Here is a 55,070-nt window from a genome sequence, read left to right on the forward strand (position 1 = left end):
GGCCGGCACCCCCCAAGCGGCCCACGGAACCCACGCCGCGGGCCGCTCACCACTGCCCTTGACACCCGAACCTACATATCAGTTGGGTCAGCGGCGGCCGATCCCCAGCACGCTCCCGACGGCGTCGCGCACCGCCGCGGCGGCCTGCCCGAGTTCCGCTTCGGTCACCGCGGAGGTGAAGCTGAAGCGCACGGCCGTCTGGGCGACTTCCGCCTCCAGGCCAAGAGCCAGCAGCACCGGCGACGGCGCGTCCGAGCCGGCGGCACACGCCGAACCGCTGGAGCAGACCACGCCGCGGCGCTCGAGTTCCAGCAGCACGGATTCACCACTGGTCCCGGGGAAGCAGAACGACGCCACCGATGGCAGCCGCCGTTCGGGATGGCCGGTCAGCATGGCCCCGGGCACGGCTTCGAGGACTGCCCGGATGAACGCGTCGCGCATAGCCGCCACCCGTGCGGCAAGGTCCTGCTGCTCTTCCGCCGCGAGTGTCAGCGCGGTTGCCAGCGCCACGGCACCGGCCACGTTTTCCGTGCCGGAACGGCGCCCGCGTTCCTGGCCGCCGCCATGGATCAGCGGCTCCATCCGCAGCCGGCCCTTGGCGAAGAGCACACCCGAGCCCTTCGGCGCACCGAGCTTGTGCCCGGACATGCTGAGCGCGTCCACGCCAAGTTCCTTCACGCCCAAGGGCAGCCAGCCCGCGGCCTGTACGGCGTCAGTGTGGAACGGGATGCCCCGTGCGGCGGCGAGCGCGGCGAGTTCCCTGACCGGCTCGACCGTGCCGACCTCGTTGTTGGCGTACATAATGCTGGCGAGCGCGGTTTCCGGGCGCAAGGCGGCGGCGAACGCCTCCGGAGTGACCAGGCCGTGCCGGTCCACCGGGACCACATCGACCGTGAAGCCGTGCACCCGCCGCAGGTAGCCTGCGGACTCCTCGACGGCGGGATGCTCGATGGCGCTGATCGCCACCCGGTCCAGGGAGGGATCGGCGGCCCTGCGGGCCAGCGCGATTCCCTTGAGGGCCAGGTTGTCCGCCTCGGTCCCGCCCGAGGTGAAGGTCACCTCTCCGGGCCGGCAGCCCAGGACCTTCGCGACGGCGGCCCGCGCCCCGGCGAGCGCTTCCGCCGCGGCCTCGCCCAGGCTGTGGTGGCTGGAGGGGTTGCCGAACTCGCCGCTCAGGTACGGCCACATGGCTTCGAGCACCTCCCGGCGCACGGGGGTGGTGGCGGCGGCGTCCAGGAAGATCATGGCTGTCCTAGCGGGCGTCCGCCGGGACATCGAGAGTGACATCCAGGCCCAGGTCCAGGGCGGCGACGCTGTGGGTCAGCCCGCCGATGGAAATGACGTCCACGCCGGCGGCGGCGATGTCCGCCACGGTGGACAGGTTCACGTTGCCGCTGGCTTCCACCACGGCCCGCCCTGCCACCTGCTGCACCCCGGCACGGAGTTCGTCGATGCTGAAGTTGTCCAGCATGATGGTGTCCACGCCGGCGGCCAGTACGGGTTCGATCTGTTCGGCGCTGTCCACTTCGACCTCGAAATGGGTGGTGTGGCCCAGCTGCTTCTTCGCCGTGGCCAGCAGGGCGGTGAGCTTGCCGGCGTCGCCTCCGGTCATGACGGCCAGGTGGTTGTCCTTGGCCAGTACGGCGTCGGACAGGCTGTAGCGGTGGTTCGCTCCCCCGCCGCAGCGCACCGCGTAGCGTTCCAGGACGCGGAGCCCCGGGGTGGTCTTGCGGGTGTCGGTGATCCGGGCCGCGGTGCCTTCGACCAAGCGGACGAACTCCGCGGTCTTCGTGGCGATGGCGCTCATCCGCTGCACCAGGTTCAGGCCCACGCGTTCGGCGAGCAGCACCGAACGGGCGCGGCCGCTGACCCGGGCGAGGTGCGTCCCGGCGTCGAACGCTGCTCCGTCTTCCAGCAGCAGCTCGACCTCGGTCTCCGGGTCGATGAGCAGCATGGCGTCGCGGAATACGGTGCCGCCACTGAAGATGCCGGGCACCCGGGCGTTCAGGACGGCGGTTGCGCGGGCCTCGGCCGGGATGAGCAGCTGCGAGGTGATGTCCCCGTTGGGCGCGTCCTCGGCGAAGGCCCGCTCGAGGATCTCGCGCACGGCGGCTGCGGGGAGGGACAGGCTAGTCAAGGATCAGGCTCGCTTTCCGGCTCATGGTGTAACGGTTGTCAGAGTTCTCGACGGCGGGAGTTTCCTCCCGCGAATCGTTGCGGTAGTGGGCGCCCAGGGAGGTCCGCCGCTCGCGTGCGGAACGCACCAGCAGCTGCGCGGCCAGCAGCAGGTTCGCATCCTCGTGCTCCCGCGGGTCCAGCGAATCGGGAACCGTCTCGGGGTCAACCACGTCAGCCCAGAAGTGAAGGACAGCCGATGCCTCGTTCAGATCCGTTCCGCTACGCAGTACCCCGGCATTGGCGGTCATCAGCCGTCGCAGGGTCTGGCGGGCGAAAGGCGCCGGTAGATCGCCGTCGAGCGGGATCCCGGAAGCGTGCGTCAAGGTGAGGCCGCTTGCGGCCGAGGCAGCACGCGGAGGGATGCCGTTTGACGGCTCCCACGCTGAGGCAGTCGAATCCCCCAGGAACCCCTCCACTGCCCGCCGCCCGAAGACGAGTCCTTCGAGCAGCGAGTTGCTGGCGAGCCGGTTGGCGCCCTGCACTCCGGTGCACGCCAGTTCGCCGGCGGCCAGCAGCCCGGGCACCGAGGTGCGTCCGCGCAGGTCGGTGACCACGCCGCCCATCCAGTAGTGGGCGGCCGGGGCGACGGGAACCAATTCGCGGGTCCAGTCGACGCCGGCCTCCCGGGTGCGGGCGGTGATGGTCGGAAAGCGCCGGGCGAGGAAGCCGGGCCCGTGCCGTTCCTCGATGACGCGGGCGTCGAGGAAAACGTGGCCATTCGGGGTGCCGAGGGCGGCCAGGTGGATCGCGATGCTGCGGGAGACGACGTCTCGCGGGGCCAGTTCGGCGTCGGGGTGGTAGGCGGGCATGAAGCGGTCGCTGTGGGCGTCCACGAGGATGGCACCCTCACCGCGGACGGCTTCGGAGATGAGCAGCGGGTCGCTGCCCGCACTTTCCCGGGCGTCCTCCGGCAGCACCATGCACGTGGGGTGGAACTGGAAGAATTCGAGGTCTGCCACCGCGGCACCGACCCGCCAGGCCAGGGCCAGGCCGTCGGCCGTAGCGACGGCGGGGTTGGTGGTCTTGGCGAACAACCGGCCCGCTCCCCCGGTGGCCAGCAGCACGGCGTCAGCCTGGCAGCCGGACTCACGGCCGTCGCGGAGGTAGCTCACTCCGGTGACGCGGCCGAGCGACTCGGTCAGGGAGGTGACGTGCGCGTGGCCGATCACCTGGATCCGGCCCGCGGCCTGGGCGTCGAGCACCGCGCGGATCAGGGCACGGGCCACCCCGGCGCCGGTGGCATCCCCGCCGGCGTGCAGGATGCGCGGCGCGGAATGGGCGGCCTCGATCCCCAAGGCGGGATCGCCGTCGTCGTCCAGGTCGAAACGGACGCCGAAACGCTCCAGTCCGGCGATGTCCAGGCGGGCTTCGGTGCACAGCACCCGCACGGCTTCCTCATCGCAGTGGCCGTTGCCTGCCTTCAGGGTGTCGGCGATGTGCGCGGCCACCGTGTCCCCGGGGGCAGGCTCGTCCAGCACTGCGGAGATGCCGCCCTGGGCGAAGTAGGTGTTGCTGTCGGCGAGCGCGCCCTTGCTCAGCAGCACCACGTCGGCACCGCCTTCCGCGGCGAGCAGCGCCGAGTACAGCCCGGCGATGCCGCTTCCGACGACGATCAGCCGCTTGCGCCGATGCCCTGCGGCAGCGCGCCCTCCTGCAAGGCCATGTGTAGTCATGTGAGCCTCATTCCGTTTGCTTCATTGCGGCAGGTTCAGGGGCGGGCCGCCAGCATGCGCTCCAGCGCAATCTTGGCGTTGGCCTGCACGGTGTCATCCACGGTGATGCGGTTGACGATGCGTCCTTCGACGAGTTCCTCCAGCACCCAGGCGAGGTAGCCGGGGTGGATGCGGTACATCGTGGAGCACGGGCAGATGACCGGGTCCAGGCAGAAGATGGTGTGCTGCGGGTTTTCCGCGGCGAGCCGGTTCACCATGTTGATTTCGGTGCCGATGGCGAAGGTGGTGGGCTCGGTGGCCGCCGCGATCGCCTTCTTGATGAAGTCGGTGGAGCCTGCGCCGTCCGCGGCGTCCACGACCTCCATGGGGCATTCCGGGTGCACGATGACGTTGACGCCCGGGAAGTCGGCGCGGGCCTTCTCGATCTGCGCCACGTTGAAGCGCTTGTGGACCGAGCAGAAGCCGTGCCACAGGATCACGCGGGAGTCGAGCAGGGTCTGTTCGTCGTTGCCGCCCAGCTCCTTGCGCGGGTTCCACATGGGCATCTGCTCCAGCGGGACGCCCAGGGCCTTGGCGGTGTTCCGGCCGAGGTGCTGGTCCGGGAAGAACAGCACGCGCTGGCCGCGTTCGAAGGCCCACTCGAGCACGGTCTTCGCGTTCGAGGAGGTGCAGACGATGCCGCCGTTGCGGCCGCAGAAGGCCTTGAGGGCGGCTGAGGAGTTCATGTAAGTGACAGGGATGACCGGGACGCGGCCGGCGTCGTCGGGCTCGGTGCCGAAGATTTCCTCGAGCTGCTCCCAGCACTCCTCCACGGAGTCCTCGCCTGCCATGTCCGCCATGGAGCAGCCGGCTGCGAGGTTCGGCAGGATCACGGCCTGTTCCGGGGCAGAGAGGATGTCAGCGGTTTCGGCCATGAAGTGCACGCCGCAGAAGATGATCGCTTCGGCGTCCGGCCGGGTGAGGGCTGCGTTGGCCAGCTGGAAGGAATCGCCCACGAAGTCCGCGTACTGCACCACTTCGTCGCGCTGGTAGAAGTGGCCCAGGATCACGGCCCTGCTGCCGAGCTTCTTCTTGGCGGCGCGGATGCGGGCGTCGAGTTCGGCGTCGCCGGCCAGCTTGTACTCCTCGGGCAGCTGGCCCTGGCGCGGGGTGCTGCGCGGTGCGTCATCGCCGCTGGAGGCGCCGGGACCATAGGCCGGAACTCCGGCCAGGGACTCGGCGAGGTCGTACTCCCACGGGCCCTTGGCGAGGGCGGGGCTGCAGGTTGAGCCGGCCACGGAGCGGCCCTTTTCCGCTTCCTCGCGGGTGATCAGCTGGATGGCTGTGTTGACGCTGCTCATGGTGTGCTCCTGTTGTCTGGCCCGAGGCCGGGTGTTCCGGTAAAGCGGTAGAGGCGTGGAGGGCGGTGTTTCCCGCCCTGGAGGTATTCGCCGGTTTCTTCGATCTCCGGCGCGGTCTTGAGTTGGCGGCGGAAATTCGCCGGATCCAGCGGGCGGTCCAGCACGGCCTCGTAGACCTCCCTGACCTGGGCGAGCGTGAAGTATTCGCCCAGGAAGTGGTAGGCGATGGATCCGTAGGCCATCTTGTTGCGCAGCCGCCACAGGGCATAGTCCACGATCGCGTTGTGGTCGAAGGCGAGCTGCTCGAGCCGGTCGGCGCGGAACCAGCGCACGTTCTCGGACTCGTCGGCGAGCGCGGCCTCGGTGGGCTGGACGAGGGCCCAGTAGACGATCGACACCACGCGCTGGCTGGGAGAACGGTGCAGGCCGCCGAAGGCGTACAGCTGCTCGAGGTATTCCGGGGCCAGGCCGGTGGTCTCCAGCAGGTTCCGGGAGGCGGCGTCCTGCAGCGATTCGTCGTGGGTGAGCGGCCCGCCGGGCAGCGCCCACATTTCCTTAAACGGCTCGCGGATCCGGCGCACCAGCGGTAGCCAGAGGGTGGGCCGGCCGGAGCTTTCGCTCGGCCGCAGGGCGAAGATCACCGTGGAGATGGCCAGCGACGGCGGTGCGAGCCGGCGTTCGGAGACGTTGGCAGAGTTCGTGAACACCGTTTCACCTGCTTCCTTGCCTGGTGCCATCGGAGGGCGGATTAGTTATGGTCAAAGTGACTTTAACTAATGGTAGGGCCCGGCCTTCCGCTTGCCAAATGTGAGCTACGCTGCATAACGCTGTAAAATTCGACGGGTCCCACGCGGGCCAGCACACGATCCGAGGAAACTAAGGCCACCACGAATGACAACGAAGTCCACCGGCGTTATCCCATCCACCCATTCGACAGGCCTCGGCCACGCGATGAAACCGCGCCAGCTCACCATGATGGGCTTGGGCAGCGCAATCGGCGCCGGGCTGTTCCTGGGCTCGGGTGCGGGGATCCAGGCGGCAGGACCTGCTGTCCTCATCTCCTACCTTGTGGCCGGCACCCTGATCATCCTGGTGATGTGGGCGCTCGGCGAGATGGCCGCGGCGAACCCCAACAGCGGCGCCTTCTCCGTCTACGCCGAAAAGGCCATGGGCAAGACGGCCGGTTCGACCGTCGGCTGGCTGTGGTGGCTGCAGCTGGTGGTGGTGATCGCCGCGGAGGCGCTCGGCGCGGCCGGGCTCCTGTTCTCCGTGTGGCCAGTGGTCCCGGTCTGGGTGCTGGCACTGGTCTTCATGACGGTCTTCACCGCGATCAACCTGGTGGGGGTCCGCAGCTTCGGCGAGTTCGAGTTCTGGTTCGCCATCCTGAAGGTCGCCGCCATCGTCGTCTTCCTCTTCGTGGGCGCGGCCCTGCTCTTTGGCTGGCTCCCCGGCACCGCCTCCCCGGGCCTTGGAAACATCACCGGGAACTTCGCGCCCGCCGGCTGGAGCGGCATCGCCGCCGCGCTGTTCGTGGTCATCTTCGCCTTCGGCGGCACCGAGATCGTCAGCGTCGCCGCCGCTGAAACCGAAGACCCCGTCCGCAGTGTCGGCCAGGCCATCCGCACCGTGCTCTGGCGCATCCTGGTGTTCTACATCGGTTCCGTCTTCGTCATCGCCGCCGTCCTTCCCCCCGGTTCCGAGGGCCTCAAATCGCCGTTCGCCGGCGTCCTGGACCTGGCCGGCATCCCCGGTGCCGGGACCGCGATCACCCTGGTCGCCGTCGTCGCCCTGCTGTCGGCACTGAACGCCAACCTCTACGGGGCCTCCCGCATGGTGTTCTCGCTGTCCGAGCGCGGGGAGGCTCCGGCCTTCCTGTCGCGGCTGCGCGGCAAGCAGGTTCCCATGGCCGCCGTCGGGGTGTCCGTTGCCTTCGGCTTCATCGCCACCGTGCTCGAACTGCTCTTCCCTGACAAGGTGCTGCCCGCGCTGCTCAACCTGGTGGGCTCCACCTGCCTGGTCGTCTGGGGCGGCGCCTTGGTCTCCCAGCTCATCCTGCGCCGCCGGGCAGACCGCGAGGGCACCGAACTGCCGCTGCGCATGAAGGGCTTCCCCGCCCTCACGGTCTTCGGCCTGGTGCTGCTGGCCATCGTCTTCATTGTCGGTTTCTCCAACCCGGTGAGCGCCGGGCAGCTCGTGGCCACCTTCCTGCTGATCGCCGGAATCGCGGCCGCCTGCTGGGTGGGCGAACGGGTCAAATCCGGCCGGGCAACAAGCCACGCAAACTGACGCGGCTTCCCCTCGTTCGGGGGTATCGTGGGCACTGTTCCAGCAGAAGACGCACCGAAGCGCCGGGCACGCCTGGTCGCCCTATTTATTGAGGACTGAGGCCATGATGGGCAGGCACACAGGAGAACTCCACCACACCGTGGAAGGCACCGATCCCGGCTTGTTCGTGGAGATCCATGAGCCCGCCGAAGGCAAGGACGCGGGCCTGCGCCCCATCCTGCTGATCCATGGCTTCTCCTCCTCGGGCAAGCTCAATTGGTCCGACACCGGCTGGGTCACGGCCCTGCAGGAAGCCGGGCGCCGGGTGATCGTGGTGGACCTTCCCGGGCACGGGCGCAGCGGCTCGCCCGAGGACCTGGATTCGTACTCGCCGAGCAGGATCCGTGCGGACCTGCTGCAGATCGTGTCCGACGCCGGCGCCCGCCCGCTGCGCGACGGCGATCCTTCCAGCGGACTGGACGTGGTGGGCTACTCGCTGGGTTCCCGGCTCGCCTGGGAATTCGGCGCCACCCAGCCCGAACTCGTCCACCGCCTGGTGCTGGGTGGGCCGAACAAGGAAGATCCACTGGCGGCCTTCGACCTCTCCGCGGCGCAGCGGCACCTCGCCGACGGCACGCCGATCGCGGACGAGTCCACGGCGGCCCTGCTCAAGATGGCCCAGTTGCTGCCCAGCAACGACCTCTTCGCCCTGCTGTCCCTCGTCGAAGCCATCAAGGGCGAGCCGTTCGACCCCGCCGAAGCCGCACCGCACATGCCGGTCCTGCTGGTCGCCGGCGAGAAGGATGAGCGGGCCGCCACCATGCCGGAACTGGCGGCGATTGCGGCCCGCTCCGGCAGCATGGCCGAGCAACTGGTCATCCCGGGGCGCAACCATGCCAACGCGGTCACCAGCCGGGTGTTCAAGGACGCCGCCATCGGCTTCCTCGGCGTCTGAGCGGACTTCAGGGCACAGGCCGCCCTAAAGGACACGGCGCTTTACGGGACAAGGCGCTCGGCGTTGGCGCACATCCGTTCGAGCACGCCCAGCGCGATTGCGTATTCGTCGTGGCCAATCCCGGCGGTCAGGTCCTTCCGCGCCTCCTCCACGAGCCTGAGCGCCTCGAGCCGCTTCCGGTGGCCATCCTCGCTGAGGATGATGTTTCCGTCCAGCATGCCCACGTAGCCGTGGCCGATCAGCGCCGCAAGCTCGCTTTCGCGCAGCCGGCTGTCACCGGACCAGAACGGCTTCAGCCGCTCATCCAGGTCTCCGGGCCGGATGGGTCCTTCGGCCAGCGTGTTGAGCGTTTGCCACTGGCGGCGGCTGAGCCGGACCCTTGAGAGGGTCCTGTCGAGGTGGTCTTCCAGGGCAGCATCCAGGCGTTTGAGCCAGTATCCGATGGGCTTGTTCACGCTGCCATGCTTGCAGCGCCACCGGCTCCGGACAAGGGTTGAAGGGTAGGCTTGCTGCAGCGCCGGATTACGTGGAAGTGGGACTGATGGGCATGCGCTTCAAGGATCGTACGGACGCCGGGCACCGCCTGGCCGCCGCGCTTCCGCAGCTCCGGGAGCGCCCGGACACCATCCTCCTGGGACTCGCCCGGGGCGGGATTCCCGTGGCCGCGTCCGCCGCCGCCAGCCTGTACCAGCCCTACGGCGCGGTGCTCGTGCGCAAGCTCGGCATCCCGGGCCGCGAGGAGACCGCTTTCGGCGCCCTGGCCTGGTCCAACGGCAGGATCGTCCGCATCCTCAACCGCCCCCTGCTGGAGCGCATGTTCCGGCACGGCATCAGCCGTGAGTCGCTGGACGCCGTCGAGAACCGCGAGCGCACTGAGCTGCTCCGCCGGGTTGACAGTTATCCGCGGGTGGGCTTCGACGTCGCCGGCAAGACCGTGGTGCTGGTCGACGACGGGCTGGCCACCGGAGCCACCATGCGCGCCGCGATCGAGGCCGTCCGGGCCGGCGGCCCGGCCACCGTGATCACCGCGGTTCCGGTCGCCTCGCTCGAGGCGCAGGCCTCGATCGCCAGGGCCTGCGAGCTCGCCTTTTCCCTGTACACGCCCGGGAAGTTCCGCGCCGTGGGTTCCTTCTATGAGCACTTCGAGCAGCTGAGCGACGACGACGCCGTGAAGCTCCTCCAGGAGGCCGGCTAGCGTCTGCGCCGAACGGCAGAGCGGCGCACGGCAAAGGGGTGCGGACCGTCCGGTCCGCACCCCTTTGTGCTGTTGCCTGCCGTCAGTGCGTCGCGCTGAAGCCCAGGGGGCGGCCCCTGGTTTCCTTGGCGAGCACGACGCCGACCCCGGAGATCACGCACAGCACCATGATGTAGATGCCGACGGAGCCGGACCACTTGGTGGTGTCCAGGAGGGCCTGGGCGATCATGGGCGCGAAGGCTCCGCCCAGGACCGAGCCCAGGGCGTAGCCGATCGAGATGCCTGAGTAGCGGACCTGGGCCGGGAACATCTCGGCGTACATTGCGGACATGGGGCCGTAGGACAGGCCGAGGCCGATGGTCAGGACGAACAACGCGGTGCCGTAGAGCACGATGTCCTTGGCGTCGATCAGGGCGAACATCGGGATCATCCAGGCGAACACGATCGCGTACCCGGCCAGGAAGGTCTTCACGCGGCCGATCTTGTCGGACAGCCAGCCGCCCACCATGGTGAAGATGAGCCAGCCGAAGGAGGCCAGGGTGGTGGCCAGCAGCACCTGCGCGGACGGCATCTTGAGGGCCCTGTTGGCGTAGGAGATGAAGAAGGCGATCAGCAGGTAACCGGCGGCGTTGTTGGCGATGAAGATGAGGGCGGCTAGCACTACTTCCTTGGTGTGCTTGCGGAACAGCTCGCCCAGCGGCGCGCGGCTTTCGGCTTTGCGCTGCGCAATCTCCTTGAACACGGGGCTTTCGCCGACGGCACGGCGGATCATGTAACCCACCACGATCAGGACCACGGACAGCAGGAACGGAACGCGCCAGCCCCAGCCGGTGAACTCCGCGTCGGACATGCCGGACTTGAGCATGGTCAGCAGGCCCGTTGCGAGGATCATGCCGATGGGCACGCCGATCTGCGGGTAGGCGCCGAAGAGTCCGCGCTTGGAGATCGGCGCGTGCTCCACGGCCATCAGGGCCGCGCCGCCCCATTCACCGCCGGCGGAGAACCCCTGCATGACGCGCAGGAGGATGAGCAGCACCGGCGCCCACGCGCCGATGGCGCTGTAGCTGGGCAGCAGGCCGATGAGCGCGGTGGCGGCTCCCATCAGGACGAGGGTCATCACCAACACTGCCTTGCGGCCGAGCCTGTCCCCCAGGTGGCCGGCCACGAACGCGCCGAGGGGACGGAACAGGAAGCTGATGCCGATGGTGGCGAAGGAGAGGATCTGCGCCAGGCCGGGGTTGGACTCGTTCAGTGGCGTGAGGAACAGCGGGCCAAGGAGGGTGGCCGTCAACTGGGCGAAGATGAAGAAGTCGTACCACTCGATGGTGGTGCCTACCAGGGTTCCGGCAAGCACCCTGCGTTCTTCACGCTTGCTGCTGGGACCCGAGGGGGCATCGACAGAGGAAGTTGCAGTCATTGGAACTCCGATGATGGGGGTGCGGGGAGGCCTGTTCGCTCGGTCCGAATTACCGACAGAACGGTCAGTTGGAATAGCTTACTACACGGACTGTGAGTTGCAACACACCCCTGCGTGTCCGGTCTGCGGGTCCGGGAAGCCTGCGATGCTCCGGTGGCGGTTCGCGGACGGCCGTTGCCCGCCCGGCGGCCATAGGATGGAGCCCATGACGTCTCCCAACGCCGCGAGCAGCCGGAGCGACGCCGCCGGCACGGTGTCGCCGTCGCAGACCCTGTCCCGCGGCATCCAGGCACTCGAGATCCTGGCCGCCGCCGAGCGGTCCCTCACGATCGCCGAACTGGCCGCGGCCCTCGGCGTGCACCGCTCGGTGGCCTACCGCATCCTGCGCACCCTGGAGGACCACTCGTTGCTGGTCCGCGACGACGCCGGCCGGGTGCAGCCGGGGCCGGGCCTGGCCGTCCTTGCCCGCGGCGTGTCCCGCACCCTGCAGACGGCGGCCCTTCCTGAACTCACACAGCTCGCCAACAGCTACAACATGACCGCCTTCGTCGCCGTCTGGGACCATCAGGACTGCGTCACCCTGGTGACCGTGGAGCCGCGGCACTCGGCGGCCACCCTGGTCCAGCACCCCGGCACGCGGCATCCCGCGAACGTCGGGGCCCCGGGAATCGCGATCCAGTCGACCATGAGCCCGGAGCAGTGGAACGCCCTGGCTCCCGGGCTGCCCTACCGCGCCGAGGCCCCCGAGGCCCGGCGGCTTGGCTACGCGGCAAGCCACGACGAAGTCATCGAAGGCCTCTCCTCGCTGGCCGCCCCCATCCACGTTCCGGGCGGCCGCCCGGCCGCGATCGCCGTCGTCTACATCCGGCGCGACCAGGACGAGGCCGCCATCGGGCAGGCACTCGCGGCAAGCGCGGCACGGATCGAAAGCCAGCTTTCCTGAAGTGTAGAATTGCGGGCAAGCTCACACCCGCCGGATCCCGCTCCCAGGGGTCCGCCGGCGCACATCGGGGCCGTTAGAAGGAGTTCCATGACTGCCGTGGCCGAAACCGGCGCCTCCGCAGTGCACACCGTCGTGGCAGATAGTTTCCAGGACTGGAGCCGGGCGATTTCGAAGTCCTTCGTGCCGCTGATGGTCCGGGACAACGGGGCAACTGAATTCCACGGAACCATGCGCTCCCGGGTCCTCGGCAACATCTCCGTGGTGGAGGTGACGGCGGGACGGCACGCCGTGGTGCGCACCCCGGCGCTGATCGCCAAATCCAGCACCCGCTATTTCAAGCTCAGCATCCAGCTCACCGGCACGGGAACCCTGATCCAGGACGAACGCGAAGCGGTCCTGGCCGCCGGTGACCTGGCCATCTATGACACCTCGCGTCCATACGAGCTGCGTTTCGATGGCGACTTCCGCAGCTTGGTGCTGATGTTCCCGCACGAGCAGCTGGACCTCCCGGCAGGGGCGATGGAGCACGTGACGGCGCTGCGGATGCCCGGCGACGAGGGCCTGGGCGAACTCATCAGCCCGTTCCTGGTCCGGCTGGCGGACAACCTCGAGGCGCTCTCCGGAACCAACGGCCTGAGGCTGGTCCACAACGCCCTGGACCTGGTCACCACCCTGTTCAACGGTGAGCTGGACCAGTTGGTGGATGCAGGCCGTGATCCCCACCTGCTGCTGCTCGCCCGGATCCATGACTACATCGAGGCCAACCTGGGGGACCCCACCCTCGGTCCTGGATCCATCGCCGCCGCCCACTACATTTCCACCCGGCACCTGCACGACCTGTTCCAGGAAATCGGCACCACGGTGGCGGCCTCGATCCGGCAGCGGCGCCTGGAGCGCTGCCGGCGCGACCTACGCGATCCTGTGCTCGCGAACCGTCCGGTCACCGCCATCGCGGCCCGCTGGGGGTTCACCGACGCGGCGCACTTCAGCCGGATCTTCCGCGCCGCGTTCGGCAACTCCCCCACCGGATACCGCAACGAGGGTTAGGCTCACGGCTTCCCGCCGCCGTCGGCCTTTGCCTTGCCGCGGCGCAGCAACACTCCGGCCAGTCCACCCAGCACGGCCAAGGCCGCGGCCGATGCCAGGGACACCACGAAGGCCGCCGTGAAGCCCTGGCTCTGGGCCACCTGCCCGGCGAGGAAGGCGCCCAGCGCCGTGCCGGCGACGATGCCGCTGGCCAGCGCTGTCATGACCGTGGCCATCCGGCCTGCCGGGGCCACCAGGCCGCCGATGCTGAACACCGTGACCATCACCGGACCCACCGGGATGCCGAGCACCAGCAGGACCGCCACCATCGGCCAGATTCCGGCGGGCAGGAACAACAGAAACGAAAGGGCCGCCATCAGCACCGCGGCCCAGACCCAGCGGGCCGTGGGTCCGAAGCGCCGGGGCCAATAGGCCACCGACAATGCGGCGACGGCCGAACTCAGCCCCATGACGGCGTACATCAGGCCGGCGATTTCCGCCGTCGCAAACTGCGCGGAAAAGGCGCTGAGCGCATTCTGCAGGGAACCGAAGAACGTTCCCATGCAGACCATCGCGAGCACGGCCACCAACACCTTGAGCCAAGCCAGCGCCCCGGCCCGCGGAGCGTGCTTCGCATCCGCGTGATGCCCGACGCCGGCCTCCCCCTTGCGCCGTGCGGGCACCACCGCCAGGTGTGAGGGGTGCACGGCAAAGGCGGGAACGAGGGTCGCCGTCAGGACGGCGGCAAGGGCCAGCGGCAGCCACGGGACGAAAATGCTCGCCAGCAGGCCCACGAGCGCGGGTCCGAGGACGAAGGTGAATTCATCCGCCGTGCCCTCATAGGACAACGCGGTGTCCAGTTCGGCACGGCGCGTGGCGAGGCTGGCCGGGGCGCGGCCCGCCTCCGGTTCCCGGGTGGTGAGCGCCATCCAGCGCACGCGGGCCATCGGACCGACCTGGGGGCAGCTGGCCCCGGAGAGGAACGCCGTGATGACCACTGCGGCGGCATCGGCTGGGGTGCCGGAAGCTTGCGTGAGGTACGCGGCGAGGATCAGGGCGACGACGGCCAGGGTGTTGACGGCCGCGGCCACGAGCAGGACCGTGCGCTGCCCGGCGCGGTCCGCGAGGGCGCCGAGCACGGGGGCGCCGACGGCGGAACCGATACCGACGGCTCCGGCCGCGAGGCCGCCGATTGCGTAGGAATCGCTCACCGCGGTGGCCAGGGTGAGGGCACCGACAGTCAGCATCGCCAGGGGCAGCCGGGCGAAAAGCGCGATGGGCAGGAATCCGGGGCCGGCGAGTTCGGGGAGCCTCGCGAAGCGTCCGGGCGGCCGGGACCGGCGGGGCTGGTGAGGGCGCCGGGCCTGGTCAGGGCCGCGGAGCGGGGCGGCGCTGTCGGGGGCCGCCGTGTTGTGGGACGCCAAAGGGTGCTGGGAAGGCAGGGTGTTCATGTTTCCGCGTTCGCTAAGAGGTGCGCATCGTCCCTCCTCCCGATGCGCGCGACCCGGTGTAACCCGGTCATTCTACCGGACATCCGCCTCCAGCACCCGCACGGTGGACCCGTTCCGGCCCTTCTCAACCTGCAGCTGGCTGGCGATGCGTAGCTTCATTTCCGCCACGTGGCTCACCAGCCCGACCACCCGGCCGCCGTCGCGCAGTCCTTCCAGGGCGTCCATGACCTGTTCCAGGGTCTGTTCGTCCAGGCTGCCGAACCCCTCGTCGACGAATAGCGTCTCGATGTCGACGCCGCCGGACTCCTGCTGGACGACGTCCGCGAGCCCCAACGCGAGGGACAGCGAGGCCATGAAGGACTCGCCGCCGGAGAGGGTGGCGGTGTCCCGGTGTTGGCCGGTCCACTCGTCCACGACTTCCAGTCCCAGGCCCGACTTCTGCCCGCGGGCGGCCCGGGCGTCGGTATGCCGGAGGGTGTAGCGGCCGTCGCTCATGGCCACGAGGCGTTCGGACGCGGCGTCGGCCACCTGCTCAAGCCGGGCGGCCAGCACATAGCTGTTGAGGCTCATCTTGTAACTGTTGTCCCCGGCCCCGCGTGCGGTGTCCGCCAGGTTGGTGAGGAGCCTGGCCCGCTCACGTGGCACCCGGATCGCGTCGGCCGCCGCCAGGTAGCGGGACCGTAGCGAGGCGAGGGACTCGACAGTGCGGGAGGCCAGGCCTGCGGCAAGGTCCAGGTTGCGGGCGGACTCCGCGCCGCGCCGCGCTTCCTGTGCCAGCTCGGAGATTCCTTCGGCGCCCAGCGGGACTTCACCCACCTGTGCTTCCTTGGCCGCCAGCACGAGGTCCTCCGATTCGAAAAGCTCGGCCACCCGGGCGCTTTCCTCATCAGCTTCCCGGACCTGCCGTTCGAGCCGCGCTGATTCGCCCGCATCCAGGAGTTCGCGGCGGGCTGCCTCCGCTGACGCGAAGCCGGCCGCCGGCAGTGCTTGTCCGAGGGCCCGGCCGGCACCTTCGCACGACTCCTCGGCCCGCTCCACTTGCTGCACAGCTGATACCACCGCCTGCAGGAGCGCGCGTTCGCCGGAGAGGGCCGCGATGCGGGACGCCAGGGTGTCGAATCCGCCGCGCAAGGCGACAAGCATGGTTTCCAGTTCCGCCTGCCGTTCGTGCAGGGCGGCCGCGGTGGATTCCTCCTGGGCGGCCTCGTGTGCTGCGCGGGCCAGGTCCTGTTCGGCGGCGTCGATCGCGGTGCCGAGCCGTTCGAGCGTTGCCTGGACGCCGGAGAGTTCCGATGCCGCAGCACGCGCCCCGGCCAGGGACTCCCGGGCCGAGGCGAGCCGGGCGCGGACCTCCCCGGGATCGCCGTCGCCGCCCTGGCCGGCGAGGACGGCAGCTTCCTGTTCGGCCGCGGCAAGTTCAGCCGTGAGGAGTTGAAGCTCGAGTTCGCTGGCTTCGAAGCGTTCGTGTGCCGCCTGTTCCTCGTCCGCCATGTCCAGGCCGGACAGGGCTGCTTCCGCTGGCTGCGGGTGCTCACGGCTGCCGCAGACCGGGCAGGACTCTCCGCGTTCCAGTTTGTCTGCCAGTTCGGCGGCCGCGTTCTGCAGGCGCAGTTCGCGCAGGTCGAGCCAGTCCTGGCGCAGCCCCAAGGAGTTTTCCCGGGCGGCGCTGTGCCGGCCGGCCACGGATGCCACGTTCCGGCGGGCATTTGCATAGCGGTCCACGGTCTCCACCAGGCCAGCCGCGGCGGCTGCGTCCTGTTCGCGCTGATCGAGCTTCGCGCTCTCGCTTTCCAAAGGCGCGAGTTGGGCGGCCAGGTCAGTTGCTTCCTCCCGGAGGGACGCCAGCTCAGCGGTCCGGAGTCCGACGCCGGCCTCCCGCCGCAGCTTTCCGGAGTCGAGCGCGTCGAGGCGCGCCGCAATATCGCTCAGTTTCTGCTCGTCCGGAACCCGGGCATCCAGGACGGCCAACTGTTCCTGGACGCCCGCCAGCGCCGCGGCAGGATCGTCGCAGTCCATGGAGGCCGCACGAAGCCGCGCCCGGGCGGCTTCCAGCGCTGCATCCGCGGCAGAACGGGCGGCGCTTGCCCTGTCCATCGCGTCGAGGTGCCCGCTGAGCACGGTGGCCTTCGCATGCCGGCCGAGGCGTTCCCGGGACTCGCGGACGGTCTCGGCTGCGTCGGCCAAGGCGTCACGGCGCAGGGCGGCCGAGTGGAGCCTGGCATGACGCTGGCTGTGTTCCTGCGCCGCGCGCAGCCGGTCCGCGAGCTGCAGGCCCAGTGCCTCCGCCGCTTCCGCTGCCTGGCGGCGTCCTGCCAGTTCGGCGCGAGCCGCGTCCTCCATTGCCTCGAGCCTGATCTCCGGCGACGGCTCGGATGCCTCGTCCTGCCCGGCCGGTTCCGCCAGCCCGGTCCCGAGCTCGGCAAACTCCGCGTCGGCGCGCTGCATGAGCAGGAGCAGGCCGCCCTCTTCCTTTTCGACCACGGCCCGGGCGTACTGCGCCTGCCGTGCGAGCTGCTGCTCGAGCGCTTCGAAGCGGGCGGTACCGAACAGTTTCTGCAGCAGGGCCAGGCGGTCGCTTGCCTTGGACCGCAGGAAGGCCGCGAAATCGCCTTGGGGAAGCATGACGACCCTGGTGAACTGTTCACGGTCCATGCCCAGCAGCTCCGTGATTTCCGCGCCGGCTTCATCGTTGCGGGAAGACTTCTCTTCCCAGGAGCCGTCCACGAGTTCGCGGAGCAGGGTCTTTGCCTGCTGGGTGGTGAAGCCGTTGCGCCCCCGGGTGCTGGGGCGGTCCCAGGCCGGGGACCGGGTGACCTCGAATCGGCGTCCGCGGGCCGAGAACTCGCAGACCACGCGCGGCTCCGCAGCCGGATCCGCATGGTCGCTGCGCAGGCGTTTGCCTTCCTGCCGGGCGCCGGGCACCGAGCCGTACAGCGCGAAGCAGACGGCATCCAGGACACTGGTCTTGCCGGCCCCGGTGGCACCGTTCAGGAGAAACAGTCCCTGGGCGCCGAGCTGGTCGAAGTCGATGGACTGAACCTCCGCAAAGGGACCGAAGGCTTCAATCTCCAGGTGGTGGATCCTCACAGCTCGGCTCCTTCCAGGCGGACTGCTTCCAGCGCTTCCTGCAGGGCTGAAGTTTCCAAACCGTCGGCGGAGCGCCCGCGCACATGGTCCAGGAAGCCACAGCAGACGCCGAGGTCGTCCTGGGCTTCCGCCAAGCGGCTGCTGTAGCTCGCTTTGCCCTTTTCCGTGCCGCCCTCGGGATCAAAGCCGAGGACGAGGGTGTCCGGGAACCGTGCACGCAGCTGTTCCATGGCCTGGGGCGGACGCACGGGATCGGTCAGGGTGACCTGGCAGTAGGCGGTCTCGGCCCAGGAATGCTCCGGCGATTCCAGGAGGTCGGCCAGCCGGCCGCGGAGGACGGCGAGCTCACGCGGGGCCCGCCAGAGGACCTCCGAAACCTCCGTTGTGCCGTCCGGGCCGACATCGAGGAGCCAGGCGCCCTTCCGATGCTTGGCTTCGGAGAACGAGTACGCCAGGGGCGAGCCGGAGTAGCGGACGTTCGGCGCGAGCTCCTGGCGGCCGTGGAGGTGGCCGAGGGCGGTGTAGGCGAATCCTTCGAAGAGGTCCAGCGGGACGGCCCCGAGCCCGCCGATGCTCAGTTCGCGTTCGCTGTCCGAGGTGATGCCGCCGCTTGCGAAGGTGTGTGCCAGGACGACGGCGTGCACAGGCGCGGAGGCGTTCCGAGCCTGAAGGTCCTGCCGGATCCGCTGCACGGCAGCCTGGGTCACCTCGAAATGGTTGGCCCCGGCGTCGAGCTTTCCGGCGACGAGCCGCGGCTCAAGGTAGGGGATTCCGTAGACCGCCAGCAGCGGCCCTGCCTCCTCCGCGCCGGCGGCAGAGGCCGTGACGACCCGCGCACCGTCCCCCGCCAGGGAAAACAGGACCGGAGAATGGAGGTCCTCGACCCGGGTGCGCAGGTGGACTCCCCCGCGCTCCAGCAGGCGTGAGGCGAAGCCGAGCCGGATGGCGGAATCGTGGTTTCCGCTGGTGAGCACCACCTTGGCACCGGCGTCGGTGATCGCGACCAGCGCATCGTCCAGCAGCTTGACGACGTCCAGTCCGGGCAGGGCACGGTCATAGACATCGCCGGCGATCAGCACCACGTCCACTGACTGCTCGCGGACGAAGTCCACGAGCTGGGCGATGAACCCGCGCTGGGCGTCAAGCATTCCAACCCCGTGGAACGAGCGGCCCAGGTGCCAGTCCGATGTGTGAAGAAGCCTCATGTTTCCAAGCTAGGGGGCGGCACCGACATTATTGGCCAGCGCGGCCCGCCGACACGGCTCAACCCGGGCGATCCCCCTGCTGTACCGCCTCCCGGAAGTGCCGTCCCCCGAAATCCCGTTCAGTCCCGTTTGCCGTCGAAGAAGTCGCGGGCTTCGTCCCGTTCCGCGGGAGCGGCGGGAGCGGCCGCCGCGGTACCCGGGACCGCTCCGCCGTCGGACGCAGATTTGTCGGACGCAGATTTGTCGGACGCAGCAGTGTCGGACGCGGCACCCGCGTCGGAGTCCATGCCCTCGGCAGCGGCGGCTGCATCCACATCAGGCGCGCCGGCGGCCCCGGCGGGCGCGGAAAACAAGGCGAAGCCGCGGAACACCAAGCCGGCGATGGCGGCACCGAACAGCGGGGCCACCCAGAACAACCAAAGGCCGCCGGCAGCCCAGCCGGAGGAGAAGAGCGCGGCGGCGGTGGCGCGGGCCGGGTTGAACGCGAGATTGCCCACGGCCTGTCCGAGCTGGAGGAGCACCGCAACGGTCAGGCCGACGGCGAGCGGAGCGGCCAGCGCGGGGCCCTTGCGCTCCCCTGCCTCATCCTTGGACCCTGTCTCATCCTTTGACATGGCGCCCAGGTAGACGGCCATCAGCACGGCGGCTCCGACAACCTCGAGCAGCAGGGCGGAAGCCATGTGCGCCTGGATGACCGAATGCTCGCCGAAGCCCGACGCCACCGTGTCGAACGCGGCCCGGCTGTCGGAGATGCTCGGAATGGTCCGGATCACGGCGAGGAGGAGGAAGGCGCCCAGGATGCCGCCGATCACTTGGGCGGCCAGGTACGCCAGGCCTTCGGCGAAGCGGGTGCGGCCGGCGACCATGTTGCCCAGGGTGATGGCCGGGTTGAACTGTCCGCCGGAGAAAGCACCGAAGGCGAGCATCGCCGCGGTGACGGCCAGGCCGCCGGCCAGCGGTGCCGGAAGCGGGTTCGACTGCGGCAGGGCGAAGAGCGGAGCGCCGAGCGCAATCAGCACGACGAGCAGGGTTCCCAGTGCCTCTGCGGCGGCCCGGGTCAGCAAACGGCTGTTGCCGGGGCGGAATGCGGACACAGTTGAGGTCATCTCGGGAAAATCCTTCGCGTCGGAGAGTGGTCCTGCCCGGGACGGTCCGCGCGCGGCGGGCAGTACACAAGGGAAGCACGTGGTCGTGGAATCACGGCAGGAGGAGGCGTTTGCCTACAGCATCCTGCCAGCAGATTCTGGGCAGTTCCTGAAGAATGCTAACAGAGGACCCGGGGGCACGAACTGAGCCGGCGAAGCCTGGGAGGTACCGAACGTCAGTGCCCCAGCGCCACTGCCGCGACCGCGGCGGCGCCCAGCACCAGGACGGCCACGGTGCACAGCCGCATCGTCAGAACGGGCGGTGACGCGGGATCGGGTTCCCTGGCAACCTGGTGCAGGGAGCCCGACAACTGGCGGGTCCGGGCCCACACGACGCACCCCAGTACGATGGTCGCCGCGGCTGCGGCGGCCGCGCAGAGGCCCTCGTAGAACGCCCTGGAGGCTCCGCCGTCGCCGGCTGCTGCCGCGAGCCAGCCGCGCCAGACGAACAGGTCCACCACCAGCAGGGTCAGCAGGGTACGGCGCCAGGACAGTGTGGTCCGCTCGGCCTGCAGCCCCGGGTCGCGTCCGGCCAGGCTCACCTCGCCACCAGGATCAGCACGGCAAAGACGAACGCCGCCACTGCCACCACGATGGTCATGAACAGCAGCACCCGGGAGAAGGGCAGCGCCTGGTCCTGGCGCATCGCCGCTTCCATGAGGCCCCAGCGGCGGTAGGCCATGAAGGCCAGCCCGGCTCCCACCAGGGCAAGAACCACGCACAGCACGATGCGCACGGTCTGCGGGGCGATGTCCGGTGCTAGCTGGTCGATCGCCACGGCTCCTGCGAGCAGCGCAAGGGAGGTCCTGATCCAGGCGAGGAACGTCCGTTCGTTGGCCAGCGAAAACCGGTAGTCCGGTGTCTTGCCGGTCTTGCGCCACTCGGGTTCACGCATCTCTCGTCCTCCTCTTCCCGTGTGCCACCGTACCAGCGCGGCCACGGTAGATTTACAGGCATGAGCGTTCCCCCTGTGCCTTCCTCCGCACCCACCCCGCAGTCCCGCATCCTGGGCTGCCTCTTGGGCGGCGCCCTGGGCGACTCCCTCGGCTACGCGGTCGAGTTCGATTCCATCGACAGCATCCGGGCCCGGTTCGGCGCCGGGGGTCTCACCTCGTTCGGACAGCTCGACGGCGGCAGCCACTTTTCGGACGACACCCAGATGACGCTGTACACGGTCGACGGGCTGCTGGAGGCGCTCGAATGGGCGAACGGCGGCGTCGCTGCGGACGAGGCCGCCTGCCTCTGGCTGGCCTACCTCCGCTGGCTCGCCACCCAGGGAGTGGAGACGCCGTCGTCGGCACCTCTCCCCCAGCCCCGCTGGATCGACGGCCACGAGGTCCTGCGGCACCGGCGCGCCCCCGGCAACGCCTGCCTGAGCGGCCTCGCCGGTGGCGAAATGGGAACCGCTGCGCGCCCCGTGAACCCGGATTCCAAGGGCTGCGGCACAGTGATGCGCTCGGCGCCGTTCGGGCTCATTCCGCACATCAGCGAAGCCGCCGTCTACAAGCTCAGCAACGATGCCGCCCTATTGACGCACGGCCACCCGTCCGCACGGCAGAGTTCGGGGGCCTTCAGCGTGCTGATCCACCGGATCATGGCCGGGGCCGGGGTCCGGGACGCGGCGGAACATGCCCTGGCACTGGTGGAAGCTCTGCCCGACGCCGATCCCGACCTCGTGAAGCGCCTGCGCCGTGCACTGGAACAAGGAGGTGCGGTCCTCAGCCCTGAGGAACTGGTGGGGCAGTTGGGTGAGGGCTGGGTCGCCGAGGAGGCACTTGCCGTCGGGCTCTATGCGGTGCTGGCAACGGAGCAGGGCATCGGGCAGGACCCCGCCGGACACTTCCGCAAGGCGGTGGCGCTGGCCCTGAACCACAGCGGGGACAGCGATTCCACCGCCTCGATCGCAGGCAACATCCTGGGCGCCCGCTACGGGGAGGACGCCCTTCCCGGCGACTGGCTCGCCGTCCTGGAAGCGCCGGAACTGATCCGCGGCATGGGCGAGCGGCTGATCGCCGTCACCCTCGGCTGAGCGCCGCTGACCGGCACGAGGAATCCGGCCGGAAATTAATAAGCGTGCTTACTAAACGGGCGGTTCAAGGCCTAGACTCATTTCATGGAATCCCTTGAAGCGATCGGGCTGGTGCTGTCCGTCGCGGCGGCCTGGCTCGGGGTTACGCTCCTCACGCTGACGAGGATCCACCGCCCGGCCACGGCACGCCCTCGACGCAGAGTCGCTGCTCCGCCACCTGAAGCGGCCGGCCCCCCGGCCCCCAAATCGTTCCGCGCCCTTGCTGCAGAGTCCAAGGCCGCTGCTGCAGAGTCCAGGCGGTCCGTGAGTTCCAAATCAGGCAGCTACCCGCCTGTATGGCGCCGGCGGACACAGAGCCGGCCGGCAGTCGGCGGGACGGACAGGGAAGGCAGCCTGGCCCCCTAGCGAGCGCTCAGGCGCCGCCCACCATCTGCAGGAATTCCCCTTCGGAGAGCACCTCGATCTGCTGGCCCCGGCTGTGCAGTTCCAGGACGCGCTTGGCCTTTCCGGTCAGCCTGCCGCTGCGCAGGTCGTCGGCCACGAAGCCGTCGCCCACCACCAGCACCGTGGTCCGGCCGGTCACCCGGCTTTCGGGCCGCGCCCCCATTTCCGCGGCGCGCTGCTTGGCCTCGGGCCGGGCGATCGCCAGGTCGCCCGTGAACACCACGGTCTGCCCGAACAGCGGGTGGCCCGGTTCCGCCGCCTGGTTGGGAAGCGGGTTGGGGCCTTCTTCCGGCCAGGCGCCCCAGCCCCGGGTGGACTGCCCGACGGCGGCCCCTCCCGCCGCGGCCTGCCTGGTCGAGCCGGCGCCGAGCACTGCGGCGCTTCCCCGCGAGGCGATGGCGGCGAGCGTCTGCTTCGAGAGGACGCCTCCGGGACGGATGGCCTGCTGCGTCGGGACGGTCAGCCCGAGCGAGAGGTACAGTTCGGCGATGCTGTTGGCCTGGTTCCGGCGGGCGATGTCGACGAGGATGCCGGCGCAGGCCCGGGCGTCCTCCGCGGCGTCGTGGTGGTTGACCAGCGACACGCCCGCTTCCTCGGCCGCGTAGGGCAGCGAGTTGGACACCAGGGAGTAGCATCGGCGCGAAAGCATCACCGTGCAGACGTAGTCGTAGGCGGGACCTGCCAGCCCGGACACTTCGAGGCCGGAGCGGATCACGCCGAGGTCGAAGGCCGCGTTGTGGGCTGCCAGGGTGTCGTCGCCGATGAAGCCGGCGATTTCCGGGAACAACTCGCCGAAGCGCGGCGCCCCGGCGACGTCTTCGGCGCGGATCCCGTGGATCCGGGTGTTGTGGAAATCGAAGTGGTCATGGTGTTCCGGCGGACGCATCAGCCAGGATGCTTCTTCGACCACAACGCCCTTCCGGACTTTGCTCAACCCCACCGAACACGGCGATCCGCGGAAGCCGTTGGCCGTTTCGAAGTCGATCGCCGTAAAGTCCAATGCCACGTGACAAGGGTACAGGCAGCCATCCGGCCGGGACGCCAATGCATCGTTGCATCCCGGCCGGTGTCACAGCGGACCGGCTTAGGGAGTGGCCCTGCGGAGCGTGGCGTAGGACCCGGCCGCAAGCACCGCGCACACCAGCGCGGCCCAGCCGCTGATGCTCAACGGCGTCTGCTGGGCAAACCAGGCTCCGATTGTTCCCCACCACTGCAGGACCGTCGACAACGCGGCGGCGCCGATCAGCACAGCGGCACTTCCGAAACCCACGATCAGCAGGCCATTGGTCCCCCAGCGCTTGAAAACCGTAGCGAACCAGAAACCGATGATGAACATGAACATCATCGCGACGAAGAGGAAGGCACCTGTGGCGTACCACGCACCGTCGCTGATCCACGGAAGCTGGAAGAAATAGCCCTGGAGACCCCACCCGTTCGTCGCTTCCTCAAGGACCCCGCCCAGCAGGTAAATGCCGGTCATGAAGGCCGCCATCAGGGAAAACAGACCGAGCGTCCCCAGGTAGAACGCACGGCGGCTGATGCTCAGTCCTTGGGAAAACGGGAACACGAGGGTCATGCTCTGGATTCCGAGGACAAGGAAATACCAGAAGGGCGCCTGGCTGCCCCCGCCGTACTTGACTTCATCCGTCGGCACCATGGCGTAGATCGCCAGGGACAGGGCAAGCGCCCCGCCCAGGACCAGCAGGGGCGTTCCGACGTAGGCCCACTTGTTGATCAACTGCATACTGGCTACTGCCACCACCCTGCTCATCGCGGTACCTCCATGGCCTCGTCTACGGGTTTTTCAGCAGGCTTCGCGGACCATTCCGCGTCTCCCATGGTCTTGCGGACGATGAGGTGCTGCAGGGACACCGGCGAAAGGCCCAGGCCCAGTTCCTGCGCTTCCCGCCTTTCCTGCGCACTGAACACCCCTTCCATGGTGACTGACGCCAGCGAGCCCAGGGTTTCGCGGTGCAGCACGGTCCGCCCGGCGAGGAAACCGTCCACGAGCTCCGCCGTTCCGGAGACGACGACGGCCGATCCCCTGATGTTTTCGGCGTCGTCGTCGATGATGATCCGGCCGCCGTCGATCACCACCACGTGCTCCAGCAACATCGACACTTCATCGATGAGGTGCGAGGAGAGCACGATGGTGCGCGGATGCCGCGCGTAGTCCGCCACGAGGTGGTCGTAGAACAGCTGGCGGGCGACGGCGTCGAGCCCCAGGTACGGCTCGTCGAAGAAGGTCACCTCGGCGCGCGAGGCAAGGCCTATGATCACCCCGACGGCGGAGAGTTGGCCCCGGGACAGCTTCTTGATCCGCCGGTCGACCGGCAAACGGAATTCGGCGGCGAGGCGGTCTGCGAAGTCCTGGTCCCAGTTGCGGTAGAACAGCGCCGCCGACTTGAACGCATGCTTGGGCTTGAAATCGTCCGGGTACTTCTGCGATTCGCGAATGAAGCACATGCGCGACAGCACGGCGTCGTTCTCGTAGGCGCTGCCGCCGAAGACAAGCGCCTCCCCGGACGTCGGGAACGCCTGCGACGTCAGGATCGACATCAGCGTGGACTTGCCGGCGCCGTTGCGCCCGAGCAGTCCGTAGATGCGGTTCTCTTCGAATTTCAGGTCAACGGAATCCAGGGCGAGCACATCCTTGTAGCGCTTGCTCAGCTTCCGCGCTTCCACGACGATGGCGCTCACTGCACGGCCTCCTTCTCCGCCGCGCCGGCAGCGCGGGCGATCATGCCGCCGAGTTCCTGCGGCGAGATCCCCAACTTGCGCGCTTCCACCGTCAGCGGCCTGACGTACTGTTCGAAAAACTGTTCGGTCCGCCGCGCCACCAGCTTGGCGCGGGCTCCGGTGGCCACAAACATGCCGATCCCCCTTCGTTTGTAAAGAATTCCGCTGTCGACCAGGACATTGACGCCCTTGGCCGCCGTCGCCGGATTGATCCGGTGGAACGCGGCGAATTCATTGGTGGACGGCACCTGCGCTTCTTCGGCGAGGGTTCCGTCCACGATGTCGTTTTCGATCAGTTCCGCGATCTGCACAAAGATCGGCCTGCTGTCATCGATCATGCCCACCCCCGCCACGCTCCCTAGTTGGTTCATTACTTATGTAAGTAACCATACAAGGAAAGAACCAGACGTCAAGCGCCCCGCGCATCCCGGTACTCTTGAAAGGTGACCCTTTCTGCGATAAGCGACTTTGCCGTATCCACCTTGGGAGGCGCCGGCCCCGTGCAGCCGCACATGGCCTCGTTCCTCCCCGATTGGCTGAACCCCCAGGTCTTCCTGGCCGATCCTGCCCTGGCTCCGTGGGTGGTGCTGCTTGTCTGCGGCATCGTGTTCGCCGAGACCGGCCTGTTGGTGGGCTTCTTCCTGCCCGGGGATTCCATGCTCTTCACCGCGGGCCTCCTGGTGGCCACCGACACCATCAAGTTCAACATCTGGGCACTATCGGCCCTGATCATCGTGGCCGCCATCGTCGGCAACCAGACCGGCTACCTCATCGGTTCCAAGGCCGGCCCGGCGATCTTCAACAGGCCCGATTCGAAGCTGTTCAAGCGGGAGAACGTGGAGAGCGCACACGCCTTCTTCGAAAAGCACGGCGGCAAGGCCCTCATCCTGGCCCGCTTCGTCCCGATCATCCGGACCTTCGTCCCCGTGATCGTCGGCGTGGCGCAGATGGACAAGCGCAAGTTCTTCCTCTTCAACGTGATCGGGGCCGTGCTGTGGGGCGGCGGCGTCACGCTGCTCGGCTTCCTGCTGGGCGACCGGGTCCCATGGGTCCGCGACAACCTGGACATCATCTTCATCGTGATCGTCCTGATCTCGGTGATCCCGGTGGGCATCGAGGTGCTCCGCGGCGTCCTGGCCAAGCGCAAGGCCGCAGCCGAGGGCACCGATCCGGTGGAAGAGTTCATCGAGGAGCACGACGGCGGCCACCGCCGCGAGCGCTGAGCGCACCCTTAAAACCCAACGCGGGGTCACTTACGGCCCATGTTTGCTGCAAACATGGGCCGTAAGTGACCCCGCGTTGCTGTTGGCGGTCTACCTCAGCGCGTCGACGATGGACGGCAGGAGCGCCCGGAACGCATGGCCGCGGTGGCTGATGGCGTTCTTCTCCTCGGAGCTCAGCTCCGCGCAGCTGCGGTCCATGCCGCTGGGCTGCAGGATAGGGTCGTAGCCGAAGCCGCCTTCGCCGCGCGGTTCGCGCAGCAGGGTGCCTTCGAGCTGGCCGTATTCGACGACTTCGCGGGCGCTGCCGTCGCTGCCCGGAACGGCGAGCGCGGCCGCGCAGATAAACGCGGCGCCGCGGTGGCTGTCCGGCACATCGGAGAGCTGGGCCAGCAGCAGCTGGAAGTTCGCGGCGTCGTCGCCATGGCGTCCGGACCAGCGCGCGGAGAAGATCCCGGGCGCACCGCCCAGGACGTCCACCGACAGGCCGGAGTCGTCGGCGATGGCCACCAGACCGGTCGCCTCGGCGACCGCCCGGGCCTTCAGCAGCGAGTTCTCGGCGAATGTCACGCCGTCCTCGACGACGTCCGGGGCGCCCGCCGCAGCGGCGTCCACCACCTGGGTGTCGACGTCGAGCCCGGGTACCTGGCCGCGGAGCAGTTCCCGGAGCTCCCTCAGCTTGCCCTGGTTGTGGGTGGCGAGGACCAGGCGGGGCTCTCCGCTCACGGGGCCTCCGCCAGGGTTTCGCGCTGGATGGCTGCCAGCTGGGAGGTGCCCAGCAGGGCGAGGTCCAACAGGGCATTGAGTTCGTCGCGGTCGAAGGGCGCGCCCTCCGCGGTGCCCTGCACCTCCACGAACTTTCCGGAACCGGTGACCACCACGTTCATGTCGGTTTCGGCGCGGACGTCCTCCACATACGGCAGGTCGAGCATCGGCACGCCGTCGATGATGCCCACGGACACGGCGGCGATGGTGTCCGTCAGGGGCTGGGAGGATGCCGGGATGATCTTGTTCTCGCGGGCGAAGCGGATGGACTCGGCGAGCGCCACGTAGGCGCCGGTGATCGCGGCGGTGCGGGTGCCGCCGTCGGCCTGCAGGACGTCGCAGTCCAGCACGATCGTGTTCTCGCCCAGGGCCTTGGTGTCGATGATCGATCGCAGCGAGCGGCCGATCAGGCGCGAAATCTCATGGGTGCGGCCGCCGATCTTGCCCTTGACGGACTCGCGGTCGGACCGGGTGTTCGTGGCACGGGGAAGCATGGCGTACTCGGCCGTCACCCAGCCGCGGCCTTCGCCCTTGAGCCAGCGCGGGACTCCCTCGGTCAGGGAAGCCGTGCACAGGACCCGGGTGTTGCCGAACTCGATCAGTGCGGATCCTTCGGCCTGCTTGGACCAGCCGCGGGTGATGCTGATGGGCCGGAGCTGGTCGGGGGCGCGTCCGTCGGCACGGATGACGGGGGCGGTGGTGGCTTCTGAAGTCATGCCTCCAGCTTATCGTCCGGGCCCTTCCCGGATTCACGGGCTGCCCGGACCGTCCGGCCTCAGACGGTGTAGTGCACCCCCGCGACGGCGACCGCCACGTCGCCGTCGAACTCGGGCTTCGCTTCGGCCAGCACGGCCGTCTGCGAGGTCCACACCGGAATGTGGGTCAGCAGCAGGCGGCGCGCCCGGGCGGCCGTGGCTGCCTGCCCGGCGCGCTTGCCGGTGAGGTGGACGTCCTTGATGCCGTCGTCGCGGCCTTCCTCGAACGCCGCCTCGCACAGGAACAGGTCCGCCCCCCGGGCGGCGTCCTCCAGGCCCTGGCAGCTGTCGGTGTCGCCCGAGTAGGTCAGCACGCGGGTGAGCGGGGCGCCGTCCTTGCCGGGCTCGGTCACCTCAACCCGCAGGGCGTAGGCCTCCTCGACGGGGTGGTTCACGGCGTAGGGCGTGACGGTGAACGGTCCCACCTGCACCGGCTTGCGCTCGGCCCAGTTGGTGAAGTCGAATTCCTCATGCATGCCCGGGTCCAGGTCCAGCCCGTACGCGGTGGCCATGCGGTCGGCGGTAGCCGCGGGGCCCCACACGGGGATCCGGTCCCTGCCCCAGCCGCCCGGCTTCCAGCGCACGGCGACGTGCAGTCCGCATAGGTCCATGCAGTGGTCCGGGTGCAGGTGGGTCAGGAAGATCGCGTCGATGTCCTCGAGGTCGGTGTAGCGCTGGATGGCGCCGAGTGCCCCGCTGCCCAGGTCCATGACGATCTTCCACTGCCGCTCGCCGTCGTGCGCGGTGAGCAGATAGCACGACGCCGGTGAGCCGGGTCCGGGAAACGAGCCGGTACAGCCAACGATGGTCAGTTTCACCGGGAACCTCCCAGCGCGGCCCCTGCCTGGGCGTCCACGAAGTTGGAGGTCCGCGGACGCCCGCCGCCGACGCGGGCGGCTTCGAGCATTTCCGGCGTGATCCGGGCAAGGCTGCCCGTGGGGTACTGGGCTGCTACATGGTCGACGTGGCGGACGGAGAGGACTTCGGGGCCGAGGAAGCGGCGGGCCAGGGTTTCGAACTGGGCGGCGTCCCCCGTGGCCATGAAGTCGTGGGCCGGGGGTTCCCCGGCGCTGCGCTGGATGCCGTGGGTGGCGAGGGCGCGGTAGACATCCTTGGCTGTCTCTTCGGCACTGGACACGAGCGTGACGTCCTCGCCCATGACGTAGGAAATGACGCCGGTCAGCAGCGGGTAGTGCGTGCAGCCAAGCACCACGGTGTCCACGCCGGACTGCTTGAGCGGCTCAAGGTAGCTCCCCGCGGCGGCCAGCAGTTCCGGGCCCGTGGTAATGCCGGCCTCGACGAAGCTGACGAACTCGGGGCAGGCGACAGAGGTGATGGCCAGGTCCGGGGCCGCGGCAAAAGTGTCTTCGTAGGCCCGGGACCCCACCGTGGCGGAGGTCCCGATCACGCCGACATTCCCGTTCCGGGTGGCCGCGACCGCACGGCGGACGGCGGGCTGGATGACTTCGATGACCGGGATGCCGTAACGGGCCGTGTAGCGTTCCCGGGCGTCGCGCAGCACCGCGGCCGATGCCGAGTTGCAGGCGATGGTGAGCAGTTTGACGCCGGAGTCCACCAGTTCGTCCATGACACCCAGCGCGTTGGCCCGCACTTCGGCGATCGGGAGGGGTCCGTAGGGGCCGTTGGCGGTGTCACCGACGTAGAGGATGGATTCGTTGGGCAACTGGTCGATGATGGACCGTGCAACGGTGAGGCCGCCGACCCCGGAGTCGAAAACGCCGATGGGACGCGATGCCAGCCCGTCGTCGCCTGCGGTGCGCTGCTGGGGATCCCCTGCCGGAGCGTTTGCCGTGCCCGATGCTGAATTCATAATTCTTCGAGAATAAAGCACAGCCGCCGAGTGCAGCCATGCGTTGCGATCAGCGCCTCATGTCTGCTTTGTCACAGGAACAACCCTTGACAGGCCGTGCGCAGGCGCCAACTAGCGCCGGTCCATCGCTGCCATCATCGACTGCACCAGGGACTCCTGCAGCCAGGTGGTGAAGTTGTAGACCAAGGCCAGGTAGCTTTCGACGTCCTCCGCCTGGGACCAGTCCTGCATGGCGTGGACGTGGTCCGCGTCGGCCTCGTCCCGGATGTCCAGCCGCTCCGCGAGCACAAGGCGGATGTCGTTCAGCGCCATGGACCAGAGTTTCGCCTCGTCCTGGGTGAGCGTGAGCTCCTTCCGGTCAAGGCCCATCGCCGCCGCACGCAGGGCGCCGATCTTGCTCTCCCGCAGCGAGCGCTCGGTGAGCTGGCGGAACTCCAGGGAGCCGGCGTCGTCGTCCTTCATGACGTTCGGCAGGAGGCGCAGCAGGGCGCGGTCGGTAGGCTGGCGGACGTCCATGTCCAGGCCCACGAGCGCGGCGAGCGGATCCTGGTCCGCGGCCTGGCTTGGTTCGAGCATCGAAACCACGTCGTCGATCAGTCCGCGCAGCAGCTCGCGCTCGGCCGGTTCGAGGTGCCCGGTGATCCCTTTGAGACCGTATTTGAATGCCTTAGCCACGCGCGCCGCCCTTTCCGGTACCGGCACTGCTGGCCTTTTCGACGGTGGCCCACAACCCATAGCTGTGCATCGCGACGGCGTGCTGCTCCACCTGCTCCTTCGCCCCGTACGCCACGATCGAACGGCCCTTCCGGTGCACCTCGAGCATCAGCTTGTTGGCCTTGGCCTCGGGGTAGCCGAAGTAGCTCTGGAACACGAAACTGACGTAGCTCATCAGGTTGACGGGATCATTCCAGACCACCAGGTTCCAGGGGATGTCCGGCGCGGCGAGGACGGCGGTGGAGCTCTGCTCCGAGGTCTCCGTCCGTTCCTCGACATCGACGCCGATGGCAGTGGCAACGGTTGTGGTCATCTGTCCATTCTATGGGGTGGGCCCACGCCGGCGAGGGCCCCGCGTCGAAGCGAAGCGAGACGTGGGAGCCGGTGGGGACGTAGAGTGAATCCGTGAGTAGATCCACCGCCTGGGACCACCCCTGCACATCACTTTTCACCGACCACTACGAACTGACGATGCTCCAGGCAGCCCTCCACTCGGGCGCCGCGCACCGCCGTTCGGTGTTTGAGGCGTTTGCCCGGCGGCTACCGGACGGGCGCCGCTACGGCATCGTGGCCGGTACCGGGCGCCTGCTTGAGGGCATCATGAACTTCCGCTTCGGCGAGGAAGAACTGGAGTTCCTCGAACGGAACAAGGTGGTCAACAGCGAGACCCTCGACTTCCTGGCGAATTACCGCTTCAGCGGCGACGTCTGGGGCTACCCCGAGGGCGAGGCCTACTTCCCCAACTCCCCCGTGCTGATCGTGGAATCGACGTTCGCCGAAGCCTGCATCCTCGAGACGTACATCCTGTCCGTGCTGAACCACGACACCGCAATCGCTTCGGCGGCTTCCCGCATGACCAGCGCGGCCGGCGGCCGTCCGTGCATCGAAATGGGCTCCCGCCGCACCCAGGAGGAATCGGCGACGGCGGCAGCCCGCGCCGCCGTGATCGGCGGCTTCGGAAGCACCTCCAACCTCGAAGCCGGCCGCCGCTTCGGCCTCAAGACCGTAGGCACGGCGGCCCATTCCTTCACACTGCTGCATGACAGCGAACGCGAAGCGTTCGCCGCCCAGATCGAGGCATTCGGCCCGGAAACAACGCTCCTGGTCGATACCTACGACGTCGAGACCGCGGTGCGGACCGCCGTCGAGCTGGCCGGCAGCGAGCTCGGCGCCGTGCGCCTGGACTCCGGCGACCTCGTCACCCAGGCGCAGTGGGTCCGCGAACTGCTGGACAGCCTCGGCAACACCAGCACCCGGATCGTGGTCACCTCCGACCTGGACGAGTACGCCATCGCGGCGCTGCAGTCCGCCCCGGTGGACGCCTACGGCGTCGGGACCTCGCTGGTGACGGGCTCCGGGGCACCCACCGCCAGCATGGTCTACAAACTGGTCAGCCGCAGCAACGACGCCGGCGAATTCGTCCCGGTGGCGAAGGCGGCCAAGAACAAGGCCAGCGTCGGCGGCCGGAAGTATGCGCTGCGCAAGCTCGACGGCCGCGGCATCGCCACCCAGGAACTGGTGGGGATCGGGCACCCGCCCGAAGACGACGGCAACGACCGCCAGCTGCTGCAGCAGTTCATCAAGAACGGGGAGCTCCTGCCCGGCTGGACGGGTCACGACGGAGTCGTCCGGGCGCGTGAGCGTCACGACGCCGCCATGGCCGAGCTTCCTTCCGTGGTCCGCCGCCTCCAGCGCGGCGAGCCTGCGATTCCCACGGTCTACGAGGAGGACTGACATGGCACGGGCCCTGATCATCGTCGATGTCCAGAACGATTTCTGCGAAGGCGGGTCCCTTGCCGTGACGGGAGGAGCCGCGGTGGCCGGCGCCATCAGCGACTACCTCGACGCCCGGCACCAGCATTTCGACCACGTCGTGGCCACCCAGGACTGGCACATCGAACCCGGCAGCCACTTTTCCGACGATCCGGACATGGTGGACAGCTGGCCCCCGCACTGCCGTGCAGGGAGCAAGGGCGCCGAACTGCACCCGGACCTGGACAGCGAATACGTCCAGGCGTATTTCCGGAAGGGCCAGTACGCCGCGGCCTACTCCGGCTTCGAAGGCGTCCTCGCCCCGGAGGACGAGGTTCCCGTGGGCGAACGCCCCAGCGGGGCGTCGTTTGCAGAACCGGGGGACAGCGATCCCGAGGATGCCATCGGCCTGGACGACTGGCTGCAGAGCCACGACGTCGAGGAGCTCGTGGTAGTGGGCATCGCCACCGACTACTGCGTCAAAGCCACCGCGCTCGACGCCGTCCAAGCCGGCTACGCCGTCACCGTGATCGGCGGGCTCACGGCCGGCATCGCCGAGGACCTCAGCAGCACCTACGCCGAGCTGGAGGAAAACGGCGTCGAGATCGAAGAGCAGTAGCCGTTAAGCTCCGGCCGCCGGAAGCCACCCCGGCGCGGCTACTTCCGTCCGATGAACCAGTCCTGCAGCTTGCGCAGGCGGGCCTGCAGCTGCTCCTCATTGGCCTGGGCCACGGCGGGCCCGCCGCACACTTCGCGCAGTTTGTTGTGCACGACCCCGTGTGGTGTTCCGGTGCGCGCGGACCAGGCCGAAACGTTCTTGGCGAGCTCGTTGCGCAGGTCCATCAGCATGCGGTGGTCCGGGACCGCGCCCGCGGCGGCTGCCGCAAGCGGGGACTGCTTCTTCTTCCGGGATTGCTGGTCGTGCTGGCGCTGGCGCAGCAGTGTTCCGACCTGTTCGGCGTCGAGCAGCCCGGGAATTCCCAGGAAGTCCAGTTCATCTTCGGAACCGATGTCCGCCCCGGTACCGAACTCGCCGCCGTCGAACAGCACGCGGTCGAAGGAAGCCTGGGAATCCAGGGCCTCGAACTTGCCCTTTTCAAGGGAGTCGGAGGCTTTCTCCTCGCGGTTGGCCTCGGCCATCAGCGACTCTTCGGGGTTGAACAGCCCGTCCGGGTCCTCCTTCTCGGGACGGTCCAGCGCGTGGTCGCGCTCGGCTTCCATGGAGTTCGCCAGCGCCATCAATGGCGGCACCGAGGGCAGGAACACCGACGCCGTCTCTCCCCTCTTGCGGGCACGCACGAAGCGCCCCACGGCCTGGGCGAAGAACAACGGGGTGGAGGTCGACGTCGCATAGACGCCCACCGACAGGCGCGGCACGTCCACGCCTTCGGATACCATTCGCACGGCAACCATCCACCGCTTGTCGCCTTCGGAGAATTCCTCGATCTTGCTCGAGGCCTTCGAATCGTCCGACAGGATCACCGTGGGCGACTGGCCGGTGATCTTCTTCAGCTGGCCGGCGTAGGCGCGGGCGTCCTCGTGGTCGGTGGCGATGACCAGGCCGCCGGCGTCGGGCACGGTGCGGCGCACTTCGCTCAGGCGCTTGTCCGCGGCCGCGAGCACTGCGGGGATCCATTCGCCCGCCGGGTTCAGCGCGGTCCGCCAGGCCTGGGAGGTGATGTCCTTGGTCACTGCGGCCTCCCCCAGCGAGGCGGCCATTTCGTCGCCCGCGCTGGTCCGCCAGCGCATCTGCCCGGAATAGGCCATGAACAGGACGGGGCGCACCACGTGGTCCCGCAGGGCGTTGCCGTAGCCGTAGGTGTAGTCGGCCTTTGAGCGCCGGATGCCGTCGCGGTCCTCGGCGTATTCCACGAACGGGATCGGCGAGGTGTCCGAGCGGAAGGGCGTACCGGTCAGGGCCAGGCGGCGGGTAGCCGGGTCGAAGGCTTCGCGGAGGCCGTCGCCCCAGGACAGGGCCTCGCCGCCGTGGTGGATCTCGTCGAGGATCACCAGGGTCCGGGCCGCTTCGGTCTTCGCCCGGTGCAGCATGGGCTTGCTCGCCACCTGCGCATACGTCACGGCCACACCGATGAAGCCGCGGCCGTGCTGCCCGTCGGAGTTCTTGAAGTTGGGGTCGATCGCGATACCCACGCGGGCGGCGGCGTCGGCCCACTGGCGCTTGAGGTGGTCCGTCGGGGCCACGATCGTCACCCGGTTCACGGCGCCGCTGTCGATCAGCATCGAGGCGATGCGCAGCGCGAAGGTCGTCTTGCCTGCGCCTGGAGTTGCCACCGCCAGGAAGTCGCGCGGACTGGTCCGCAGGTACAGGTCCAGGGCTTCCTGCTGCCAGGCACGCAGCTTCGGGGCGGTACCCCACGCGGCGCGCTCCGGATATGCCGGGGGAAGCGAGGGGCCGCCGAAGAGTGTTTCCGTCATGCGCGGGCCCCCTGCGCGGCCGGCTGTCCTGGGGCGGTCAAGGCGGGCCGCGGCGCGGCGGCAAGGGTTCCGTTCGGTTCGGCCGACGTCGGTTCGGCCTTCTTCAGCACATGCCAGCTAAGCACAAAAACACCAATCTGTTCCGGGTCTGGTCCGGGGCGTGCCGGATCGCACGGGACCGCAGCAATCGCGGTTCCGGTGACACGGCAAGGAAAGGGGCCGGCGCGTGGTGGCGCCGGCCCTGGGAAGCGTCAGGAGAGGCGGGCGGCCCGCCTAGCGGGAGTCGCCGTCGTCGCCGGGGCGCAGTCCTTCGTAGATCTTCTTGCACTCGGGGCAGACCGGGAACTTCTGCGGGTCGCGGCCGGGAGTCCAGACCTTTCCGCACAGGGCGATCACCGGCTCGCCGGTCAGCGCCGACTCCATGATCTTTTCCTTGCGGACGTAGTGGGAGAAGCGCTCCCGGTCGCCGGGTTCCACTTCCTGGCGCGTTTCCTCGCGCTCAATGGTGGCCGTGGATGAGCCGGCTCCGGAAAGTTCGCGCATTGGATCGTTCTCGAAGGGGTCCGGAGGCAGGGTCGTCATGCCATCCATCTTAGCCGCTACAGGCCCTGCCACTTCGGCTTGCTCTCGAAGGCGTGGCGGTAGTAGTCCGCCAGCTTCAGGGATGAGGCCGCCGCTTCGTCGATCAGGATGGTCGCGTGCGGATGCAACTGCAGCACCGATGCCGCGCAGATCGCCGCCACCGGGCCCTCCACGAAGTCGCACACCGCCTGGGCTTTCCGGGCACCGGTGGCGATGAGGATCACGTGCCGGGCGTCCATGATGGTGCCAAGGCCCTGGGTCACCACGTGGTGCGGCACGTCGTCGATGCTCCCGAAGAAGCGCGCGTTGTCCTTCCGGGTCTGTTCGATGAGGGTCTTGATCCGCGTCCGAGACACCAGCGAGGAGCCCGGCTCGTTGAAGCCGATGTGCCCGTCCGTGCCGACGCCGAGGATCTGCAGGTCCACGCCGCCGCGTTCCCGGATGGCGTCCTCGTAAGCCGCGCAGGCCGCCGGGAGGTCCTCCGCTGTTCCGTCTGGGCTGTGGACGTTGGCGGGATCGATGTTCACCCGGTCCGTGAACTCCCGGCGGATCACTTCGCGATAGGACTCGGGGTGGCCGGGTTCCAAGCCGACGTACTCGTCCAGGGCGAAGGCGTGGGCATTGCTGAAGTCCAGCCCCTCCTCGTTGTGCCGGCGGGACAGCTCGTCGTAGACCGGCAGGGGCGAGGAGCCTGTTGCCAGGCCCAGGACCGCGTCGGGTTTGCGCCGCAGGAGTTCCTCAATGGCGTCCGCCGCGAGCCTGCCGATCTGCCTGTTTCCCGGCAGGATGACAACTTCCATTCTTCACGGCCTTTCTGCGCTGGCGCACCCGGAAACGGGGCTCTCCCTTGAGGCTATGCCATGCCGGGCCGCTTTCACCTGTTGTTGGCGAGCAGGGCGAACATTTCCGGCCCGCGAACATCCAGCCAGCGGCCGCCCAGCCTGATCCCGGCCACGAAGAGGGCCAGGCCGAGCACCGTCCCGGCTGCCAGGCCGATCCAGCCGAACACGGTGCTGCCGGTTGCTGCCTGCGCGGCCACCATCGCGATCTCCGGGAGCAGCAGCACACCCATGGCGGACATTCCGGCGAACTGGACCAGCAGGGTCTGGGTGACGTTGCCCGGCGGCTTCTTGAAGGGGCTCTCCCCCGGCACCGGGACGGCGCTGGTCCAGCGGGCCGAAACCACGGACGCGAGGCCAAGGCCGGTGAAGAGCGCACCCAGCGAGGAGCCGAGGATGTTGGGCAGCCACTCCCAGCGCCCCGTCAGCGCGATGGAGCCGGCCGCGAACAGCAGTACCAGCGGGAGGGCAAAGACCAGGCAGGCGAGGGCGCGGCCCAGACGGTCATCCCGGCCCCGGACGCCCGTGGCAAGGTGCAGGGCGAAGGCCGTGTTGTCGTAGGAGACATCGGCCGAAATGGACCAAGCCAGCAGGAACGCGGTCAGCGGTGCCACCGTGAGGAGCACGTCATGGTTCCCGCTCTGGCCGCCGGCGAAGTAGAGCAGCACCGGCATCAGGGGCACGATCACCAGCGACCCGGCGTAGCGCGGGTCGCGTATCCAGTAGGTCAGCGAGCGGGCCGCCACCGCGCCCGCCGGAGTGGCGGGGAAGAGCGCGAACAAGCCTGCTTTGCCGGCCTTCCTGCTGCCGCCGCCCCCGTAGGGCGGGGTGACCATGGCCCGCTTCAGGAGCAGGTACCAGGCGCCGCAGAGCGCCGCGAGGGACCCCAGGGCGACCAGCAGCTTGGCGGCCGCGCCCGCGGGATTGCCGGCGTCGAGCTCCCCGCCCAGCGACCAGGCGGCGCCGAGCGGCGTCCAGGAAACGGCTTCGGCGAGGCCCGGCAGGTAGTCCCTGCTGTCCCGGACGCCCTGGACCACCGCCGTCACGATCGGTCCGGCCAGCACCAGGGGCACGACGAAGACGATGCTGCTGATGTCCTTGAACCGCCGCGAGGCGAGGAGGCTGGCCACCGCCGTCGTCACCAGCTTGGACGCAACCACGCAGCTCAGCACCCCCAGCACGGCTCCAAGCAGGGCGCCGGCAGCCGCCGGGAAGCCGCGCGACCAGGTCGCCACGGTGGCGAGCGACGCGAGCAGGGTCGCGATCCCGGGCAGGCCCAGCAATCCGGCCAGGGCCAGGCCCGGAAGCAGGTCCCGCATGGGAATCGCGGAGGTGGTGAAGCGGCTGGGATCCAGCGTGAGGTCGGCCGCAGAAGCGACAAGCGGCACCACCGCCCAGCCGGTCATCACCAGAGCGCCGCCCAGCACGACGACGGTCTGCGCCGTCAGCGGATCAGCCCACCGCAGTGCCACCAGCCCGACGACGCAGCTCAGCACCACGCCCGCCGCGTAGAGCGCGCCGACGGCGATGCCGACGATCTGCCAGGGGCTGCGGCGGAAGCCGTTGAGCAGCAGCCGCCACTTCAGGCTCAGAAGGTGCGCAACCATTCGAGCCCTCCGGTACGCGTGCCGCCTCCCACAAGCGCGACGAAACGGTCTTCCAGCGAGGCGCCGGCCCGAACCTCGTCAACCGTCCCGGCAGCCAGCACCCGGCCGGCCGCCACCACGGCCACGTGGTCGCACATACGCTGGACCAGGTCCATGACGTGGCTGGAGACGATCACCGTGCCGCCCGAGGCGACGTACTGTTCCAGGATGCCGCGGATGTTCGCGGCGGACACCGGATCCACCGATTCAAACGGTTCGTCGAGGACCAGCAGCCGGGGCGCATGGATCAGGGCGGAGGCGAGGGCGATCTTCTTGCGCATGCCGGCCGAATAGTCCACCACCAGGGTTCCGGCGTCCTTGCCCAGGTCCAGCGCCGCGAGCAGGTCCTGGACGCGGGACTGCACCACCGCCCGGTCCATTCCGCGCAGCAGGCCCGCATAGCTGACCAGTTGTTCCCCGCTCAGGCGGTCGAACAAGCGCACGCCGTCCGGCAGGATGCCCATGAGCTTCTTCGCCTCAAGCGGGTGCTCCCACACGTCCACGCCGTGGATGAAGGCCGTTCCGAAGTCCGGCCTCAGCAGCCCCGTGGCCATGGACAGCGTGGTGGTCTTCCCGGCACCGTTCGGGCCGACGACGCCGTAGAAGGAGCCGGCGGGGACGTCCAGGCTGATGCCGTTGACGGCGATCTTGTCGCCGAAGCGCTTGGCCAGGCCCCGCAGTGCCAGGGCCGGCACCGGGGGCGCCGGGGAGGGATTCGGGGCAGGGTAACCGGGACCAGGGGCGCTCATTCTGCCAGCGTAACCCCGGCCGAATTCCAGCGCAGTCATCCGGCAGGACGAACTCCCGGAGCCGTCAGGCGGCCGGATCATCCGAAGGGACTACCTGTCCGAGGACCACCATCCCGAAAAGCGGGGCGGCCGCCGTCGCCGTTGGGCAACTCGGGTCAGAACAGCACGCGGGCGAGGCCCTGCCGCGCTTTGGCCACCCTTTCGTCTGCAACACCGACGACGTCGAAGAGTTCCAGCAGCCGCACGCGTGCGGTTTCGCGTTCGGCACCGAAGTTGCGGCCGATGAACGCGATGATGCGGTTGAAGCCGTCGTCGATGTGTCCGCCGGAGACGTCGAGATCGGCGATGGCGAGCTGGGCGTCGAGGTTGTCCGGTTCCTGCGCGGCCTGCTGGCGAAGGGCCTCGGCCTGCGGAGCGGAAATCGATTCGAGCCGGCCCATCAGTTCCACCTGGGCGAGCCCGGCCTTGGCTTCACGGTCGGCCGGCTGTTCGGCAAGTGCCTGCCGGTACGCCTGCGCAGCCGCGGCATAGTCGCCGGCTTCGATAGCGTCGAAGGCTGCCTGGTGCAGGGGCGGCACCGGCGCTTCCTGCGGCGCCGCGGACTCACCGCGGACGCTGCCGGTCACGCCGTTCTCCGCGGCGACCTTCAGCAGTTCGTCCAGGAGCGCGCGGATTTCATGCTCCGCGGCGGGTCCCTGGAACAGCGGGAGGGGCCGGCCCTTCAGGACGGCAACGGCGGTGGGAACAGCCTCGATCCGGAAGGCGTCGGCCAGTTGGGGGAACGCGTCGATGTCGGCCGCCGCGAGGACGATCCGTCCGTCGTAGCTCTCGACGACGCTCTCCAGGCTCTGCAGCAGCGTGTCCGACTCCGGCGAGTACCGGGCCCAGAGCAGGAACAGCACGGGGATCCGCGCCGAAAGCTCCACCAGGTCCTGGAAGTTCGCCTCGTTGGCGTCCACGCGGAGGGGGCGCAGGGTCCCCTCCGCCGCCGGGTCCTGGGCTCCTCCGTCACGGCCGGGAGCAGCCGCGCCGTTGCCCTGGACGGGAGGCGCGGGCGGCGGTGCGGCCGGTCGCCGCAGCGCGGAAAGGTCGACGGCGCCGCGGAGGTTGAGCTGGCTGGCGGCGGCCGGGGAAACGGGTCGTGATCCTGGCGAACTCATAGTGTCCACTCTAGCTGTTTCACCGGCCGCCACTTCGCCTACTTGAAGCTGGCTGCCACCAGTCCGCGGAAGGCCGCCACGAGCTTCATCGGATCGTTGGATCCTGCCGGCGGGACGTAGATGGCCACGGACTCGGCGAAGGTCTGCGAGAGGCCCACCTTCGTCGATTCACCACCGGCCAGGACGGCCGCCGCCTTGTCGGCGATCAGCGTGTCCCCTTCGGCCTTGGGCGTGGTGGTGAACCCGAAGTCCAGGCGGCCCAGCACCAGCGCGCCGCCGTCGGAGGTGCGGAACACCAAGGTGTCGGCCGGAACCGGGGTGTGCGTGAACTTGAAGGTTCCGCTGCTCCCTGCCTTCACGGCGTCGGCCTGGTAGTCCAGGACGTCGGCGATGTACGGCGAACCCGTGCCCTCCACGAGCTTGCCCTTGAAGGCGGAATCCGGCTTGGTGAGCCGGTCTGCCAGGGCGGCCATGGCTTCGGTGCCGCTGTAGGCCAGTCCGGCCTTGTCGCCGGCGGCGGACTGCTGGGTCCCGCCGAGCGGGATGGCGGGGAAGGAGGTGCCCGGCTGCAGCGGGGCAGTGGCCAGGAGCTTGTAGTTCTCCCGCGGCGCCGCCTGGCGCAGGGTCAGCACCTGGGGCACCACGTTTCCGTCGCCCTGGGTGACGGCGACGACGGTGCGCGGCCAGGTGCGCTGGGTGGTCACCACGCTGCCAAGCAGCTTGCTGGCGCGCACGGGCATGCGTGCCTGGTGGCTGGCCACTTTGGCGCGGATCTTGTAGTTCTGGGTCCGGACGAGCAGCTCGGTGGCGTCGACGCGGGTCTTCAGCTTCGCGGCGTCGCGGGCTGCGTCACCGGCCGAGACGGCGTTGGCGACCTGTTCCAGAATGCGCTTGAGCTGGGCATCCACCAGGACGGGCACCTCGGCCTCACCGGAAGCGTCCTGCGACGGGGACGGCGAGGGGCTTTCGGCGGCCTGGGCGCCTGCGAGCGAGGTCCCTGCGAGGGCTGCGGTGAGGGCACCGGCCACCAGGATGCGCAGGGCGGTGGTGCCGCCCTTCTGCTGCGGAGCCTGCCCGCCGGGGGCCTGGTTCCCGAGGACCGGATCGGCGGCCGTCTCCGGCGTGCCGTTTCCGGTACCGCGGCCTGGGCCGCCGTTTCCGCCGTTCCGCGCACCGAGGAACCTGGCGAGCAGGGGCAGTGCGGCACCGGCTGCGATGAGGACGGAGCCGAAGAGGATGAGCGGGACGGCCCACGGCATGTAGGTATCGTTCGGGTACGTCACGGAGATAGACGCCGGCGCGGGCTTCGTGCCGTCGCTGGCGAGCAGGAGCGTCCATTCGCCGTCGGCTGGCGGGTTCCAGGAGTACTCAAGCTGTCCGCTGGCGCTTTCGGTCTCGACCCAGAGGTCGGATCCGGCTGGCGCCGGCGCGGTCGCGTCGCCTTCGGTGTTGGTGATCTGGAGCGACTTGCCGTCTTCGGAGACCCCGGTGACCGTGTTGTGGGCGGTCTTGCCTACCCAGCCGTCGACGTCGTCGGGCCGGCCGACAGCCAGCACGAAGTTGCCGTCACCTTTGATGGTGATCCGGCTGGGCCCGCCCTTGTGGTCCAGGAGTTCTTGCCCGATCACGGTCAACGGGGCGGCTTTCGTGTCGCCGGGAGCAGACGCGGTCACGGTGTCGGCAGGAGCCCAGAAGGTCAACTGGCCGATGCCGGCCAGCAGTACCAGCAGGCCCAGCAGCGCCAGGGAGGCTGCAGTCTTCAATCGCACAGGAATACCAATCATCAGCGGTCGTTGAGCTTTAAGGGTAACCGTTTTGTTACCCAACGGTCGGCTCGGGGGCTGGCCGGCCCGGCCCCGGATTCCCCTCCGTGGCGGGCCAAAACCGCAGATTCATGCTGCTGGTAGGGTGACGAACAACATTGGAATCGGCTTTGCCTGCGGGGCCGCACGGAATGCAAAGGCAGTAGAAGCACGTGAATGAGCAGAAGTCTCCGACGCCTCCCGGACCGTCCGGCGAACCGGACGGTACAGCCCAGGCGGCGAGCGGCCGGCCGTCGAAGGCGGGCATGTTCAGCGTGGTTGCCCGCCGGCTCCGCCAGCCCATTCCCGGCGCCCAGCCCAGGGTGCGGTTTGAGATGCCCCCGGAGCTCGAGAACGGCGATCATGCGGCGCTCGACGACGGCGACGACCGCTTCGGCTCCCCCGGACCCCGGATGTCCGCGCAGCACCCGCTGTACCTGGGATTCATGGGCACCGCCGGCGTCGGCGTCGCCCTCCTGCTCTTCTACATCGGCACCCACACGGCCCAGCTCCTGCTGTGGATCGTGACCGCCCTTTTCATCGCGCTGGGCCTGGATCCGGTGGTCCGCTGGCTTGAAAGCCAGAAGGTTCCGCGGCCCGCGGGCATCCTGCTGTCCGTCGGGGTGCTGGCCGCGGCCGTCGCAGGGTTCTTTGCCACCCTGATCCCCACCATCGTCGAGCAGGTCACGGAGATCGTCCGCCAGGCGCCCACCTGGATCCGCGACTTCCTGGACTCCGAATTCTTCCGGACCCTGGACAGCCAGTTCGGCGTGCGGGACCGGATCAGCGAGGAGCTCGACAAGTTCGTCAAGAACCCCGACGCCATGGGCGGAATCTTCGGCGGCGTCGTGGGCTTCGGTTCCACTGTTGCGAACAGCCTCTTCGGCGCGTTGATCGTCCTGGTGCTCAGCCTCTACTTCCTGGGCGCCCTGCCCGCCATGAAGAAGTGGGCATACCGCCTGGCCCCGCGCTCCCGCCGCCCCCGGGTCGAGGCCCTCTCGGAGGAGATCACCCGGTCAGTGGGCAACTACGTGATCGGCCAGGCCTGCGTTGCCCTGCTCAACGCCCTGTTCGCGTTCATCGTCATGACCATCCTCGGCGTTCCGTTCAGCGTCCTGCTGGCCTTCGTGGTGGCCCTGCTCGCGTTCATTCCGCTGGTGGGCGGCATGATCGCCGCGGTGGTGGTGATCCTGGTATCCCTCACCCTGGGCTGGCAGACCGCGGTGATCTACGCGATCTGCTATTTCGCCTACCTGCAGTTCGAGGCCTACTTCATCTCGCCGCGCATCATGCAGCGCGCGGTTGCGGTACCTGGCGCCGTCGCCGTCATCTCGGTGATCGCGGGCGGCAGCCTGCTGGGCGTGCTCGGGGCGCTCATCGCCATTCCCACCGCCGCGGCGACCATGCTGCTCATCAAGGAAGTCTTCATCGTCCGCCAGGACCGGCACTGAAGCAGGCCCGCCCACTGACGCCGGGCGGGCGACCGCTAAGCCCTTTTAGGCCGCCGTCGCGAACGGCCCTGCCCACTCGCGCGGCAGGCCGTCGGCGCCGGCACCGGCCTCGGTGACGTCGTCGACGATCTCGTCCAGGACCCGCGCGGCGTGCTTTTCGCCCACCCAGAGGTGCTTGGCGCCGTCGACGCCCAGCAGCCGCGCCTGCGGAACGAGGCTGAAGCGTTCCGCCGCTTCGGCCGGCTGCAGGAAGTCGTCGTGTTCGGGCACGAGCACCGTGAGCGGCTTTCCGGCGGCGGCCCATTCCTTCAGGTGGACGTCCGTGGCACGGTGCAGCGGCGGCGAGAGCAGGATGGCCCCCTCCACCTGCGAAGCGACCGGATCGACCGCGCCGTACATCAGCGCAAGCTCGGTGCCGAAGGACCAGCCCACCAGCCAGCGGTTCGGCAGGCCGCGTTCGACGGCGAAGCGCACCGCGGCCTCGACGTCGTACCGCTCGCCGATGCCCTCTTCGAAGCTGCCTTGGCTGGTGCCCCGCGGCGAGTGCGTGCCCCGGGTGTTGAAGCGGAGCACCGCGACACCGGCCAGGGCGGGAAGCCGGTAGGAGGCCTTGCGGTAGACGTGGGAGTCCATGAAGCCGCCGTGGGTGGGCAGAGGGTGCAGGGTGATGAGGGTTGCGGTGATCTCGCCCGACTCAGGAAGCGCCAACTCCCCCACCAGGACCTTGCCGTCTTCGGTGGTGATTTCGATGTTCTCGCGCCGGGCCGGAAGCACCGTAGACGCGCGGATGGCCACGGGAGCTGCCGGCTGGGTGAACACGAACGAGGCGGGATCGAAAGTCATGCTTCCAAGGGTATCCCGCTGCCCGGCCCGGGCCGCCGCCTGGGACTCAGCGGTAACGGTAGGTGCGCCCGGTCCAGCATTTGTTGTGCCAATGCCGGCGTTCTTCCAGGCCCACGGCGTCGCCCAGCAGATGGCTGGCCGACCAGACCACGAGGTGGGCGGTTCCCGGCAGGATCTGCATCGAGCAGCCAGGGCAGACGTAATTCTTCTCGGCATTCCTGGCGGTCATGGTCCGGACGATCCATTCGCCGTCGGGGGCGTTCTCCCGCCGCGCGATCCCGGCGCGTGCCCGTTCGAGGTCCAAGTCGGGCGCGTCGGCACCGCGGGTCCACTTCGAATTCGCGGAACCTGTGCGTCGGGGGCGGTTGGATCGGGGCATGGCTCCATTCTGCCGCAGAGCCCCCGGCCCGGCGGCACCCCGTCACAGGCAGTAAAGTTGAGCGGGTGCGACTCGTCATAGCCCGCTGCTCCGTTGATTACGTCGGCCGTCTCAAGGCCCACCTGCCCCTGGCCACCCGGCTCCTGCTGGTGAAGGCCGATGGTTCCGTGCTGGTCCATTCGGACGGCGGTTCCTACAAGCCCCTGAACTGGATGAGCCCGCCGGCCACTTTGCGCGTCACCACGCCGGAAGAGACCGAGGTGGAAGAAGGCGTCGTCGAGCAGTGGACCGTGCAGTCCGCCAAGACCGATGACCGCCTCATCATCAACATCTATGAGCACGTCCACGACACCTCCCACGAGCTCGGCATCGATCCGGGCCTCATCAAGGACGGCGTGGAGGCGGACCTCCAGCGCCTGCTCGCCGAGCAGATCGAAACCCTGGGCAGCGGCTACTCCCTGATCCGGCGCGAATACTTCACCGCGATCGGCCCGGTGGACATCCTGGCGCGCGACGCCGCCGGCGGCACGGTCGCCGTCGAGCTCAAGCGCCGCGGTGACATCGACGGCGTCGAGCAGCTCACCCGGTACCTCGAACTGCTCAACCGCGACCCGCTGCTGGCACCGGTCCGCGGGATCTTCGCCGCCCAGCAGATCAAGCCGCAGGCCAAGGTCCTCGCGAACGACCGCGGGATCGACTGCGTGACGCTCGATTACGACGCGATGCGCGGCGTGGACGACAGCGAGTCTCGACTGTTCTGATCACCATTGATTGAAATATTTAGATTTCAATCACCATCAGTCATGTGGCGTGGCGGCTCCTCCCCATAGAATCATTGGCATGACAGACCCGAACCTGCCTTCGGCCACGCCCACGCCCTCGCGCCATCTCATCAGCGGAACCATCGTCAGCGACGGCGTGGTCATCGAGGACGGGCTGGTGGCTGTGGAAGGTGACCGGATCGCCTTCGCCGGGCGGCTCGGGGACTTTGACGAGCACGCCTTCGAAGGGTTCGCCGGCCTGCCGCATGCCGACCTTCCCGCGGACCGCTACCTGTTTCCCGGCTTCGTCGACGTGCATTGCCACGGCGGCAACGGCGGCGACTTCCCGGGTGGTGACGAGGAATCGGCACGCAGGGCGATCGATTTCCTGCACCGCTCCGGAACCACCACGCTCCTGGCAAGCATGGTCACCGCCTCGCGGGAGGACCTGCTGCGCGGAATCGGCCTCTACGTTCGCCTGGCGGACGAAGGGCTGCTGGCGGGCATCCACCTCGAGGGCCCGTTCCTCTCGCATGCCCGCTGCGGCGCCCAGAACCCCGACTACCTCCTGGAACCCGACCTCGGGCTCCTGGCCGAGCTCATCGAGGCGGCCGAGGGAAAACTGGCCACCATGACGTACGCGCCGGAGCTGCCCGGCGCCGCGGCGCTGGTGGACCTGATGACCTCGCATGGCGTGACGCCGTCGCTGGGCCACACCGACTGCGACGACGCCACCGCCACCGCGTCCCTCGCGGCAGCCCGGGACGGCCTCGCCTCCGCAGGTTTCGACGGCGTCAGCTCGCTTCCCACCGTGACGCACCTGTTCAACGGCATGCCGCCCCTGCACCACCGCTCCCCCGGTCCCGTAGCCGCGTGCCTGCGCGCAGCCCAGGCTGGCAAGGCGGTGGTGGAACTCATCGCCGACGGCACGCACCTGGATCCTGCCACCGTGGCCACCGTCTTCCAGCTCGTCGGCGCCGCGAACATCGCGCTGGTGACCGACTCCATGGCCGCCGCCGGGCTGTCCGACGGCAAATACATGCTCGGCCCGTCCCCCGTTACCGTCAGCGGCGGCGTCGCCACGCTGGACGCCACCGGATCGATAGCCGGCGGCACCGCCACCATGCTCGACGTCGTTCGCCGCACCGTGGCGTCCGGCGTCGGACTGGCGGACGCCGTCGCCTCGGCAACCGCTGTGCCGGCCGCGGTGCTGGGCCTTTCCGACGAGGTGGGCGGCCTCCGGCGCGGCCTGAAGGCAGACCTTGTGGTGGTTGGCAAGAACCTCGGCCTGGCCGGTGTCCTGCGGCAAGGGAACTGGCTTTAGGCCGCCGCGCAAAGGCCGGGCCTATTACCTTATTTATGGCGAAATGCCGTTACCTTCTTTTTACCTAAATTTTCCGGGAATTCCTTGGCAGACCGTTGACCTGCACTAATGGCCATGAAAGTGTTGTAGCAGTCTTTGTGTAGGTGTGATTCATGCTCGCAAGACGTGTTGCGAGCTTGAAGCTCCTGCAATGCAAGCCAGGCAATGCCAAGGCGGAATTCAGGTCTTCTCGCGGAGTGACTAAAGCGCGGCACGCTGTGTGCCGGACTTGAAAAGAAGTTCCACAATGAGGAGAAACAAATAATGGCACTGGGCACTGTCAAGTGGTTCAACGCTGAAAAGGGCTTCGGCTTCATCACCCCGGACGACGCCGAAGGCGACGTCTTCGTCCACTACTCGGAGATCCAGACCTCCGGTTTCCGCACCCTCGACGAGAACCAGCGTGTTCAGTTCGAAATCGGCCAGGGTGCCAAGGGCCCGCAGGCCACCGGCGTCACCGCTCTCTGAGCCACGCCGTACCAACAGAAAGACCCGGGCAGCCTGCCCGGGTCTTTCTGTTTAAGCTTCCTGGAATCAGCGCCAGGTTCCCACTCCGATCACCGGACCGGCCTCCAGCCAGGAGGACAGCCCCGCATAGGCTTCGAAACGCATGGCCAGCATGAAGGACTCCCCTTCGTGCCGCAGTTCAACCACCACGACGTCGGGCTGCAGCTTGGGCAGCTCCACCTCGCTGGGCTTCCGGCGGCCGAGCAGTTCCAGGGAACTGCGCTTGAAGCTATGCCGGGGACGGAAGCTCAGCGACAAAAGGCTGAACCATTCCAGCTCGGAGTCCTGATAACGACAAACCCCCATCCGCCAGCTGTTTCCAGCCATGCAGATGGAGGCGTCCACCGTGCCGAGGGCGCGCCGCAGGTTGAAGCGGCGCACCCCCACGAGGCACAGTGTCAAAACAAGCAGGCCAAAGGCACTTGCCAGGATGATGAACGGAAAAAAAGAATCGTCCATCAAGGTCGTGCTATCGGATCCCCGCAGTAGCTGATTCACCCAGCTGGGCGTTGTCAGCAACAATGACCACCCGGTTGTTGTCCACGGAGAAGAATCCGCCGTCGACCGTCACCGCGATGCGGTCCCCGGAAACCGGCTCGATTGCCAGCTCGCCCTCGGCCAGGATGGCGAGCAGCGGCGAGTGGCCCGGCAGGATTCCGATTTCACCATCGCTGGTGCGGGCCTTGACCATCTTGGCCGCGCCGGACCACACGAAGTGGTCCGCCGCTACAATCTCAACCTCGAGCTCAGCCATGCTACTTGGTCTGTTCCTGGATCTTGGCCCACTGGCGCTCGACGTCATCCATGGCGCCGACGTTGAAGAACGCCTGCTCCGCGATGTGGTCGACGTCGCCGTCGCAGATGGCCTTGAAGCCCTCGATGGTGTCCTTGATGGAAACCGTGGAGCCCTCGACACCGGTGAACTGCTTGGCAGTGTAGGTGTTCTGGGACAGGAACTGCTGGATGCGGCGGGCACGTGCCACCACGATCTTGTCTTCTTCGGACAGTTCGTCGACACCGAGGATGGCGATGATGTCCTGGAGTTCCTTGTTCTTCTGCAGGATCTGCTTCACGCGCACTGCGGTGTCGTAGTGGTCCTTGCCGATGTACTGCGGGTCGAGGATTCGCGAGGTGGAGGTCAGCGGATCCACGGCCGGGTACAGGCCACGGGAGGCGATTTCACGGGAGAGTTCCGTGGTGGCGTCCAGGTGGGCGAAGGTGGTGGCCGGTGCCGGGTCGGTGTAGTCGTCAGCCGGGACGTAGATGGCCTGCATCGAGGTGATGGAGTGGCCCTTGGTCGAGGTGATGCGCTCCTGGAGGAGACCCATCTCGTCGGCCAGGTTCGGCTGGTAACCCACGGCGGAAGGCATGCGGCCCAGAAGGGTCGACACCTCGGAACCGGCCTGGGTGAAGCGGAAGATGTTGTCGATGAAGAGCAGCACGTCCTGGTTCTGCACATCGCGGAAGTACTCCGCCATGGTCAGGGCGGACAGTGCAACGCGCAGACGCGTTCCCGGCGGCTCGTCCATCTGGCCGAACACAAGGGCGGTGTCCTTCAGAACGCCGGCCTCGTCCATTTCGACCCAGAGGTCGTTGCCTTCACGGGTACGCTCGCCGACACCGGCGAACACGGAAGTACCACCGAAGTTGCGGGCAACACGGGTGATCATTTCCTGGATCAGAACGGTCTTGCCGACGCCGGCGCCACCGAACAGACCGATCTTGCCACCCTTGATGTAGGGGGTCAGGAGGTCGATGACCTTGATGCCGGTCTCCAGCATCTCGGTGGAGCCCTCGAGCTGCGCGAAGGACGGAGCCTTACGGTGGATCGGCCAGTGGTCGTCGGCCTTGATCTCGGACTCGTCGACGTCCAGCGGCTTGCCGAGGACGTTGAAGATGTGGCCCTTGACGCCGTCGCCGACAGGCACGGAAATCGGGGCGCCGGAGTCCTTCACGGAGGTTCCGCGAACGAGGCCGTCGGTGGCCTGCAGGGAGATTGCACGGACGAGGTTGTCACCCAGGTGCTGGGAGGTCTCGAAGGTGATGGTCTTGGTTACACCGTTGAGGGTGATCTCGGTGGTGAGTGCGTTGTAGATCTCGGGGATTGCGTCGGCCGGGAATTCGACGTCGACAACCGGGCCAATGACACGGGCAATGCGGCCGGTGGCACCGGCCGTTGCGGCTGCGTGCTCGGTAGCGGTGGCAGTCATCTCTCTCACTTCATTCGGTAGAGGGCGTGGGGTTAAGTTTATCTGTTTGGTGCAGCTACGGCTGGCGCCGTACGCTGCACCGGCGGCTACGCGCTGAGGGCGTCGGCACCGGCCACGATCTCGGACAGCTCCTGCGTGATTTCGGCCTGGCGGGCCGTGTTGCGCAGTCGCGTGTACTTCTTGATCAGCTCGGTCGCGTTGTCACCGGCCGACTTCATCGCACGCTGGCGGGCTGCAAGCTCGGAGGCTGCGGCCTGCAGCATTGCTGCGAAGATGCGGGACTCGATGTAGCGCGGCAGCAGGGCGTCGAGCACCTGCTCGGCTTCCGGCTCGAACTCGTACAGCGGCAGCAGTTCCGACTCGGTGACCGCCTGCTCTTCGACTTCCAGCGGAAGAAGGCGGACCACGGTGGGTTCCTGCGTCACCATCGACTTGAAGCGGGTGTACACAACGTGGATCTCGTCCACGCCGCCCTCCGCGTAATCGGTGGCGAACTCCTCGAGCAGGGCGGCGCCGATCTCCTGGGCCGTCTCGAACTCGGGGGCATCCGTACCGCCGGTCCACACGCGGGCGTAGGAACGGCCGCGGAAGTCGAAGTACGCCTGGGCCTTGCGGCCGAAGATGTAGGTCTTGACTTCCTTGCCCTCGGCACGGAGAAGCTCGTTGAGTCCCTCGGCCTGCTTCAGCACGCTGGCGGAGTAGGAACCGGCCAGGCCACGGTCAGAGGTGATGACCAGGACGGCGGCGCGGCGGATCTTCTCCGGCTCGGTGACGAGCGGGTGGTCGATTTCGTTCTGGCTTGCGACAGCAGAAACGGCACGGGTAATCGCATTGGCGTACGGCAGCGAAGCTGCAACGCGGGCGCGGGCCTTACCGATGCGCGAGGTAGCGATCAGTTCCATCGCCTTGAAGATCTTGCGCATCGACGTCGTCGAGGAGATCTTCTGGCGGTAGACCCGGATCTGGGCTCCCATACTTATCCTTTCCTAAGATTCCGGTGCCGGTCCGGCCGGGGCATTTCCGCCCCGGCCGGACCGGTCAACGGAACTAGCGCTTCTGCTTGACGATCTTTTCCTGGTCGACTTCGCCGCCGGAGATCGCTTCGTGCTCTTCGTGGCCGGCGCCAACCAGACGGCTGTCGCCTTCGCCGAAGAAGCCCTTCTTGAAGTCGACGATCGAGGACTTCAGCGCTTCCAGAGTGTCGTCATCCAGGACGTTGGTCTGAGCCAGCGTGGTCAGGATGGAGGACTTGTGCTTGAGGTGCTCCAGGAACTCAGCCTCGAAGCGGCTGATGTCCTCGACCGGAACGTCGTCCAGGTAGCCGTTGGTGCCGGCCCAGATGGAAACAACCTGGTCCTCAACCGGGAACGGCGCGTACTGGCCCTGCTTGAGCAGTTCCATCAGGCGGGCGCCACGGGTCAGCTGCTGGCGGGATGCGGCATCCAGGTCGGATGCGAACATCGCGAAAGCCTGCATGTCGCGGTACTGGGCCAGGTCCAGCTTCAAGGTACCGGAGACCTTCTTCATGGACTTGACCTGGGCCGAGCCACCCACGCGGGAGACGGACACACCGACGTCAACAGCGGGGCGCTGGTTGGCGTTGAAGAGGTCCGACTGGAGGAAGATCTGGCCGTCGGTAATGGAGATGACGTTGGTCGGGATGTAGGCCGACACGTCGTTCGCCTTGGTTTCCACGATCGGCAGGCCGGTCATGGACCCTGCACCGAGTTCGTCGGAGAGCTTGGCGCAACGCTCCAGCAGGCGGGAGTGCAAGTAGAAAACGTCACCCGGGTAGGCTTCGCGTCCCGGCGGACGGCGGAGGAGCAGGGACACTGCACGGTAGGCTTCGGCCTGCTTGGACAGGTCGTCGAAAATCACCAGGACGTGCTTGCCGCCGTACATCCAGTGCTGGCCGATCGCAGAACCGGCGTAGGGTGCCAGGTACTTGAAGCCTGCGGGGTCGGATGCCGGGGAGGCCACGATCGTGGTGTACTCCAGGGCGCCGTGGTCTTCCAGGGTCTGGCGGACTGCGGCGATGGTGGAAGCCTTCTGGCCGACACCGACGTAGATGCAGCGGACCTGCTTCTTGACGTCGCCCGAAGCCCAGTTGGCCTTCTGGTTGATGATGGTGTCCACTGCGATGGCGGTCTTGCCGGTCTGGCGGTCACCGATGATCAGCTGGCGCTGGCCGCGGCCGATCGGGATCATGGCGTCGATGGCCTTGAGACCGGTCTGCATCGGCTCGTGCACCGACTTGCGCTGGGTCACGCCAGGGGCCTGGAGTTCCAGTGCACGGGTGGTTTCAGCCTTGATCTCGCCGAGGTCGTCGATCGGCTGGCCCAGCGGGTCGACAACGCGGCCGAGGAAGGCGTCGCCCACCGGAACGGACAGGATCTCACCGGTGCGGTGGACTTCCTGGCCCTCTTCAATACCGGTGAAGTCACCGAGGATAATGACACCGATTTCGCGGACGTCGAGGTTCTGGGCGAGGCCCAGGGTACCGTCTTCGAAGCGAAGCAGCTCGTTCGCCATGACCGAGGGAAGACCCTCAACACGGGCGATGCCGTCACTTGCGGCGGTCACACGACCAACCTCTACGCGCTCGGCGTTACCGGGTTCGTAGGACGCCGCGAACTCGTTCAACGCATTACGGACGTCGTCGGCGTTGATGGTCAATTCGGCCATCTGCAGTCCCTGCTCTCCTGTTTTCGTGGTCATCGTTGCCCACGATGACCGGGTTTTGTATCAGTTTGTTGTTCTTGTCCGGCTAGCCGGCGAGTTGACGGCGGAGTTCGGACAGGCGGGAAACGACCGAAGCGTCGAGCACCTCGTCACCCACCTGGACCCGGATTCCGCCGATCAACGCCGGGTCAACGTTGACGTTGACCTTCAGGTCGCGGCCGTAGAGGGCATCAAGCCCGGCCTGCAGGCGACTGGCCTGCGTTTCCGTCAGCGGACGGGTGACGCTGACGGTCGCAATCCAGCGCTGCCGGCGCTTGGCAGCAAGGGCCGCGAAGCTGTCGATGAGCTTGACTGCTTTGACGCCGCGCGGCTGGGAGACCGCCTGGCCAATGAGGAGCTTGGCTTCCTCGCTGGCACCCGGGACCAGTTTTCCGGCAAGAGCAACCTTCGCTGCTGCGGAAGCCTGCGGCTCTGCCAGAGCAGCTTGTACATCGTGGCTGGAAGCAACGGCCTGCTTGAAAGCAAACAGTTCGTTCTCCAGCTCTTCCAGCCCCGTGAATCCGGAGGCAGAAACGGCCGACTTGTTTTCAGCCACGGCGATGACCACCGTGGCGGCAAGAGTCTCGAGTGCATCGCCGATGTCACGTGCGTCTGCCCAGCGTGAGCCGGCCAGTCCGGACGCGATTTCCGCAGCATCAGCGGAGACTTTCCCGCCAAACAGCTGCTTGACCAGCGCCGACTTCTCTTCTCCGCTGCGGGAGGGGTCAGTCAGGGCGCGGCGCAAGCCAGCCGAGCTGTCTACCGTTCCCAGGATTCCGAAGAGTTCCCTAGCCAACTGCAGCGAGGCGAGCGGAAGCTTGGCTTCCAACTGCTCCAGCGCCGTGGTCAGCGATTCGCTCGATACACCTGCCATTACTTAGCTGCACCTGCGTTCTGGGTCTCCAGATCTGCCAGGAAGCGGTCCACCACGCGTGCGGAACGCTCGTCATCGCTGAGCGCTTCGCCCACGATGCGTCCTGCCAGGGTGGTGGCCAGCGTGCCCACCTCGGAGCGCAGGGCAACAACAGCCGCCTGGCGCTCGGATTCGATCTGGGCGTGGGCCTGCTCCGTGATGCGAGCGGACTCGGCAGCAGCCTTGGCCTTCAGGTCCGCAAGGATCTGTGCACCTTCGGCGCGGGCTTCCTCGCGGATACGGTTGGCTTCGGCACGGGCATCGGTGAGCTGCTGCTTGTACTCTTCAAGAGCTGCAGAAGCTTCGGCCTGGGCCTTTTCAGCCTTGGCAATGCCGCCTTCGATCGCTTCGGCGCGCTCAGCGAAGGTCTTCTCGAACATCGGGACAACAAACTTGACCACGATGAACAGGAGGACAGCAAAGCCGACGAGAACGACGCCCATCTCCCAGACATTGGGAGTAAGGGGCGATACGGACTCCTCGCCTTCAGTGGCGGCTGAGATGATCAGCTGATTCATATTTCACCCGTCCTATCTACTCGTTACTGGTTGTTCGCTTAGTTCAGCGGGATTAGCTAAGAACGAAAGCGAAGACCAGACCGAGGATGGCGAGAGCTTCAGTCAGGGCCAGACCAAGGAATGCGATCGGCTGCAGCACGCGCTGGGCCTCAGGCTGACGGGCAACACCGTTGATGTAGGCAGCGAACACGAGACCCACACCGATACCACCGCCGATTGCGGAGAGGCCGTAGCCGATGAGGTTGAGGGAGCCGTTGATGGAGCCTTCCATTTTTTTCCTTTCAAGATGCCACGTTCGTGGCAGGTTGTTTGGTTTGCTTCATCCCCCGAGGGGGAAGTCTGTGGGGAGCCTTAGTGGCTGTCGGCGTGCAGTGCGCCTTCGATGTAAATCGCGGTCAGCAGGGTGAACACGTACGCCTGCAGCGCCATGATCAGCGCTTCCAGCATGTACATGGCGACCGCACCTACGAGGACCAGTACCGAAGCGCCCTTCAAGAGGACGTTCTCCTGCATCACGAGGAACTCGATGCCGGAACCGGCGAGCATGACGATCAGGTGGCCGGCGAGCATCGTCGCAAAGAGACGGAGGCTGTGGGTGACCGGACGAACCAGGAAGTTGGAGATGATTTCGATCGGAACAACGATCGGCAGGATGTACCACGGCACGCCGGAGGGGACCGTTGCGAGCTTGAAGTACTTGAGGCCGTTCTTCTTCAGGCCGATGCCGATCCAGGTCACGTACACGATGGCTGCCAGCACGTAGGCGCCGCCCACGTGGGAGAAGCTCGGGAGCTGGATGTACGGGATGGCGCCGTAGATGTTGTTCACCAGGATGAAGAAGAACAGCGAGAACAGCAGGGGCACGTACTTGATGAAGTCACGGCCGCCAATGATGTCCTTGGCGATGCTGTTACGGACGAAGCCGTAGGCCATCTCGCCTGCGAACTGCAGCTTGCCGGGAACCAGCTGCTGCTTGCGTGCAGCAAGGATGAAGAAGGTGGCGATAATGACGACCGACAGGATGACCAGCAGCATCTGCTTGGAGAATCCTTCGTGCGCACCCCACGGCAGGATAGCCGGCAGGTGCATTTCGTCGATTCCGGGAGGGGTGAAGGTCCCTGAATCCTGGGCCGGGAGCGCAAGCGCGATCAACGCGTTTCCTCTCTGCAGTGTCCATCATTGGGCTTTGGTGAGAATCGGTCCGCGTTGGCGGCGGCCACTTCCCGTGTGAAATTATTTGGCATTACTGTGCCCCGTCCTGGGACGGACCGCGGCCTGCTTTGTTCCCACCCGAAGGAGTGCCTTGACGGGTGAGGCCGTGCATATGGGAAAGGTAAAACCCCCCTGCGGCTCCAAGCAGAGCGCCTAGGAGCACAATCCAGCGGGTCCCCCACAGATAATCCAGTCCCCAGCCTATCAAACTCCAGACAATGATTCCGCCGATGATGTAGCTGAAGACGGCGATGCCGGCGTTGTATCCGCCACCGTTTCCGTCCTTGGCGTCACCGGCGGAAGAGCCGGAGCTGGAGGGTGCCGGAGAGGACTTCCCGTGGTCATGTTCAGGCGTTGCCATTCTGGCCTCCTTCGCGCGGCGAGGGGTCGTTGTAAATCTGCAGGCGGGCCTTGCTGAATCCGATGATCTCTGCGGTCTGCCACACAATGACGGCAACGACGGCGGCGATCAGGAACCAGCGGCCGTGCAGCCACTCGGGGGCACCGAAGACAAAGAGGGTGACGGCGAAGCCGACGACCTTGACGAAGTAGGTGGCCACGAAGAGTCCCACTGCACCGGAGGGATTGTTACGTCCGACGAAGTGTCCGATCAGGAGGCTGATCGCGAAGAACACGATCACCAGCGCACCACCGAAGGCGACAGACAAGGCGCCCTGGCCACCGTTCATGACCGCGGCGATCACCGCAGTGACAGCAAGCGCCAGCACGGCCGCCGTCGTACTCAGGACAAGGAGCCTGAGCCACAGTGAGCTTCCGGCGACAGCAACGCCAAGCTGCTTGGACTGATGTCCGTCGGCGTTGGAAGTCATGGGGATGCCAATCGTCGAG

Annotated in this window: 56 protein-coding genes; 13 read left to right on the plus strand and 43 right to left on the minus strand. The window is 67.8% G+C overall.

Going from position 1 to position 55,070, the window contains the following annotated elements:
- Window positions 1-87: 87 nt before the first annotated feature.
- Genes D3654_RS09545 through D3654_RS09565 form a run of 5 tightly spaced genes read right to left on the minus strand, consistent with a single transcriptional unit; the run spans window position 88 to window position 5,928 of the window.
- Window positions 88-1,245 carry a cysteine desulfurase family protein gene (locus D3654_RS09545; RefSeq protein ID WP_120521268.1) on the minus strand — a complete coding sequence of 386 codons (1,158 nt, stop codon included), beginning with the start codon at window positions 1,243-1,245 and terminating at the stop codon, window positions 88-90.
- Between the two features lie 7 nt (window positions 1,246-1,252).
- The gene (gene nadC / locus D3654_RS09550) at window positions 1,253-2,137 is read right to left on the minus strand and encodes a carboxylating nicotinate-nucleotide diphosphorylase (RefSeq protein ID WP_120521269.1); all 885 of its coding nucleotides are present in this window, start codon (window positions 2,135-2,137) and stop codon (window positions 1,253-1,255) included.
- Window positions 2,130-3,851: an L-aspartate oxidase gene (gene nadB, locus D3654_RS09555; RefSeq protein ID WP_120521270.1), complete on the minus strand. Its 1,722-nt coding sequence runs from the start codon at window positions 3,849-3,851 to the stop codon at window positions 2,130-2,132. The genes nadC and nadB overlap by 8 nt, the downstream gene beginning before the upstream one ends.
- A gap of 35 nt (window positions 3,852-3,886) precedes the next feature.
- Window positions 3,887-5,191 (minus strand): quinolinate synthase NadA, encoded by a 1,305-nt coding sequence (gene nadA / locus D3654_RS09560; RefSeq protein WP_120521271.1) that lies wholly within the window; start codon window positions 5,189-5,191, stop codon window positions 3,887-3,889.
- Window positions 5,188-5,928: an NUDIX hydrolase gene (locus D3654_RS09565; protein ID WP_120521272.1), complete on the minus strand. Its 741-nt coding sequence runs from the start codon at window positions 5,926-5,928 to the stop codon at window positions 5,188-5,190. The genes nadA and D3654_RS09565 overlap by 4 nt, the downstream gene beginning before the upstream one ends.
- A gap of 154 nt (window positions 5,929-6,082) precedes the next feature.
- Between D3654_RS09565 and D3654_RS09570 the strand changes: the two genes are divergently transcribed.
- Window positions 6,083-7,477, plus strand: a complete 1,395-nt coding sequence (locus tag D3654_RS09570) for an amino acid permease (RefSeq protein ID WP_120521273.1) — start codon at window positions 6,083-6,085, stop codon at window positions 7,475-7,477.
- 103 nt (window positions 7,478-7,580) lie between these two features.
- Window positions 7,581-8,411: an alpha/beta fold hydrolase gene (locus D3654_RS09575; protein WP_120521274.1), complete on the plus strand. Its 831-nt coding sequence runs from the start codon at window positions 7,581-7,583 to the stop codon at window positions 8,409-8,411.
- A 41-nt stretch (window positions 8,412-8,452) separates the two neighbouring features.
- On the opposite strand, the gene D3654_RS09580 is transcribed toward D3654_RS09575, so the two are convergent.
- A complete protein-coding gene (locus D3654_RS09580; RefSeq protein ID WP_120521275.1) occupies window positions 8,453-8,866 on the minus strand; it encodes a MarR family transcriptional regulator in 414 nt (137 codons plus the stop codon).
- A gap of 86 nt (window positions 8,867-8,952) precedes the next feature.
- Here D3654_RS09580 and D3654_RS09585 point away from each other — a divergent pair, with 86 nt between their 5' ends.
- On the plus strand, window positions 8,953-9,606 hold the full coding sequence (locus tag D3654_RS09585) for a phosphoribosyltransferase (protein ID WP_205571774.1): 654 nt from the start codon (window positions 8,953-8,955) through the stop codon (window positions 9,604-9,606).
- An 82-nt stretch (window positions 9,607-9,688) separates the two neighbouring features.
- Here the strand turns inward: D3654_RS09585 and D3654_RS09590 are convergent, their stop codons facing one another.
- The gene (locus tag D3654_RS09590; RefSeq protein ID WP_120521277.1) at window positions 9,689-11,023 is read right to left on the minus strand and encodes an MFS transporter; all 1,335 of its coding nucleotides are present in this window, start codon (window positions 11,021-11,023) and stop codon (window positions 9,689-9,691) included.
- A 205-nt stretch (window positions 11,024-11,228) separates the two neighbouring features.
- On the opposite strand from D3654_RS09590, the gene D3654_RS09595 reads away from it, so the two are divergent.
- The gene (locus tag D3654_RS09595) at window positions 11,229-11,966 is read left to right on the plus strand and encodes an IclR family transcriptional regulator (protein ID WP_120521278.1); all 738 of its coding nucleotides are present in this window, start codon (window positions 11,229-11,231) and stop codon (window positions 11,964-11,966) included.
- Between the two features lie 87 nt (window positions 11,967-12,053).
- The gene (locus D3654_RS09600; protein ID WP_120521279.1) at window positions 12,054-13,013 is read left to right on the plus strand and encodes an AraC-like ligand-binding domain-containing protein; all 960 of its coding nucleotides are present in this window, start codon (window positions 12,054-12,056) and stop codon (window positions 13,011-13,013) included.
- Window positions 13,014-13,015: 2 nt separating this feature from the next.
- Here the strand turns inward: D3654_RS09600 and D3654_RS09605 are convergent, their stop codons facing one another.
- The 6 genes from D3654_RS09605 to D3654_RS09630 all read right to left on the minus strand — a co-directional run bounded on the left by D3654_RS09605 (window position 13,016) and on the right by D3654_RS09630 (window position 20,775).
- Window positions 13,016-14,443, minus strand: a complete 1,428-nt coding sequence (locus D3654_RS09605; RefSeq protein WP_120521280.1) for an MFS transporter — start codon at window positions 14,441-14,443, stop codon at window positions 13,016-13,018.
- Window positions 14,444-14,515: 72 nt separating this feature from the next.
- Window positions 14,516-17,530: an AAA family ATPase gene (locus tag D3654_RS09610; RefSeq protein WP_120521281.1), complete on the minus strand. Its 3,015-nt coding sequence runs from the start codon at window positions 17,528-17,530 to the stop codon at window positions 14,516-14,518.
- Window positions 17,527-18,735: an exonuclease SbcCD subunit D gene (locus D3654_RS09615; RefSeq protein ID WP_120521282.1), complete on the minus strand. Its 1,209-nt coding sequence runs from the start codon at window positions 18,733-18,735 to the stop codon at window positions 17,527-17,529. The genes D3654_RS09610 and D3654_RS09615 overlap by 4 nt, the downstream gene beginning before the upstream one ends.
- A gap of 119 nt (window positions 18,736-18,854) precedes the next feature.
- Entirely contained in the window at window positions 18,855-19,841 is a 987-nt protein-coding gene (locus D3654_RS09620; protein WP_120521283.1) for an MIP/aquaporin family protein, read from the minus strand.
- Between the two features lie 215 nt (window positions 19,842-20,056).
- Complete coding sequence (locus D3654_RS09625) at window positions 20,057-20,422, minus strand: DUF202 domain-containing protein (RefSeq protein WP_245413166.1); 366 nt, start codon at window positions 20,420-20,422, stop codon at window positions 20,057-20,059.
- Window positions 20,419-20,775: a YidH family protein gene (locus D3654_RS09630; protein ID WP_120521284.1), complete on the minus strand. Its 357-nt coding sequence runs from the start codon at window positions 20,773-20,775 to the stop codon at window positions 20,419-20,421. The genes D3654_RS09625 and D3654_RS09630 overlap by 4 nt, the downstream gene beginning before the upstream one ends.
- A gap of 60 nt (window positions 20,776-20,835) precedes the next feature.
- Here D3654_RS09630 and D3654_RS09635 point away from each other — a divergent pair, with 60 nt between their 5' ends.
- Entirely contained in the window at window positions 20,836-21,909 is a 1,074-nt protein-coding gene (locus D3654_RS09635) for an ADP-ribosylglycohydrolase family protein (RefSeq protein ID WP_120521285.1), read from the plus strand.
- A gap of 412 nt (window positions 21,910-22,321) precedes the next feature.
- Here D3654_RS09635 and D3654_RS09640 read toward each other — a convergent pair whose 3' ends face one another.
- The 4 genes from D3654_RS09640 to D3654_RS09655 all read right to left on the minus strand — a co-directional run bounded on the left by D3654_RS09640 (window position 22,322) and on the right by D3654_RS09655 (window position 25,430).
- Window positions 22,322-23,359 (minus strand): 3'-5' exonuclease, encoded by a 1,038-nt coding sequence (locus tag D3654_RS09640; RefSeq protein WP_120521286.1) that lies wholly within the window; start codon window positions 23,357-23,359, stop codon window positions 22,322-22,324.
- Window positions 23,360-23,437: 78 nt separating this feature from the next.
- Entirely contained in the window at window positions 23,438-24,097 is a 660-nt protein-coding gene (locus D3654_RS09645; RefSeq protein WP_245413167.1) for a hypothetical protein, read from the minus strand.
- Between the two features lie 23 nt (window positions 24,098-24,120).
- On the minus strand, window positions 24,121-25,053 hold the full coding sequence (locus D3654_RS09650) for an ABC transporter ATP-binding protein (RefSeq protein ID WP_120521288.1): 933 nt from the start codon (window positions 25,051-25,053) through the stop codon (window positions 24,121-24,123).
- Window positions 25,050-25,430 (minus strand): GntR family transcriptional regulator, encoded by a 381-nt coding sequence (locus D3654_RS09655; RefSeq protein WP_120521289.1) that lies wholly within the window; start codon window positions 25,428-25,430, stop codon window positions 25,050-25,052. Before D3654_RS09655 ends, D3654_RS09650 begins: the two co-directional genes overlap by 4 nt.
- A gap of 120 nt (window positions 25,431-25,550) precedes the next feature.
- Between D3654_RS09655 and D3654_RS09660 the strand changes: the two genes are divergently transcribed.
- Window positions 25,551-26,315 (plus strand): DedA family protein, encoded by a 765-nt coding sequence (locus D3654_RS09660; RefSeq protein WP_120521371.1) that lies wholly within the window; start codon window positions 25,551-25,553, stop codon window positions 26,313-26,315.
- 90 nt (window positions 26,316-26,405) lie between these two features.
- On the opposite strand, the gene rdgB is transcribed toward D3654_RS09660, so the two are convergent.
- From rdgB to clpS, 6 genes are all read right to left on the minus strand, one after another.
- Window positions 26,406-27,038, minus strand: a complete 633-nt coding sequence (rdgB, locus tag D3654_RS09665) for an RdgB/HAM1 family non-canonical purine NTP pyrophosphatase (RefSeq protein WP_120521290.1) — start codon at window positions 27,036-27,038, stop codon at window positions 26,406-26,408.
- Window positions 27,035-27,793 (minus strand): ribonuclease PH, encoded by a 759-nt coding sequence (gene rph / locus D3654_RS09670; RefSeq protein WP_115789341.1) that lies wholly within the window; start codon window positions 27,791-27,793, stop codon window positions 27,035-27,037. Before rph ends, rdgB begins: the two co-directional genes overlap by 4 nt.
- A gap of 59 nt (window positions 27,794-27,852) precedes the next feature.
- Entirely contained in the window at window positions 27,853-28,650 is a 798-nt protein-coding gene (locus D3654_RS09675; protein WP_120521291.1) for an MBL fold metallo-hydrolase, read from the minus strand.
- On the minus strand, window positions 28,647-29,663 hold the full coding sequence (murI, locus tag D3654_RS09680) for a glutamate racemase (protein ID WP_120521292.1): 1,017 nt from the start codon (window positions 29,661-29,663) through the stop codon (window positions 28,647-28,649). The genes D3654_RS09675 and murI overlap by 4 nt, the downstream gene beginning before the upstream one ends.
- 111 nt (window positions 29,664-29,774) lie before the next feature.
- Entirely contained in the window at window positions 29,775-30,338 is a 564-nt protein-coding gene (locus tag D3654_RS09685; protein ID WP_120521293.1) for a DUF2017 domain-containing protein, read from the minus strand.
- A complete protein-coding gene (clpS, locus tag D3654_RS09690) occupies window positions 30,331-30,690 on the minus strand; it encodes an ATP-dependent Clp protease adapter ClpS (protein ID WP_120521294.1) in 360 nt (119 codons plus the stop codon). Before clpS ends, D3654_RS09685 begins: the two co-directional genes overlap by 8 nt.
- Before the next feature lie 92 nt (window positions 30,691-30,782).
- Between clpS and D3654_RS09695 the strand changes: the two genes are divergently transcribed.
- Together D3654_RS09695 and D3654_RS09700 are read left to right on the plus strand one after the other, a co-directional pair.
- Window positions 30,783-32,111, plus strand: a complete 1,329-nt coding sequence (locus D3654_RS09695) for a nicotinate phosphoribosyltransferase (RefSeq protein ID WP_120521295.1) — start codon at window positions 30,783-30,785, stop codon at window positions 32,109-32,111.
- A 1-nt stretch (window position 32,112) separates the two neighbouring features.
- Complete coding sequence (locus D3654_RS09700) at window positions 32,113-32,748, plus strand: isochorismatase family protein (protein ID WP_120521296.1); 636 nt, start codon at window positions 32,113-32,115, stop codon at window positions 32,746-32,748.
- Window positions 32,749-32,786: 38 nt separating this feature from the next.
- On the opposite strand, the gene D3654_RS09705 is transcribed toward D3654_RS09700, so the two are convergent.
- The 7 genes from D3654_RS09705 to D3654_RS09735 all read right to left on the minus strand — a co-directional run bounded on the left by D3654_RS09705 (window position 32,787) and on the right by D3654_RS09735 (window position 41,325).
- Window positions 32,787-34,565: a DEAD/DEAH box helicase gene (locus D3654_RS09705; protein ID WP_120521297.1), complete on the minus strand. Its 1,779-nt coding sequence runs from the start codon at window positions 34,563-34,565 to the stop codon at window positions 32,787-32,789.
- Between the two features lie 273 nt (window positions 34,566-34,838).
- Window positions 34,839-35,156 (minus strand): DUF3039 domain-containing protein, encoded by a 318-nt coding sequence (locus D3654_RS09710; protein ID WP_120521298.1) that lies wholly within the window; start codon window positions 35,154-35,156, stop codon window positions 34,839-34,841.
- 8 nt (window positions 35,157-35,164) lie between these two features.
- Window positions 35,165-35,947 carry a glucosamine-6-phosphate deaminase gene (gene nagB, locus D3654_RS09715; protein ID WP_120521299.1) on the minus strand — a complete coding sequence of 261 codons (783 nt, stop codon included), beginning with the start codon at window positions 35,945-35,947 and terminating at the stop codon, window positions 35,165-35,167.
- A 74-nt stretch (window positions 35,948-36,021) separates the two neighbouring features.
- Complete coding sequence (locus D3654_RS09720; protein WP_120521300.1) at window positions 36,022-37,593, minus strand: transporter; 1,572 nt, start codon at window positions 37,591-37,593, stop codon at window positions 36,022-36,024.
- The gene (locus D3654_RS09725) at window positions 37,575-38,381 is read right to left on the minus strand and encodes an ABC transporter ATP-binding protein (RefSeq protein WP_120521301.1); all 807 of its coding nucleotides are present in this window, start codon (window positions 38,379-38,381) and stop codon (window positions 37,575-37,577) included. The genes D3654_RS09720 and D3654_RS09725 overlap by 19 nt, the downstream gene beginning before the upstream one ends.
- Before the next feature lie 155 nt (window positions 38,382-38,536).
- A complete protein-coding gene (locus D3654_RS09730; RefSeq protein WP_120521302.1) occupies window positions 38,537-39,541 on the minus strand; it encodes a tetratricopeptide repeat protein in 1,005 nt (334 codons plus the stop codon).
- Window positions 39,542-39,579: 38 nt separating this feature from the next.
- Window positions 39,580-41,325, minus strand: a complete 1,746-nt coding sequence (locus D3654_RS09735; RefSeq protein WP_120521303.1) for a DUF8094 domain-containing protein — start codon at window positions 41,323-41,325, stop codon at window positions 39,580-39,582.
- A gap of 284 nt (window positions 41,326-41,609) precedes the next feature.
- Here D3654_RS09735 and D3654_RS09740 point away from each other — a divergent pair, with 284 nt between their 5' ends.
- On the plus strand, window positions 41,610-42,794 hold the full coding sequence (locus D3654_RS09740) for an AI-2E family transporter (RefSeq protein ID WP_120521304.1): 1,185 nt from the start codon (window positions 41,610-41,612) through the stop codon (window positions 42,792-42,794).
- A 45-nt stretch (window positions 42,795-42,839) separates the two neighbouring features.
- On the opposite strand, the gene D3654_RS09745 is transcribed toward D3654_RS09740, so the two are convergent.
- Window positions 42,840-43,637 carry an alpha/beta hydrolase gene (locus D3654_RS09745; RefSeq protein WP_120521305.1) on the minus strand — a complete coding sequence of 266 codons (798 nt, stop codon included), beginning with the start codon at window positions 43,635-43,637 and terminating at the stop codon, window positions 42,840-42,842.
- Window positions 43,638-43,683: 46 nt separating this feature from the next.
- Complete coding sequence (locus tag D3654_RS09750; RefSeq protein WP_120521306.1) at window positions 43,684-44,016, minus strand: ATP/GTP-binding protein; 333 nt, start codon at window positions 44,014-44,016, stop codon at window positions 43,684-43,686.
- Window positions 44,017-44,081: 65 nt separating this feature from the next.
- Between D3654_RS09750 and nucS the strand changes: the two genes are divergently transcribed.
- From nucS to D3654_RS09765, 3 genes are all read left to right on the plus strand, one after another.
- On the plus strand, window positions 44,082-44,777 hold the full coding sequence (gene nucS / locus D3654_RS09755; RefSeq protein WP_120521307.1) for an endonuclease NucS: 696 nt from the start codon (window positions 44,082-44,084) through the stop codon (window positions 44,775-44,777).
- Between the two features lie 79 nt (window positions 44,778-44,856).
- Window positions 44,857-46,101 carry an N-acetylglucosamine-6-phosphate deacetylase gene (locus D3654_RS09760; RefSeq protein ID WP_120521308.1) on the plus strand — a complete coding sequence of 415 codons (1,245 nt, stop codon included), beginning with the start codon at window positions 44,857-44,859 and terminating at the stop codon, window positions 46,099-46,101.
- 303 nt (window positions 46,102-46,404) lie between these two features.
- Window positions 46,405-46,608 carry a cold-shock protein gene (locus D3654_RS09765; RefSeq protein ID WP_074589900.1) on the plus strand — a complete coding sequence of 68 codons (204 nt, stop codon included), beginning with the start codon at window positions 46,405-46,407 and terminating at the stop codon, window positions 46,606-46,608.
- 66 nt (window positions 46,609-46,674) lie between these two features.
- Here the strand turns inward: D3654_RS09765 and D3654_RS09770 are convergent, their stop codons facing one another.
- The 11 genes from D3654_RS09770 to D3654_RS09820 form a co-directional block, all read right to left on the minus strand.
- Entirely contained in the window at window positions 46,675-47,106 is a 432-nt protein-coding gene (locus D3654_RS09770; RefSeq protein ID WP_120521309.1) for a DUF2550 domain-containing protein, read from the minus strand.
- 10 nt (window positions 47,107-47,116) lie between these two features.
- Window positions 47,117-47,401, minus strand: a complete 285-nt coding sequence (locus D3654_RS09775) for a F0F1 ATP synthase subunit epsilon (RefSeq protein ID WP_074589897.1) — start codon at window positions 47,399-47,401, stop codon at window positions 47,117-47,119.
- 1 nt (window position 47,402) lies between these two features.
- The gene (gene atpD / locus D3654_RS09780; RefSeq protein ID WP_120521310.1) at window positions 47,403-48,857 is read right to left on the minus strand and encodes a F0F1 ATP synthase subunit beta; all 1,455 of its coding nucleotides are present in this window, start codon (window positions 48,855-48,857) and stop codon (window positions 47,403-47,405) included.
- 86 nt (window positions 48,858-48,943) lie between these two features.
- On the minus strand, window positions 48,944-49,831 hold the full coding sequence (locus tag D3654_RS09785; protein WP_120521311.1) for a F0F1 ATP synthase subunit gamma: 888 nt from the start codon (window positions 49,829-49,831) through the stop codon (window positions 48,944-48,946).
- A 73-nt stretch (window positions 49,832-49,904) separates the two neighbouring features.
- Window positions 49,905-51,542, minus strand: coding sequence for a F0F1 ATP synthase subunit alpha (gene atpA, locus D3654_RS09790; protein WP_120521312.1), 1,638 nt, complete (start codon window positions 51,540-51,542; stop codon window positions 49,905-49,907).
- An 82-nt stretch (window positions 51,543-51,624) separates the two neighbouring features.
- Window positions 51,625-52,452 (minus strand): F0F1 ATP synthase subunit delta, encoded by an 828-nt coding sequence (locus D3654_RS09795; protein ID WP_074589890.1) that lies wholly within the window; start codon window positions 52,450-52,452, stop codon window positions 51,625-51,627.
- Window positions 52,452-53,009 (minus strand): F0F1 ATP synthase subunit B, encoded by a 558-nt coding sequence (locus tag D3654_RS09800; protein WP_120521313.1) that lies wholly within the window; start codon window positions 53,007-53,009, stop codon window positions 52,452-52,454. The genes D3654_RS09795 and D3654_RS09800 overlap by 1 nt, the downstream gene beginning before the upstream one ends.
- Before the next feature lie 52 nt (window positions 53,010-53,061).
- The gene (atpE, locus tag D3654_RS09805) at window positions 53,062-53,280 is read right to left on the minus strand and encodes an ATP synthase F0 subunit C (protein WP_011692451.1); all 219 of its coding nucleotides are present in this window, start codon (window positions 53,278-53,280) and stop codon (window positions 53,062-53,064) included.
- Between the two features lie 80 nt (window positions 53,281-53,360).
- The gene (gene atpB, locus D3654_RS09810) at window positions 53,361-54,161 is read right to left on the minus strand and encodes a F0F1 ATP synthase subunit A (RefSeq protein WP_120521314.1); all 801 of its coding nucleotides are present in this window, start codon (window positions 54,159-54,161) and stop codon (window positions 53,361-53,363) included.
- A 91-nt stretch (window positions 54,162-54,252) separates the two neighbouring features.
- Entirely contained in the window at window positions 54,253-54,582 is a 330-nt protein-coding gene (locus D3654_RS20785; RefSeq protein ID WP_120521315.1) for a hypothetical protein, read from the minus strand.
- A complete protein-coding gene (locus D3654_RS09820; protein ID WP_120521316.1) occupies window positions 54,569-55,051 on the minus strand; it encodes a Cg1360 family ATP-synthase-associated protein in 483 nt (160 codons plus the stop codon). Before D3654_RS09820 ends, D3654_RS20785 begins: the two co-directional genes overlap by 14 nt.
- Between the last annotated feature and the right edge of the window lie 19 nt (window positions 55,052-55,070).

This window comes from Arthrobacter celericrescens, from assembly GCF_003614925.1.
GTDB classification, from domain to species: domain Bacteria; phylum Actinomycetota; class Actinomycetes; order Actinomycetales; family Micrococcaceae; genus Arthrobacter; species Arthrobacter celericrescens.

What these genes read in the sequence shown, in the direction of transcription:
- D3654_RS09770 (WP_120521309.1), bottom strand. Translation starts at nt 47,106, where the DNA reads ATGGACGATTCTTTTTTTCCGTTCATCATCCTGGCAAGTGCCTTTGGC.
- D3654_RS09760 (WP_120521308.1), top strand. Translation starts at nt 44,857, where the DNA reads ATGACAGACCCGAACCTGCCTTCGGCCACGCCCACGCCCTCGCGCCAT.
- atpA (WP_120521312.1), bottom strand. Translation starts at nt 51,542, where the DNA reads ATGGCCGAATTGACCATCAACGCCGACGACGTCCGTAATGCGTTGAAC.
- D3654_RS09745 (WP_120521305.1), bottom strand. Translation starts at nt 43,637, where the DNA reads ATGACTTTCGATCCCGCCTCGTTCGTGTTCACCCAGCCGGCAGCTCCC.
- D3654_RS09655 (WP_120521289.1), bottom strand. Translation starts at nt 25,430, where the DNA reads ATGATCGATGACAGCAGGCCGATCTTTGTGCAGATCGCGGAACTGATC.
- D3654_RS09800 (WP_120521313.1), bottom strand. Translation starts at nt 53,009, where the DNA reads ATGAATCAGCTGATCATCTCAGCCGCCACTGAAGGCGAGGAGTCCGTA.
- nadB (WP_120521270.1), bottom strand. Translation starts at nt 3,851, where the DNA reads ATGACTACACATGGCCTTGCAGGAGGGCGCGCTGCCGCAGGGCATCGG.
- D3654_RS09725 (WP_120521301.1), bottom strand. Translation starts at nt 38,381, where the DNA reads ATGAGCGCCCCTGGTCCCGGTTACCCTGCCCCGAATCCCTCCCCGGCG.
- atpD (WP_120521310.1), bottom strand. Translation starts at nt 48,857, where the DNA reads ATGACTGCCACCGCTACCGAGCACGCAGCCGCAACGGCCGGTGCCACC.
- D3654_RS09700 (WP_120521296.1), top strand. Translation starts at nt 32,113, where the DNA reads ATGGCACGGGCCCTGATCATCGTCGATGTCCAGAACGATTTCTGCGAA.
- D3654_RS09620 (WP_120521283.1), bottom strand. Translation starts at nt 19,841, where the DNA reads ATGACCTCAACTGTGTCCGCATTCCGCCCCGGCAACAGCCGTTTGCTG.
- D3654_RS09795 (WP_074589890.1), bottom strand. Translation starts at nt 52,452, where the DNA reads ATGGCAGGTGTATCGAGCGAATCGCTGACCACGGCGCTGGAGCAGTTG.
- D3654_RS09545 (WP_120521268.1), bottom strand. Translation starts at nt 1,245, where the DNA reads ATGATCTTCCTGGACGCCGCCGCCACCACCCCCGTGCGCCGGGAGGTG.
- D3654_RS09595 (WP_120521278.1), top strand. Translation starts at nt 11,229, where the DNA reads ATGACGTCTCCCAACGCCGCGAGCAGCCGGAGCGACGCCGCCGGCACG.
- D3654_RS09730 (WP_120521302.1), bottom strand. Translation starts at nt 39,541, where the DNA reads ATGAGTTCGCCAGGATCACGACCCGTTTCCCCGGCCGCCGCCAGCCAG.
- D3654_RS09740 (WP_120521304.1), top strand. Translation starts at nt 41,610, where the DNA reads ATGTTCAGCGTGGTTGCCCGCCGGCTCCGCCAGCCCATTCCCGGCGCC.
- D3654_RS09820 (WP_120521316.1), bottom strand. Translation starts at nt 55,051, where the DNA reads ATGACTTCCAACGCCGACGGACATCAGTCCAAGCAGCTTGGCGTTGCT.
- D3654_RS09585 (WP_205571774.1), top strand. Translation starts at nt 8,953, where the DNA reads ATGGGCATGCGCTTCAAGGATCGTACGGACGCCGGGCACCGCCTGGCC.
- D3654_RS09630 (WP_120521284.1), bottom strand. Translation starts at nt 20,775, where the DNA reads ATGCGTGAACCCGAGTGGCGCAAGACCGGCAAGACACCGGACTACCGG.
- nagB (WP_120521299.1), bottom strand. Translation starts at nt 35,947, where the DNA reads ATGGAAGTTGTCATCCTGCCGGGAAACAGGCAGATCGGCAGGCTCGCG.
- D3654_RS09635 (WP_120521285.1), top strand. Translation starts at nt 20,836, where the DNA reads ATGAGCGTTCCCCCTGTGCCTTCCTCCGCACCCACCCCGCAGTCCCGC.
- D3654_RS09785 (WP_120521311.1), bottom strand. Translation starts at nt 49,831, where the DNA reads ATGGGAGCCCAGATCCGGGTCTACCGCCAGAAGATCTCCTCGACGACG.
- nadA (WP_120521271.1), bottom strand. Translation starts at nt 5,191, where the DNA reads ATGAGCAGCGTCAACACAGCCATCCAGCTGATCACCCGCGAGGAAGCG.
- murI (WP_120521292.1), bottom strand. Translation starts at nt 29,663, where the DNA reads ATGAATTCAGCATCGGGCACGGCAAACGCTCCGGCAGGGGATCCCCAG.
- D3654_RS20785 (WP_120521315.1), bottom strand. Translation starts at nt 54,582, where the DNA reads ATGGCAACGCCTGAACATGACCACGGGAAGTCCTCTCCGGCACCCTCC.
- D3654_RS09570 (WP_120521273.1), top strand. Translation starts at nt 6,083, where the DNA reads ATGACAACGAAGTCCACCGGCGTTATCCCATCCACCCATTCGACAGGC.
- D3654_RS09600 (WP_120521279.1), top strand. Translation starts at nt 12,054, where the DNA reads ATGACTGCCGTGGCCGAAACCGGCGCCTCCGCAGTGCACACCGTCGTG.
- D3654_RS09605 (WP_120521280.1), bottom strand. Translation starts at nt 14,443, where the DNA reads ATGAACACCCTGCCTTCCCAGCACCCTTTGGCGTCCCACAACACGGCG.
- D3654_RS09590 (WP_120521277.1), bottom strand. Translation starts at nt 11,023, where the DNA reads ATGACTGCAACTTCCTCTGTCGATGCCCCCTCGGGTCCCAGCAGCAAG.
- D3654_RS09720 (WP_120521300.1), bottom strand. Translation starts at nt 37,593, where the DNA reads ATGGTTGCGCACCTTCTGAGCCTGAAGTGGCGGCTGCTGCTCAACGGC.
- D3654_RS09575 (WP_120521274.1), top strand. Translation starts at nt 7,581, where the DNA reads ATGATGGGCAGGCACACAGGAGAACTCCACCACACCGTGGAAGGCACC.
- D3654_RS09565 (WP_120521272.1), bottom strand. Translation starts at nt 5,928, where the DNA reads ATGGCACCAGGCAAGGAAGCAGGTGAAACGGTGTTCACGAACTCTGCC.
- D3654_RS09645 (WP_245413167.1), bottom strand. Translation starts at nt 24,097, where the DNA reads ATGCAGTTGATCAACAAGTGGGCCTACGTCGGAACGCCCCTGCTGGTC.
- D3654_RS09750 (WP_120521306.1), bottom strand. Translation starts at nt 44,016, where the DNA reads ATGCCCCGATCCAACCGCCCCCGACGCACAGGTTCCGCGAATTCGAAG.
- atpE (WP_011692451.1), bottom strand. Translation starts at nt 53,280, where the DNA reads ATGGAAGGCTCCATCAACGGCTCCCTCAACCTCATCGGCTACGGCCTC.
- rph (WP_115789341.1), bottom strand. Translation starts at nt 27,793, where the DNA reads ATGACTTCAGAAGCCACCACCGCCCCCGTCATCCGTGCCGACGGACGC.
- D3654_RS09615 (WP_120521282.1), bottom strand. Translation starts at nt 18,735, where the DNA reads ATGAGGCTTCTTCACACATCGGACTGGCACCTGGGCCGCTCGTTCCAC.
- clpS (WP_120521294.1), bottom strand. Translation starts at nt 30,690, where the DNA reads ATGACCACAACCGTTGCCACTGCCATCGGCGTCGATGTCGAGGAACGG.
- D3654_RS09775 (WP_074589897.1), bottom strand. Translation starts at nt 47,401, where the DNA reads ATGGCTGAGCTCGAGGTTGAGATTGTAGCGGCGGACCACTTCGTGTGG.
- D3654_RS09710 (WP_120521298.1), bottom strand. Translation starts at nt 35,156, where the DNA reads ATGGATGGCATGACGACCCTGCCTCCGGACCCCTTCGAGAACGATCCA.
- D3654_RS09765 (WP_074589900.1), top strand. Translation starts at nt 46,405, where the DNA reads ATGGCACTGGGCACTGTCAAGTGGTTCAACGCTGAAAAGGGCTTCGGC.
- D3654_RS09705 (WP_120521297.1), bottom strand. Translation starts at nt 34,565, where the DNA reads ATGACGGAAACACTCTTCGGCGGCCCCTCGCTTCCCCCGGCATATCCG.
- D3654_RS09735 (WP_120521303.1), bottom strand. Translation starts at nt 41,325, where the DNA reads ATGATTGGTATTCCTGTGCGATTGAAGACTGCAGCCTCCCTGGCGCTG.